Origin of the sequence: Escherichia sp. 94.0001, assembly GCF_013369155.2 — a bacterium.
Taxonomy (GTDB): Bacteria; Pseudomonadota; Gammaproteobacteria; order Enterobacterales; family Enterobacteriaceae; genus Escherichia; species Escherichia coli_F.
The window spans coordinates 1-47952 of sequence record NZ_JABWMS020000034.1 but is presented as its reverse complement, the minus strand read 5'-3'; the positions used below and the strand labels follow the sequence as shown (position 1 = coordinate 47952).

General features: G+C 50.0%; 41 protein-coding genes. 7 read left to right on the top strand and 34 right to left on the bottom strand.

Annotated elements, in window-relative coordinates; translation table 11 throughout:
* A partial coding sequence (locus tag HEN33_RS15745) for an ISAs1-like element ISEc1 family transposase (RefSeq protein WP_183083443.1) occupies positions 1 to 791 on the top strand: 791 nt, incomplete at its 5' end.
* Positions 792 to 984: 193 nt separating this feature from the next.
* Here the strand turns inward: HEN33_RS15745 and HEN33_RS15740 are convergent.
* Entirely contained in the window at positions 985 to 1554 is a 570-nt protein-coding gene (locus HEN33_RS15740) for a flavin reductase (RefSeq protein ID WP_176262968.1), read from the bottom strand.
* A 174-nt stretch (positions 1555 to 1728) separates the two neighbouring features.
* Here HEN33_RS15740 and nhoA point away from each other — a divergent pair, with 174 nt between their 5' ends.
* Positions 1729 to 2574: an N-hydroxyarylamine O-acetyltransferase gene (gene nhoA, locus HEN33_RS15735; protein ID WP_105279200.1), complete on the top strand. Its 846-nt coding sequence runs from the start codon at positions 1729 to 1731 to the stop codon at positions 2572 to 2574.
* Between the two features lie 95 nt (positions 2575 to 2669).
* Here nhoA and HEN33_RS15730 read toward each other — a convergent pair whose 3' ends face one another.
* From HEN33_RS15730 to yddG, 10 genes are all read right to left on the bottom strand, one after another.
* Positions 2670 to 3563 (bottom strand): PhzF family isomerase, encoded by an 894-nt coding sequence (locus HEN33_RS15730; RefSeq protein ID WP_176262969.1) that lies wholly within the window; start codon positions 3561 to 3563, stop codon positions 2670 to 2672.
* 79 nt (positions 3564 to 3642) lie between these two features.
* Complete coding sequence (gene narI, locus HEN33_RS15725) at positions 3643 to 4323, bottom strand: respiratory nitrate reductase subunit gamma (RefSeq protein WP_000617123.1); 681 nt, start codon at positions 4321 to 4323, stop codon at positions 3643 to 3645.
* On the bottom strand, positions 4320 to 5015 hold the full coding sequence (narW, locus tag HEN33_RS15720) for a nitrate reductase molybdenum cofactor assembly chaperone (protein WP_176262970.1): 696 nt from the start codon (positions 5013 to 5015) through the stop codon (positions 4320 to 4322). Before narW ends, narI begins: the two co-directional genes overlap by 4 nt.
* Entirely contained in the window at positions 5015 to 6559 is a 1545-nt protein-coding gene (gene narH, locus HEN33_RS15715) for a nitrate reductase subunit beta (RefSeq protein ID WP_000702545.1), read from the bottom strand. The genes narW and narH overlap by 1 nt, the downstream gene beginning before the upstream one ends.
* Positions 6556 to 10296: a nitrate reductase Z subunit alpha gene (gene narZ / locus HEN33_RS15710; protein ID WP_176262971.1), complete on the bottom strand. Its 3741-nt coding sequence runs from the start codon at positions 10294 to 10296 to the stop codon at positions 6556 to 6558. Before narZ ends, narH begins: the two co-directional genes overlap by 4 nt.
* A 94-nt stretch (positions 10297 to 10390) precedes the next feature.
* The gene (gene narU, locus HEN33_RS15705) at positions 10391 to 11779 is read right to left on the bottom strand and encodes a nitrate/nitrite transporter NarU (RefSeq protein WP_105277757.1); all 1389 of its coding nucleotides are present in this window, start codon (positions 11777 to 11779) and stop codon (positions 10391 to 10393) included.
* 324 nt (positions 11780 to 12103) lie between these two features.
* Complete coding sequence (locus tag HEN33_RS15700) at positions 12104 to 13354, bottom strand: leucine-rich repeat domain-containing protein (protein ID WP_032184217.1); 1251 nt, start codon at positions 13352 to 13354, stop codon at positions 12104 to 12106.
* 61 nt (positions 13355 to 13415) lie between these two features.
* Entirely contained in the window at positions 13416 to 14669 is a 1254-nt protein-coding gene (locus HEN33_RS15695) for a leucine-rich repeat domain-containing protein (RefSeq protein WP_183083442.1), read from the bottom strand.
* 169 nt (positions 14670 to 14838) lie between these two features.
* The gene (gene ompC / locus HEN33_RS15690; RefSeq protein ID WP_176262806.1) at positions 14839 to 15939 is read right to left on the bottom strand and encodes a porin OmpC; all 1101 of its coding nucleotides are present in this window, start codon (positions 15937 to 15939) and stop codon (positions 14839 to 14841) included.
* A gap of 259 nt (positions 15940 to 16198) precedes the next feature.
* Entirely contained in the window at positions 16199 to 17080 is an 882-nt protein-coding gene (yddG, locus tag HEN33_RS15685; protein WP_072000955.1) for an aromatic amino acid efflux DMT transporter YddG, read from the bottom strand.
* Positions 17081 to 17311: 231 nt separating this feature from the next.
* Here yddG and fdnG point away from each other — a divergent pair, with 231 nt between their 5' ends.
* The 3 genes from fdnG to fdnI are packed head-to-tail and all read left to right on the top strand — an operon-like array spanning position 17312 to position 21902.
* Complete coding sequence (gene fdnG / locus HEN33_RS15680) at positions 17312 to 20359, top strand: formate dehydrogenase-N subunit alpha (protein ID WP_103253616.1); 3048 nt, start codon at positions 17312 to 17314, stop codon at positions 20357 to 20359.
* Positions 20360 to 20371: 12 nt separating this feature from the next.
* Entirely contained in the window at positions 20372 to 21256 is an 885-nt protein-coding gene (fdnH, locus tag HEN33_RS15675) for a formate dehydrogenase N subunit beta (protein ID WP_001240580.1), read from the top strand.
* Positions 21249 to 21902, top strand: a complete 654-nt coding sequence (gene fdnI, locus HEN33_RS15670; RefSeq protein ID WP_000045646.1) for a formate dehydrogenase-N subunit gamma — start codon at positions 21249 to 21251, stop codon at positions 21900 to 21902. The genes fdnH and fdnI overlap by 8 nt, the downstream gene beginning before the upstream one ends.
* A gap of 228 nt (positions 21903 to 22130) precedes the next feature.
* On the opposite strand, the gene HEN33_RS15665 is transcribed toward fdnI, so the two are convergent.
* The 6 genes from HEN33_RS15665 to bdm form a co-directional block, all read right to left on the bottom strand.
* Positions 22131 to 22415, bottom strand: coding sequence for a HigA family addiction module antitoxin (locus HEN33_RS15665; RefSeq protein ID WP_000781370.1), 285 nt, complete (start codon positions 22413 to 22415; stop codon positions 22131 to 22133).
* Positions 22415 to 22693, bottom strand: a complete 279-nt coding sequence (locus HEN33_RS15660; protein ID WP_104919749.1) for a type II toxin-antitoxin system RelE/ParE family toxin — start codon at positions 22691 to 22693, stop codon at positions 22415 to 22417. The genes HEN33_RS15665 and HEN33_RS15660 overlap by 1 nt, the downstream gene beginning before the upstream one ends.
* A 185-nt stretch (positions 22694 to 22878) precedes the next feature.
* Entirely contained in the window at positions 22879 to 23889 is a 1011-nt protein-coding gene (adhP, locus tag HEN33_RS15655; RefSeq protein WP_163438088.1) for an alcohol dehydrogenase AdhP, read from the bottom strand.
* Between the two features lie 134 nt (positions 23890 to 24023).
* Entirely contained in the window at positions 24024 to 25721 is a 1698-nt protein-coding gene (maeA, locus tag HEN33_RS15650; RefSeq protein WP_000433464.1) for a malate dehydrogenase, read from the bottom strand.
* Between the two features lie 156 nt (positions 25722 to 25877).
* The gene (gene sra, locus HEN33_RS15645) at positions 25878 to 26015 is read right to left on the bottom strand and encodes a stationary-phase-induced ribosome-associated protein (RefSeq protein WP_000841554.1); all 138 of its coding nucleotides are present in this window, start codon (positions 26013 to 26015) and stop codon (positions 25878 to 25880) included.
* Positions 26016 to 26116: 101 nt separating this feature from the next.
* Positions 26117 to 26332, bottom strand: coding sequence for a biofilm-dependent modulation protein (gene bdm / locus HEN33_RS15640; RefSeq protein ID WP_000495766.1), 216 nt, complete (start codon positions 26330 to 26332; stop codon positions 26117 to 26119).
* A gap of 343 nt (positions 26333 to 26675) precedes the next feature.
* Here bdm and osmC point away from each other — a divergent pair, with 343 nt between their 5' ends.
* A complete protein-coding gene (gene osmC / locus HEN33_RS15635; RefSeq protein ID WP_000152305.1) occupies positions 26676 to 27107 on the top strand; it encodes a peroxiredoxin OsmC in 432 nt (143 codons plus the stop codon).
* Between the two features lie 34 nt (positions 27108 to 27141).
* Here the strand turns inward: osmC and HEN33_RS15630 are convergent, their stop codons facing one another.
* The 6 genes from HEN33_RS15630 to HEN33_RS15605 are packed head-to-tail and all read right to left on the bottom strand — an operon-like array spanning position 27142 to position 32855.
* Positions 27142 to 27912, bottom strand: coding sequence for a 3-hydroxybutyrate dehydrogenase (locus HEN33_RS15630; RefSeq protein ID WP_001053158.1), 771 nt, complete (start codon positions 27910 to 27912; stop codon positions 27142 to 27144).
* A gap of 11 nt (positions 27913 to 27923) precedes the next feature.
* Positions 27924 to 29315 (bottom strand): GntP family permease, encoded by a 1392-nt coding sequence (locus tag HEN33_RS15625; RefSeq protein WP_176262926.1) that lies wholly within the window; start codon positions 29313 to 29315, stop codon positions 27924 to 27926.
* Positions 29316 to 29360: 45 nt separating this feature from the next.
* The gene (locus HEN33_RS15620; RefSeq protein WP_176262927.1) at positions 29361 to 30284 is read right to left on the bottom strand and encodes a 3-hydroxyacyl-CoA dehydrogenase family protein; all 924 of its coding nucleotides are present in this window, start codon (positions 30282 to 30284) and stop codon (positions 29361 to 29363) included.
* Positions 30274 to 31479 (bottom strand): acetyl-CoA C-acetyltransferase, encoded by a 1206-nt coding sequence (locus HEN33_RS15615; RefSeq protein WP_001154416.1) that lies wholly within the window; start codon positions 31477 to 31479, stop codon positions 30274 to 30276. Before HEN33_RS15615 ends, HEN33_RS15620 begins: the two co-directional genes overlap by 11 nt.
* Positions 31480 to 31488: 9 nt before the next feature.
* Complete coding sequence (locus tag HEN33_RS15610) at positions 31489 to 32145, bottom strand: CoA transferase subunit B (protein ID WP_000957780.1); 657 nt, start codon at positions 32143 to 32145, stop codon at positions 31489 to 31491.
* Positions 32146 to 32147: 2 nt separating this feature from the next.
* Positions 32148 to 32855 carry a CoA transferase subunit A gene (locus HEN33_RS15605; RefSeq protein WP_000907685.1) on the bottom strand — a complete coding sequence of 236 codons (708 nt, stop codon included), beginning with the start codon at positions 32853 to 32855 and terminating at the stop codon, positions 32148 to 32150.
* Positions 32856 to 32996: 141 nt separating this feature from the next.
* Here HEN33_RS15605 and HEN33_RS15600 point away from each other — a divergent pair, with 141 nt between their 5' ends.
* Complete coding sequence (locus HEN33_RS15600; RefSeq protein ID WP_000784067.1) at positions 32997 to 33887, top strand: LysR family transcriptional regulator; 891 nt, start codon at positions 32997 to 32999, stop codon at positions 33885 to 33887.
* A gap of 37 nt (positions 33888 to 33924) precedes the next feature.
* On the opposite strand, the gene HEN33_RS15595 is transcribed toward HEN33_RS15600, so the two are convergent.
* The 11 genes from HEN33_RS15595 to HEN33_RS15545 form a co-directional block, all read right to left on the bottom strand.
* Positions 33925 to 34851, bottom strand: coding sequence for an oligopeptide/dipeptide ABC transporter ATP-binding protein (locus HEN33_RS15595; RefSeq protein ID WP_176262928.1), 927 nt, complete (start codon positions 34849 to 34851; stop codon positions 33925 to 33927).
* Positions 34844 to 35830 carry an ABC transporter ATP-binding protein gene (locus HEN33_RS15590; RefSeq protein ID WP_176262929.1) on the bottom strand — a complete coding sequence of 329 codons (987 nt, stop codon included), beginning with the start codon at positions 35828 to 35830 and terminating at the stop codon, positions 34844 to 34846. The genes HEN33_RS15595 and HEN33_RS15590 overlap by 8 nt, the downstream gene beginning before the upstream one ends.
* On the bottom strand, positions 35827 to 36723 hold the full coding sequence (ddpC, locus tag HEN33_RS15585; RefSeq protein ID WP_000979633.1) for a D,D-dipeptide ABC transporter permease: 897 nt from the start codon (positions 36721 to 36723) through the stop codon (positions 35827 to 35829). Before ddpC ends, HEN33_RS15590 begins: the two co-directional genes overlap by 4 nt.
* Entirely contained in the window at positions 36720 to 37742 is a 1023-nt protein-coding gene (locus HEN33_RS15580; protein ID WP_000145093.1) for an ABC transporter permease, read from the bottom strand. The genes ddpC and HEN33_RS15580 overlap by 4 nt, the downstream gene beginning before the upstream one ends.
* Before the next feature lies 1 nt (position 37743).
* Positions 37744 to 39294, bottom strand: a complete 1551-nt coding sequence (locus tag HEN33_RS15575) for an ABC transporter substrate-binding protein (RefSeq protein WP_176262930.1) — start codon at positions 39292 to 39294, stop codon at positions 37744 to 37746.
* Positions 39295 to 39307: 13 nt separating this feature from the next.
* Positions 39308 to 39889 (bottom strand): D-alanyl-D-alanine dipeptidase, encoded by a 582-nt coding sequence (gene ddpX, locus HEN33_RS15570; RefSeq protein ID WP_176262931.1) that lies wholly within the window; start codon positions 39887 to 39889, stop codon positions 39308 to 39310.
* A 257-nt stretch (positions 39890 to 40146) separates the two neighbouring features.
* Positions 40147 to 42546: an oxygen-sensing cyclic-di-GMP phosphodiesterase DosP gene (gene dosP, locus HEN33_RS15565; protein ID WP_024211995.1), complete on the bottom strand. Its 2400-nt coding sequence runs from the start codon at positions 42544 to 42546 to the stop codon at positions 40147 to 40149.
* Positions 42547 to 42570: 24 nt separating this feature from the next.
* Positions 42571 to 43953, bottom strand: coding sequence for a diguanylate cyclase DosC (gene dosC / locus HEN33_RS15560; protein ID WP_000426275.1), 1383 nt, complete (start codon positions 43951 to 43953; stop codon positions 42571 to 42573).
* Between the two features lie 358 nt (positions 43954 to 44311).
* A complete protein-coding gene (locus HEN33_RS15555; RefSeq protein ID WP_176262932.1) occupies positions 44312 to 45631 on the bottom strand; it encodes a family 10 glycosylhydrolase in 1320 nt (439 codons plus the stop codon).
* A 130-nt stretch (positions 45632 to 45761) separates the two neighbouring features.
* On the bottom strand, positions 45762 to 47297 hold the full coding sequence (gene gadC, locus HEN33_RS15550; RefSeq protein WP_032303025.1) for an acid resistance gamma-aminobutyrate antiporter GadC: 1536 nt from the start codon (positions 47295 to 47297) through the stop codon (positions 45762 to 45764).
* A 155-nt stretch (positions 47298 to 47452) separates the two neighbouring features.
* The coding region (locus HEN33_RS15545; RefSeq protein WP_000295429.1) for a pyridoxal-dependent decarboxylase at positions 47453 to 47952 on the bottom strand (500 nt) is incomplete at its 5' end.

Below are 47952 nucleotides of genomic sequence, written 5' to 3'. Positions count from 1 at the left end.
CTTATGACAAGAGTCGCCGCAGGGGAGCGATTCATGTCATTAGTGCGTTCTCAACAATGCACAGTCTGGTCATCGGACAGATCAAGACGGATGAGAAATCCAATGAGATTACAGCTATCCCAGAACTTCTTAACATGCTGGATATTAAAGGAAAAATCATCACAACTGATGCGATGGGTTGCCAGAAAGATATTGCAGAGAAGATACAAAAACAGGGAGGTGATTATTTATTCGCTGTAAAAGGAAACCAGGGGCGGCTAAATAAAGCCTTCGAGGAAAAATTTCCACTGAAAGAATTAAATAATCCAGAGCATGACAGTTACGCAATTAGTGAAAAGAGTCACGGCAGAGAAGAAATCCGTCTTCACATTGTTTGCGATGTCCCTGATGAACTTATTGATTTCACGTTTGAATGGAAAGGTCTGAAGAAATTATGCGTGGCAGTCTCCTTTCGGTCAATAATAGCAGAACAAAAGAAAGAGCCAGAAATGACGGTCAGATATTATATCAGTTCTGCTGATTTAACCGCAGGGAAGTTCGCCACAGCAATCCGAAACCACTGGCACGTGGAGAATAAGCTGCACTGGCGTCTGGACGTGGTAATGAATGAAGACGACTGCAAAATAAGAAGAGGAAATGCAGCAGAATTATTTTCAGGGATACGGCACATCGCTATTAATATTTTGACGAATGATAAGGTATTCAAGGCAGGGTTAAGACGTAAGATGCGAAAAGCAGCCATGGACAGAAAGTATCTGGCGTCAGTCCTTGCGGGGAGCGGGCTTTCGTAATCTTTCCCTGGATTTTAGTGCCACCCGCGCATTTTATACAAAACATGGTTTTATCAATGAGGCGAAAATACGCAATTACTATGATGTTGGTGAGGATAAATTAATCTTCACTAAAAATAGTAATCGTGAATAAAATATGGTTTAGCTCATATGGAAACATTGCTGAAAAAAACCGGTCGCTGCATATGATTCTTTAACCCGCCGTAACTCGCTTCCCGCTGGTAACAAACGTGCCAGCACCTAAATGATGCAACGTATTGAGCTTATCATCATCAAACTGCCAGCGGCCTTCGACAAATACCCGTGCGTCTGCCGCTGCTGATACTAACTCGCCAAACAGTGTGTCGTATTTTTCTTGCGCAGAAGTCGCAGGTAGCAGGCGACACTCCATCCACGCCAGACATTTTTCCTCGACCAGCGGCAAACCAAGCACCGGACCTTTCACAACCGGAATACCATAGCAGTTAAACTTATCTTCATCACGCCCCGACACACTTCCCACCGCCCACGTCCAGTTAGTTGCTGCAACACCCGGGATAACGATGCCAAACTTACCATTACGTTCAATCAACTCCCTGGTCCATGTCGATTTATCTACCACAATTGCCACGCGTGGCGGTTCAAACTCCACCGGCATTGACCAAGCTGCTGCCATAATGTTACGCCGCTGGGATTGCTCATCGAAACTGGTGATCAAGACAGTTGGGCCATGATTTAACAGACGGCTGGCATGGTGTAATTCGACGGGGATGAATCGGCTCACGGTATCGCCTCGCTAAGAAGGTTGTTTTAAAAGCGTAGCTCGTAACGCAATAAGTAACGAAATTAACGGGATTGGCGATTTGCGAACGAGATGCATGTCCGCGATCGCACAAAATAGCCGGTGCGGCGTCTATTCCAGGTTATAAATTGAGAAAACCACAAACGGAAACGCCTGATGACGCCCATTCTGAATCACTATTTTACCCGCATTAACTGGTCGGGAGCGGCTGCGGTCAATATCGAAACGCTGCGCGCATTACACCTGAAACACAATTGCACCATTCCATTTGAAAATCTCGATGTTTTGCTGCCGAGAGAAATGCAGCTTGATGATCAATCGCTGGAAGAGAAATTGGTGCTCGCCCGGCGTGGTGGTTACTGCTTTGAGCAGAATGGCGTGTTTGAGCGGGTGTTACGCGAGCTGGGTTTTCAGGTACGCAGTCTGTTAGGGCGCGTAGTGTTATCTAATCCGCCAGCATTACCGCCGCGTACCCATCGTTTGTTGTTGGTGGAGCTGGAAGGCGAACACTGGATTGCCGATGTCGGTTTCGGTGGGCAGACTTTGACTGCGCCGATTCGTTTAGTGGCGGATATCGCGCAAACAACGCCACATGGCGAATATCGGCTGTTACAGGAAGGGAACGACTGGATTTTGCAGTTTAATCATCATCAGCACTGGCAGTCGATGTACCGTTTTGATCTCTGTGAACAACAACAAAGTGATTATGTGATGGGGAATTTCTGGTCGGCGCACTGGCCGCAATCGCATTTTCGCCATCATTTGCTGATGTGCCGCCATTTGCCGGACGGTGGCAAACTGACACTGACCAATTTTCATTTCACCCATTATGAAAATGGACATGCAGTGGAGCAGCGAAATCTACCGGATGTGGCGTCGTTATATGCCGTGATGCAGGAGCAGTTTGGTCTGGGCGTAGATGACGCAAAGCATGGCTTTACTGTGGATGAACTGGCGTTGGTGATGGCGGCGTTTGATACGCATCCGGAGGCGGGGAAATAGTTTGTGCCAGGGGCCGGATGCGGCGTAAACGCCTACAACCGGCCCACATTAGCCCGGTTGTAGGCCTGATAAGCGAAGCGCATCAGGCAACGGTATCAAAAATCAATGGCCCATTCAGCATGGAAAAGAATCACCGCCGTGCCGGAAATGGTGACTTTCTCCGGTTGGTTATCTCGAATTGTCACCGTCACATCAATCACGCCGTCACGCCCCAGTGCGCGCCCCTGATGGCCTTTAACACGCAACACGCTGCCATCGTGGGGTAGTAAGTTGTGATGTACCAACCATGCGCCCATCGGGCCATTGGCATTCCCGGTCACCGGATCTTCCACAATACCTATCGCTGGTGAGAACATACGACCATCGGTTTCATTTTTGCCTGGGCGGATCTGGAACGGGAAGAAACCATTGCAGCCAATCTGCTTGCTGATTGCGGTCAGCGCAGCAAGGTCAGGCGAAAGGGCGTCGATATCCACTTCAGATTTCAGTGGAATCATTACTTTTGAGTGTCCTGTGGTAGCCACCTGGATTGGCAAGCCAGGCAAAATATCGTCTTCAGTGAGATGAAGTGCGTTGATAATCGCCGCTCGTGTTTCACCTTCTAACGGTGGCTCAAAGCCCGGCGTACCTTGCTCCAGCGAAATACGATAATCATCGTTTTGCTTTTCGATAGTCACGCGATGTTTTCCTGCCAGCGAGGTTTGCCAGACCGTGCAATTTCCCAAATCTAATACCTTTGAACGTACATAGTGCGCTGCCACCGTCGCGTGACCACAAATCGGAACTTCAACCGTTGGCGTAAAGTAGCGAACGTGTACATCGCTGTCGTCACTGCGCAGCAGAAAAGCAGTTTCGGAATGACCTAATTCGCGGGCGATAAGCTGCATTTGCGCTTCGCTAAGATTATCGGCGGGAAAAACAACACCGGCAGAATTGCCGCGAAACGGTTGTGAGGTAAAAGCATCGACGTGATAAACCTGCGGTTTCATTAACGTTCTCCTGTGGCTGGAGAACTATCATAGCCTGCAAGTGGCCGGAGAGCGAAGGGCTATCCGGCCAGGGTGAAAATTATCGCCGCGAGCGCACAATCTGATACCGACGAGTAAAGTACTCAAACGGCGCGCTCCACACATGCACCAGTCGGGTGAACGGGAAGAGCAGGAAGATGGTCATTCCCAATACCAGATGCAGGCGGAAAACGAACGCTACGCCGTTAAGCATTTCTGACGATCCACCACGGAAAGTGACAATGCTTTGCGCCCAACCCACCAGCTTCATCATTTCGCTACCATCAGGATACTGTGCTGAAAACGGTATGGTACTTAGCCCCAGCAGACACTGGATCAGTAAAATGCTCATGATGATAATATCCGGCGTAGTGGAAGTGGCACGCACGCGCTGATTTGTCAGCCTGCGCCACAGCAGTCCTGCACCGCCAATCAACGTCAACACGCCGCAAATACCGCCGAGCACCATCGCCATCTGCTGTTTTACCGCCACCGGCAGAAACCACGCGTACATCCAGTGCGGCGTTAACATGCCGAACAGGTGCCCGAAGAAGATCCCCAAAATGCCGATATGGAACAGATTCGACCATATCACCATCCCGCGTTTATCGAGCATCTGGCTCGAGGAGGCGCGCCAGGTATACTGCCCGTAGTCATAGCGCAGCCAGCTGCCGAGGAAAAACACCGTCGCACAAATGTACGGGTAGATATCGTAAAAAAAGACGTTCAGATACTGAATCATTTCCCACCTCCCGCACTGATGTCGACGTACTGCGGCGCGACATCTTGGCTAAAGCGTCGCTGATATTGATTAAGCGGCGAGCTGTCACACGCCGTGGCGTTATCTTCAATAAACTTCACCTGTTCTTCTTCCCACACCGCATCCAGCGCCTGGCGGGTGTCGTCACGCTCTTCACTACGAATTTGTTTTGTGACACTGTCACTTAACAGGGGACTTCCTGCCAGTTGCAAAAGGGCGTCAAATAACGCGTACCACGGTGTCTCGCGTTGTTTTAAGCGTCCGCCAAGCAGGGCGAGGATCGGCGCAACGTTGAGTAATCCTTCTTTTGCCTGATCGTCCGGCAGCACACTTAAGTACTCCAGGTACAGCGGCAGATAATCGGGCAGTTCCCGACAATCCAGTTGCAGACCGACCTTTTCATACTCCGCCAGCAGGTCCACCATTGCCTGGCCGCGATCGCGGGATTCGGCATGAACATGTTCGAACAGCAGCAGCGACGTGGTGCGCCCGCGGTCGAACACTTCACACCATTCGGCCTGTTTATCCAGCAGCGGCGCGTTGAGCAGGTCGAGTGCAAAATCGGTGAGCATCGACGCGTCGCGGCGGATTAATGCCAGCGCGTCGTCCTTACACTCCCACAACAGCTCGTCCGGGTACTCCATCAACAGGCCGATCACTTTGAGGATCTGCATTATTCTCCCTCCGCTTTATCGCGCACTTCGGTAATGTTGATGGCATCGATACGGCTACTGTTGAACAGGTTGAATTTGCTGTCTGAGCCGTGGCAACCGTCGCCAAAGCTGAAGCCGCAGCCGTTGCGTTCTGCGAAGGCATCGCCCGCCATTTCCCGATGACTGGTTGGAATGACAAAACGATCTTCATAGTTGGCGATGGCAAGGTAGCGATACATCTCTTCGACCTGGGCGACGCTCAGGCCTACTTCGTCAATGGCGCGGGTATCAGTCACGCCCTCCACCGTTTGTGAACGCATATAGTGGCGCATCGCCATCATCCGTTTTAGTGCCCGCAGCACCGGACCGGTATCGCCCGCACTCAACATATTGGCGAGATATTGCACCGGTATACGTAGGCTTTCGATAGCGGGAAGCACACCTTCGCTTTTTGGCAGGCCGCCCGCATCGGCGTAAGACTGAATTGGTGACAGCGGCGGTACGTACCAGACCATCGGCAGGGTGCGATATTCAGGGTGCAGCGGTAGCGCCAGTTTCCAGTCCATCGCCATTTTGTAGACTGGCGAACGCTGGGCAGCTTCAATCACATTTTGTGGAATACCTTGTTTCAGGGCTTCTTCGATCACTGAGGGATCGTGCGGATCGAGGAACACTTCGCACTGACGTTCGTAGAGATCAACCTCGCGTTCGGTGCTCGCCGCTTCCTCGATGCGGTCGGCGTCGTAAAGCAGCACGCCAAGATAGCGAATACGACCCACGCAGGTTTCTGAGCAAACGGTCGGTTGACCGGACTCAATTCGCGGATAACAGAAGATGCATTTTTCTGACTTACCGCTTTTCCAGTTGAAGTAGATTTTCTTGTACGGACAACCGCTAATGCACAAACGCCAGCCACGGCATTTGTCCTGGTCGATGAGCACAATACCGTCTTCTTCGCGTTTGTAGATCGCGCCGCTGGGGCAGGTCGCCACACAGCTGGGGTTGAGGCAGTGTTCGCACAGGCGCGGCAGGTACATCATGAACGTGTTTTCAAACTGACCGTACATCTCCTTTTGCATGGCGTCAAAGTTGCGGTCGCGAGCGCGTTTTTCGAACTCACCGCCCAGCAGTTCTTCCCAGTTTGGCCCCCAGATCACTTTGTCCATCCGTTTGCCGTCAATCAGCGAACGCGGGCGGGCAGTAGGAATGTGTTTACCTTCTGGCGCGCTATGTAAATGTTCGTAGTCGAAGGTGAAAGGTTCGTAGTAATCATCAATCTGCGGCACCACCGGGTTGGCGAAGATTTTGGTTATTACGCCCATTTTGCTGCCCAGACGCGGGCGTATCTTGCCATTCACATCACGCACCCAGCCGCCTTGCCACTCTTCCTGATCTTCCCAGTTTTTCGGATAACCAATGCCCGGTTTGGTTTCGACGTTGTTAAACCATGCGTACTCCATGCCTTCGCGTCCGGTCCAGACGTTTTTACAGGTCACCGAACAGGTATGGCAGCCGATACATTTATCGAGGTTAAGCACCATGCCGACTTGCGAACGTATTTTCATTTTTTCGCCTCCTGTACCTGATCGCGACCTTCATCATCGAGCCAGTTAACGTTTTTCATCTTGCGGATCATGATGAATTCGTCGCGGTTCGAGCCGACGGTGCCGTAGTAGTTAAAGCCCCAGGCCAGCTGCGCGTAACCGCCAATCATATGCGTTGGTTTCGGACAAACGCGGGTGACCGAGTTATGAATGCCGCCGCGCATGCCGGTTACTTCCGAACCAGGAATATTCATAATGCGTTCCTGAGCGTGATACATCATGGTCATACCCGGCGGTACACGTTGGCTGACTACCGCGCGGGCAGTCAGCGCGCCGTTGGCGTTAAACACTTCCACCCAGTCGTTATCGACAATGGTCAATTCACGGGCATCGGTTTCGCTGATCCAGACAATCGGTCCACCGCGAGAGAGCGTCAGCATTAGCAGGTTTTCACTGTAGGTTGAGTGAATGCCCCATTTCTGATGCGGCGTCAGGAAGTTAAGTGCTCTTTCCGGGAAGCCGTTTGGTGGTATCTGGCGCATTTCACTGACGCTAAGGGTGTCGATAGGCGGGCGATAAGCCACCAGACTTTCACCAAAGGCACGCATCCACGGATGATCCTGATAAAGCTGCTGGCGTCCCGACAGCGTGCGCCACGGAATTAACTCATGAACGTTGGTGTATCCCGCGTTATAGGAGACGTGATCGCTTTCCAGACCAGACCATGTGGGGCTGGAGATAATTTTACGTGGCTGCGCCTGAATATCGCGAAAGCGGATCTTCTCGTCCTCTTTGTGCAGCGCCAGATGGGTATGTTCGCGTCCGGTGATTTCGCCCAGCGCTTGCCACGCTTTGACCGCCACATGCCCGTTGGTTTCCGGTGCCAGCGCCAGTATCACTTCTGATGCATCAATGGCGGTGTCAATCAGCGGTCGCCCCTGTGCCGGGCCATCACGCTTGGTGTAATTGAGTTTGCCGAGGAAATCGATTTCATCCTGGGTATTCCACGAAATCCCTTTACCGCCGTTGCCAAGTTTGTCCATCAATGGCCCGAGCGAGGTAAAGCGATCATAGGTAGCAGGGTAGTCGCGTTCCACCGCTACAATATTGGGCGCGGTTTTACCCGGGATCAGATCGCATTCGCCTTTGCGCCAGTCGAGCACTTCACACGGCTGGGAGAGTTCTGCCGGAGAGTCATGCAGTAGGGGTTGTAATACCACGTCGGTTTCTTTGCCAAGATGCCCTACGCACACTTGCGAAAATGCTTTGGCAATACCTTTGTAGATTTCCCAGTCGCTGCGTGATTCCCACGCCGGATCGACCGCCGCAGAAAGCGGATGAATAAACGGATGCATATCCGAGGTGTTCATATCGTCTTTTTCGTACCAGGTGGCGGTGGGCAGAACGATATCGGAGAACAGGCAGGTGCTGGACATGCGGAAGTCGAGCGTCACCAGCAGGTCGAGCTTGCCTTCAATCGCCGCAGTTTGCCACTCGACATCTTCCGGTTTGATCCCGTCGCTGGCACCGAGTTCTTCACCCTGAATCCCACTTTCGGTTCCCAGCAGATACTTCTGCATATATTCGTGGCCTTTGCCGGAGGAGCCAAGCAGGTTAGAACGCCAGACAAACAAATTACGCGGATGATTGCTGCCGCTATCTGGTTGTTCGCAGGCCATGCGTAAATCGCCCGATTTCAGCGCCTGGGCGGTAAATTCTGTGGGGGATAATCCGGCCTTGTCGGCTTCGGCTTTCAACGTGAGCGGGTTACGCCCCAGCTGCGGCGCAGAAGGTAGCCAGCCCATACGTTCAGCGCGAACGTTGAAATCAATCAGATGACCGCTGTACTTACTGGCATCGGCGAGCGGTGAAAGTAACTCCTGAGCAGAGACTTTTTCATAGCGCCATTGGCTGGAATGATTGTAGAAAAACGAGGTGCTGTTCATCTGGCGCGGTGGTCGGTTCCAGTCGAGCGCAAAGGCCAGCGGCAACCAGCCGGTTTGCGGGCGCAGTTTTTCCTGACCGACATAGTGTGCCCAGCCGCCACCGCTTTGCCCGACACAACCGCAGAAGATCAGCATGTTGATCATCCCACGGTAGTTCATGTCCATGTGATACCAATGGTTGACGCCAGCACCGAGGATAATCATCGATCGCCCATGCGTTTTATGGGCGGTATCGGCAAATTCGCGGGCGATGGTTTCAATATACTGGCGCGGTACGCCGGTAATTTGCTCGCCCCAGGCTGGGGTGTAAGGTTTGATTTCAGCGTAATCTTTCGCGCTGTTTTCATCTTCCAGCCCGCGATCGAGGCCGTAATTTGCCAGTACCAGATCATAAACGCTAACCACCGGACAAGTGCTTCCATCGGCGAGCGTCAGATTTTTCACCGGAAGCTGGCGCACCAGTATGGGATCATGTTTTACGCTGCGAAAGTGTGGATTTTCAATGCCGCCAAAGTAGGGGAAGGCCACGCCTGCAACAGTGTCGTGTTGACCGAGCAAGGTTAACGCTAACTCAGTTTCTGTTCCGGCGGCGATAGATTCCAGGTTCCATTTGCCTTTTTCGCCCCAACGAAAACCAATCGAACCGTTCGGCACCACCAGTTCACCTGCTGTATTAACTGCTACGGTTTTCCATTGCGGATTGTTGCTTTCGCCCAGTCCATCTACTAGGTCAGACGCGCGGATCATGCGCCCGGGAACGTAGCTACCATCGTCGCGAGGTTCCAGCATTACCAGCATCGGCATGTCGCTGTAGCGGCGGCAGTAGTTGATAAAATAGTCGCTGGGATTATCGAGATGAAACTCTTTTAAAATCACATGGCCCATTGCCATCGCCAGGGCGCTATCAGTGCCTTGTTTCGGTGCCAGCCACTGGTCGCACAATTTGGCCACTTCAGAGTAGTCAGGGGTAATGGCGATGGTTTTAGTGCCTTTGTAGCGTACTTCGGTAAAGAAGTGGGCGTCCGGCGTACGTGTCTGCGGTACGTTAGACCCCCAGGCGATGATATAGCTGGAGTTATACCAGTCGGCAGATTCTGGCACGTCGGTTTGCTCGCCCCAGGTCATCGGCGAGGCAGGCGGCAGGTCGCAATACCAGTCATAGAAACTTAAACAGGTGCCACCTAACAGCGACAGATAACGTGTTCCGGCGGCGTAAGAAACCATCGACATCGCCGGAATCGGCGAGAAACCGGCAACGCGATCAGGACCGTAAGTTTTGATAGTCCAGACGTTAGCGGCGGCAATCAACTGGTTTAGCTCCTGCCAGTTGGAGCGGATAAAGCCGCCACGCCCACGCACTTGTTTGTAGCTCAGGCACTTTTGCGGATCGTTCATAATCGATGCCCACGCCAGTACCGGATCGCTGTGTTGTTTGAGGGCTTCGCGCCACAGTTCAATCAGTCGTTTACGAATGAGCGGGTATTTCAGGCGGTTAGCGCTGTAAAGATACCAGGAGTAACTTGCGCCACGCGGGCAGCCGCGAGGTTCATGATTGGGCAGGTCAGGGCGAGTGCGCGGGTAGTCGGTCTGTTGGATTTCCCAGGTCACCAGACCATTTTTAACGTAGATTTTCCAGCTACAGGAGCCTGTACAGTTAACACCGTGGGTGGAACGCACGATTTTGTCGAACTGCCAACGCTGGCGATAGCTGTCCTCCCAGTCGCGGTTGCTATGCATCACCTGTCCGTGACCATCGGCAAAGGTTTCGCCCTTTTGTTTGAAGTAGCGAAAGCGATCCAAAAGTTTACTCATGACATAACTCCTGCTCCAGGAATGAATTGGGATCTGATGCCTTGTCGGATGCGACACGGTTGTAGCCTGATAAGACGTGTCAGGCATCGATTTCTTATTTTTGGCTGAACTTCCGCCGACCATAAACCAGCCAGGTCAGCAGCACACAAACGATGTAGAAGATTAAAAACACTTTCATCGCGCCTACCGGCGAGCCGGTCATATTGAGCGACATGCCAAACGCCTGCGGAATGAAAAAGCCGCCCACTGCGCCAATGGCTGAGATAAAGCCCAGAGCCGCCGCCGTTTCGGTGACGGCTTCTCTCTGAGCTTGCTCATCACTACCGCCTTTCATCTTCACCCGATAAATGGTTATCTGGCGAAAGATGACGGCGATCATCTGGAAAGTAGAACCACTTCCCAGACCTGCGGTCAGAAACAACCCCATAAATACGGCGTAAAATGCGATGAAATTACCGGAGCCTGTGCCCGGTAAGGTAAGGAACAGCAGGGCGCTGAAAATCGCCATAAAAATGAAGTTGATCAACGTCACCCGCACGCCGCCGAATTTATCGGAAATAGCACCACCAACCGACCGCGCGATGGCACCAATAAATGGGCCAAAGAACGCCAGGCGCAGAATATTCACATCAGGGAACTGAGTTTTCGCCAGCATGGCAAAACCCGCAGAAAAACCGATAAACGAACCGAAGGTGGCGAGATAGAGAAGACTGAGCAGCCAGAGATGCAGACGTTGTAATACAGGCAATTGATCGGCGATTGACGCGCGTGAACTGGCGATATCATTCATCCCTAACCAGGCGGCAATAGTGGCAATCGCCAGTAATGGCACCCAAATCCATGCGGCATTCGCCAGCGACATCACCGAACCGTCGGCCTGCGGTACGCCATTGACGCCGAGAAAGGCAAATACGGGTACAAAAATGACCAGCGGTGCAACCAGCTGCATCACACTTACACCTAAGTTTCCTAATCCGCCATTAATCCCAAGTGCGCTCCCTTGTTTGGCTTTTGGGAAGAAGAAACTGATATTGCCCATGCTTGAAGCAAAGTTCGCACCTGCAAAACCGCATAGCAAAGCGATAACGATAAATATCCCAAAAGGAGTATTCGGATTCTGCACGGCAATTCCGAGCCAGACGCAAGGAATAATCAGGATTGCAGTACTAAAAACCGTCCATCGGCGTCCACCAAATATAGGCACCATAAAGGAGTAGGGGACACGCAATAATGCGCCAGAAACGGAGGGTAATGCGGTTAATAAAAAGAGTTGATCGGTAGTGAAATTAAAACCGATTTTATTGAGATTAACAGTAACTGCGCTAAATAGCATCCAGACACAGAAGGCAAGAAGTAGGCAACTTACTGATATCCAGAGGTTTCTTCGTGCAATATGCTTTCCTTTATTTTCCCAGAAGGCCGGGTTTTCTGGTTTCCAGTCGCGCAAAAGATAACGACTATTTTTCTCATTTTGCAGTGCCATATTGTTCCTCACATGTACACATTGGTAATGAAAAAAAGACAAAACAGGAGGTAAGGCGCAATAGCCAGTTATTAGAATTAAGGATGAATTAGGTGAAGTGCTGATTGAAAGAATAGATAAGAAAGCGTAACCGCGGGGGCAGAATGGGGATTAAGCAGACAGATATGTGTTACTAAATGTAACTAACAGGCTAACCTTCAAACGGGGGTTAATCTTTGAACGTATGCCATGTTTCAACCCTTCAGATCGTGAATCTAAAGGGTTGCATATTAACTATATTCTTAATAAGACCAGACACTTATAGAATTAGTGATGATTTATTCACTAAAAAGGCCATGAGCTGGAGGAAAACGATCTGTCCAGAAAGTCTATCGGTTCCTCTCTTATCGCCTCATTGTAATAATCGTTATTACAGTAAGTATTGTTTATTTCATCTAAGGTCATATTTTTAATTTTTATATTCATCTGATTTACAACTTCTTCTGTTTTATAAGTGTGTATATTATATGGGGTGTATGCTTCTTTAAAAGTATAGTGAAACAATTCGTTATCCACATCTACTCCGTCAGAGTGAACTTCAAATGCACCAGGCGAAAGAATTGCCAGGCCAGTATTAAGCTTAAGTGCTGGGGAAAACAAATTAAATAACATGAGCTGCATAGTAGGGCAATTGTTCTTCCCAGAAACATTTAAAAAATTTAAGTTTTTGCTCTGTTTTATTATGGGGAATAAAGTTCCAATATCGGATGTATTCTTAGTGTCAATGCGGGTTATTTTATTATTGTCCAGCCTTAAGCTTTTGATAGATGAAAGATAAGTCAGGAAATGAAGGTTTATTTTTTTCAACTGATTGTTCGCAGCGTTTAATGTCTGTACATTGCAGAAGTTGCTAAAGAATATTTTAATTTCAGAAAGCAAGTTGTTGTTGATAAGTAACGTATTCAAGTTGGGAAATAAGGCATTATGTAAACTTGTTAGTTTATTATGGGATAGGTCCAGAAGTAAGAGTTCATCTTTATTTCCTGCAGCAATATCAGTTAATTGATTGTGGCTGAGATTCAGGTACTGCAGCCTTTCGCAACATTCTAATTGCACAAACTCTAGTTGATTATGTGCCGCACTAAAATAAGTAACTGATGAAAGCCCATCTATATCAATATTTCTGAGAGCATTATTATTCACAGATATATGTTTAATGCTTACATTTCTGCCTTGAGGAAAATTTATAGACTCAAGAGCATTACTATTCAGACTAAGGTTGATGAGTTTATCGTAGTTGGTTGCATCAAAATGTTTGAGTTGGTTCTCATCAAGATTGATAGAGGTGAAGTTTTGCAGCCCTGGTGGTTGAGTAGTTAAATTAAGTCCAGATAAATCAATGTCATTCTGCTTCGACAAAAAAGCACGGTTTATCCTTTCTGCCGCTTCTTTTCGGCATTCTTGACGATGAAGTTCACCTGTGACTATGCATTTTTCTTTCCATTTATTCAATTCATGCATCCAGCTATATAAATTCTGTTCGGGGAGTCGCTGTAGGGACTGCTTTGTTTTAAAAAAGATTAAAGGAAACTTCATAACTACTCCATGGCAATAATATATTTTTTGATTTATTATCCTTGATTAATCAGGATGTTTTTTATAACTCTGTGGTAAAGGATTGGCTTAACCAATTATGAAATGTTGGTCCATAACCTAAGGAAGTTTTATTCTCATCATAAATGTAATAACAGATAGGGGTGCCTGTTGCGTCCTTGAGTTCTGAGGATGAGGATGAGGATAGGGGAGTGTCGTTATCAAACCGACACGCGCGATACATAGGCAGAATAGCTTTTAATTCTTCTTCAGAAAGTGTCGTTTCTTGTTCTGTTAAAGTTAAATTGCTGAAATAAGGTTTTGAACGGTAACGAATCGACATTGAATCATTGTTTTCTTTATTATCACCTTCAGTATTTTTGCTTACTTCTACAAGATGCTTATTACTGGTATCGATATTTTTAATTGCTAGATCATAAGATATCTTAATGGTCACTTCATTAATATGATCAACTAAATCCATTATTGCATTCCAGTACTGCATTTGTGCAATAGGATCATTGTTAATACCGTTAACTGATAAATACCAAAGATGTTTTGATGATATTAACTCATTAATGTTATCTGTTGGCAATAAATTGTTGTTACTTAAGTCTAAATATTCAAGTATCGCAGTGCTTTTAGCGTTTAAATTTGCAATATGGTTGTCGTTTAAAGCGATTTTTTTCACCATGGGGTGATAGTGTAATTTAAGATCATTGATCATATTGTGACAAGCACTTAACTCAATCAGAGATTCTTGTTGAGAAACATCCAGCGATGTTAGCTGGTTATTATCAAGGTTAAGAAATTTCAGTTTATAACTGTCAGAAATATTAATTTCTTTTAGATTATTATTTTGCGCTTCCAGATTAACCAATGAATGCTGATTTTTTAAATCTAAACTTTCCAGCTTGTTGCAATCGATATAAATATTTTCCAGTTTTGATTCATTTGGAAAGGTTATCGTTTCAATATTATTCAAGGTGAGGTTGATATTGATAAGACTAGCATTGTCGGTAAAGTCAAGGAAAGTTAGACAATTCCCCTCCAAATTCAATGTTTTAACTGTAGGGGGGATAGGCGGTAACTCACTCAAATCAAGATATGACAAATTAAGAGATTCCATGTTTGAGTTGTAAGCTTCATTAATTCGCTCTAGAATAGTTCTTTTTTCTACGCCATTATTAAGCGATTTCTCACCCCATTGTGCCAGTTGTTCAAAAAAATTGCTGGCGATGGTTTCTCTGTTAGGTAATGCGTTATTCACTTGATAACTGGCATTATTTTTTACACAAGCTGTATTAATATTGGTCATAATCACTCATCAATAAATATTATACTAAGATGTCCCCGGAGGGTATGGAAGAATATTAATTGAGGTGAATGACCAGAAATATCAAAAATTGCTCATTTTTACTTAAGGAGTCATACAGCAGCACTTAAATCAAAAACCAGCCCAGAGAAGGGCTGGTCAGGAGAGGATGTTAGAACTGATAGGTAATGCCCGTTGCGACGATGTTATCGGTGCGAATATCTACGGCACGGGTAAAGTCGCTTTCATCGATCAGGTTGATTTTATAATCAACATAGGTCGACATATTTTTGTTGAAGAAATACGTTGCACCAACGTCGATATACTCAATCATGTTCTGATCGCCGTAACGCCCCAGATCTCTGCCTTTTGATTTCAGGTAAGCGAGTGATGGGCGCAAGCCGAAGTCGAATTGATATTGGGCCACCACTTCGAAACTTTGTGCTTTGTTAGAGATATAACCATCACCATAGGTGGTCATGTTTAATGTTTCAGCGTAATTAGCTGCAAAGTAAATGTTGTTGGCATCATATTTTATACCTGTTGCCCACAGTTCTGCATTCTTACCGGAGGCATTGAGAGGATTAGCCGCTGCTCTTTCCTGCGCATTTGTCCGATCAGATTTGGTATACACAGCACCGATCCCAAAGCCATCATAAACATAAGTTGAGGAGATACCGAAACCGTCACCATTGGCACGCGTATAGTCAGCACCATAAAGATGAGCGTTGTCAGTGCGTTCATTTTTGCCTTGATATTGTGCGGCAAAGTTCAGCCCTTCAATTAAGCCAAAGAAATCGTAGTTGCGATAGGTTGCCACACCAGTGGTACGATATGTCATGAAGACATCTTTCTGGCTCCAGGTATCGCCACCAAATTCTGGCAACAAATCGGTCCATGAACCAATGTCATAACCGACACCGTAGTTACGACCATAGTCCAGAGAGCCAAATTCACTAATTTTTAAACCTGCATAGGCAAGGCGGGTTTTGTTGCCGCGCGAGCCGTTGGCTTCATCGTTATAGCCTTTAAAATCATATTCCCAGTGACCAAAACCAATCATTTGATCATTGATTTGCGTTTCTCCTTTAAAACCGAGACGGGCATAAGTTTTATCACCATCGTCACGCTTATCATCAGTAAAATAACGTAGAGCGGTAACCTTGCCATAAAGGTCGAGTTTATTACCATCCTTGTTATATACTTCGGCAGCATGTGCTACGTTCGCAGCTAACAAACCAGTTACAACCACCGCAACTATTTTTAATTTCATTTAACAGTATCCTTTTAATTATCGTTAAACCTATTTTCTAAACGAATTTTAAACGGCGTCATTTACAAATGACATACTGTTTTTAAAATAGAATGGTGATTAAAAACAATGAGAATAATAGATGAAATAATATTATTTATCGATATGTGATCGAAGTCGAAATGAGATATAAGGTGAATTACTGGTATTTGAAGTTTATTTTTTATTATTGTCGTAATTTAGCGGGTTAACTGCCGGGTGCTATGACCCGGCAATAATTTTATCCACGACGTGTCGCCAGCCAGCAGAGCAGGGAACCGCCGCAGACCATCAGTGCGCCTTGCCAGAATGAGAACGATAGCGGAGCACTAAGCAGTACCGCAGCAAGCGCCGACGAAAGTACGGGCGTAAAATACGAACCTACTGCCATAATGGTGACGTTGCCATGTAAAATGCCAACGTTCCACGCAGCGTAAGCAAATCCTAAGGTAAATGCCGCAGAGATGAGTTTAATCATGACGGGTGTGCTAAATACCATTTCTGGTTGTGGCGTGAGAAAATAGTAAACCCACAAACTTGCTCCTGTCAGCAGTACAAAAACGGTTATTCCATTAAATCCGCGTGCGTATTTATTCGTTACTGTACAATAAGCTGCCCAGATAAAAGCGCCAATGAACGCCAGGAAATAACTTAATGGACTGGTGGTAATATTATTGATGATTTCATCATAGTGTAACCCATTGTCACCGCCTAACACCCAACAGACACCGACCAGGGCTAATAATAATCCAGGTACAATCAGCCAGTTGGTTTTCTGACCATTAAACAGAATGGCAAAGAGAATTGTCAGACTGGGCCATAGATAGTTCACCATACCTACTTCAATCGCCTGATGACGGCTCGCCGCATACCCTAAGGAAAGCGCCAGACAGATTTCATAGCTGACGAATAACAGACTCCCGGCGAGCAAATACCCTTTCGGGATCTGCCGAATTCGCGGAAATCCAACCGTGAAGATTAACAGCAGCCCGCTTAATGAATAGATAGCAGCTGCGCCGCCGACCGGGCCGAGCCCCTCACTGACACCGCGAATCAATCCTACCATTGTGCTCCACAGGACGATCGCTATTAGCCCTATGAGCGTTGCTTTTTGTCGTGTCATGCTCGCTGTTTTGTCTCTCTTGCCGTTAAAAATTAAGCTGAATTTTATAGCATTTTTTTAACTGGCCTGTCAGGCAGTGGTGCGTTTTTCTACCGCTATTGAGGTAGGTCAATTTGCGCAGGCGGATTATTTTGTGGCAAACAGCTGTTCTTTTTGATTTCGCGCAAAAAGATTCAGAATTTTACTGTTAGTTTCCTCGCGCAGTAATACCCCTGAAAAAAGAGGAAAGCAATGGACGTCAGTCGCAGACAATTTTTTAAAATCTGCGCGGGCGGTATGGCTGGAACAACAGTCGCGGCATTGGGTTTTGCCCCGAAGCAAGCACTGGCTCAGGCGCGAAACTACAAATTATTACGCGCGAAAGAGATCCGTAACACTTGTACATACTGTTCCGTAGGTTGCGGGCTATTGATGTATAGCCTGGGTGATGGCGCGAAAAACGCCAGAGAAGCGATTTATCACATTGAAGGTGACCCGGATCATCCGGTAAGCCGTGGTGCGCTGTGCCCGAAAGGGGCCGGATTGCTGGATTACGTCAACAGCGAAAACCGTCTGCGCTACCCGGAATATCGTGCGCCAGGTTCTGACAAATGGCAGCGCATTAGCTGGGAAGAAGCATTCTCCCGCATTGCGAAGCTGATGAAAGCAGACCGTGACGCTAACTTTATTGAAAAGAATGAGCAGGGCGTAACGGTAAACCGTTGGCTTTCTACCGGTATGCTGTGTGCCTCCGGTGCCAGCAACGAAACCGGGATGCTGACTCAAAAATTTGCCCGCTCCCTCGGGATGCTGGCGGTAGACAACCAGGCGCGCGTCTGACACGGACCAACGGTAGCAAGTCTTGCTCCAACATTTGGTCGCGGTGCGATGACCAACCACTGGGTGGATATCAAAAACGCTAACGTCGTAATGGTGATGGGCGGTAACGCTGCTGAAGCGCATCCCGTCGGTTTTCGCTGGGCGATGGAAGCGAAAAACAACAACGATGCAACCTTGATCGTTGTCGATCCCCGTTTTACGCGTACCGCTTCTGTGGCGGATATCTACGCACCTATTCGTTCCGGTACGGACATTACGTTCCTGTCTGGCGTTTTGCGCTACCTGATCGAAAACAACAAGATCAACGCCGAATACGTTAAGCATTACACCAACGCCAGCCTGCTGGTGCGTGATGATTTTGCGTTCGAAGACGGTCTGTTCAGCGGTTACGACGCTGAAAAACGTCAGTACGATAAGTCGTCCTGGAACTATCAGTTCGATGAAAACGGCTATGCGAAACGCGATGAAACACTGACTCATCCGCGCTGTGTGTGGAACTTGCTGAAAGCGCACGTTTCCCGTTACACGCCGGACGTAGTAGAAAACATCTGCGGTACGCCAAAAGCTGACTTCCTGAAAGTGTGTGAAGTGCTGGCCTCCACCAGCGCGCCGGATCGCACAACCACCTTCCTGTACGCACTGGGCTGGACCCAACACACCGTGGGTGCGCAGAACATCCGTACTATGGCGATGATCCAGTTGCTGCTCGGTAACATGGGTATGGCCGGTGGCGGCGTGAACGCATTGCGTGGTCACTCCAACATTCAGGGCCTGACTGACTTAGGTCTGCTCTCTACCAGCCTGCCGGGTTATCTGACGCTGCCGTCAGAAAAACAGGTTGATTTGCAGTCGTATCTGGAAGCGAACACGCCGAAAGCGACGCTGGCTGATCAGGTGAACTACTGGAGCAACTATCCGAAGTTCTTCGTTAGCCTGATGAAATCTTTCTACGGCGATGCTGCGCAGAAAGAGAACAACTGGGGCTATGACTGGCTGCCGAAGTGGGACCAGACCTACGACGTCATCAAGTATTTCAACATGATGGACGAAGGCAAAGTCACTGGTTATTTCTGCCAGGGCTTTAACCCGGTTGCGTCCTTCCCGGACAAAAACAAAGTGGTGAGCTGCCTGAGCAAGCTGAAGTACATGGTGGTTATCGATCCGCTGGTGACTGAAACCTCTACTTTCTGGCAGAACCACGGCGAGTCGAACGATGTCGATCCGGCGTCTATTCAGACAGAGGTATTCCGTCTGCCTTCGACCTGCTTTGCTGAAGAAGATGGTTCTATCGCTAACTCCGGTCGCTGGTTGCAGTGGCACTGGAAAGGTCAGGACGCGCCAGGCGAAGCACGTAACGACGGCGAAATTTTGGCGGGTATCTACCATCATCTTCGCGAGTTGTACAAAGCCGAAGGTGGTAAAGGCGTAGAACCGCTGATGAAGATGAGCTGGAACTACAAGCAGCCGCACGAGCCGCAGTCAGACGAAGTGGCAAAAGAGAACAACGGCTATGCGCTGGAAGATCTCTATGACGCTAATGGCGTGCTGATTGCGAAGAAAGGTCAGTTACTGAGTAGCTTTGCGCATCTGCGTGATGACGGTACAACCGCATCTTCTTGCTGGATCTACACCGGTAGCTGGACAGAGCAGGGCAACCAGATGGCCAACCGCGATAACTCCGACCCGTCCGGTCTGGGGAATACGCTGGGATGGGCCTGGGCGTGGCCGCTCAACCGTCGCGTGCTGTACAACCGTGCTTCGGCGGATATCAACGGTAAACCTTGGGATCCGAAACGGATGCTGATCCAGTGGAACGGCAGCAAGTGGACGGGTAACGATATTCCGGACTTCGGCAATGCCGCACCGGGTACACCAACCGGGCCGTTTATCATGCAGCCGGAAGGGATGGGACGCCTGTTTGCCATCAACAAAATGGCGGAAGGTCCGTTCCCGGAACACTACGAACCAATTGAAACGCCGCTGGGCACTAACCCGCTGCATCCGAACGTGGTGTCTAACCCGGTTGTTCGTCTGTATGAACAAGACGCGCTGCGGATGGGTAAAAAAGAGCAGTTCCCGTATGTGGGTACGACCTATCGTCTGACCGAGCACTTCCACACCTGGACCAAGCACGCGTTGCTCAACGCAATTGCTCAGCCGGAACAGTTTGTGGAAATCAGCGAAACGCTGGCGGCGGCGAAAGGCATTGCCAATGGCGATCGTGTCACTGTCTCCAGCAAGCGTGGCTTTATCCGCGCGGTGGCTGTGGTAACGCGCCGTCTGAAACCGCTGAATGTAAACGGTCAGCAGGTTGAAACGGTGGGTATTCCAATCCACTGGGGCTTTGAGGGTGTCGCGCGCAAAGGTTATATCGCTAACACTCTGACGCCGAATGTCGGTGATGCAAACTCGCAAACGCCGGAATATAAAGCGTTCTTAGTCAACATCGAGAAGGCGTAAGGGGGCGAACAGATGGCTATGGAAACGCAGGACATTATCAAAAGGTCCGCAACTAACTCCATCACGCCGCCTTCTCAGGTGCGTGATTACAAAGCAGAAGTCGCGAAACTTATCGACGTTTCCACCTGTATCGGCTGTAAAGCCTGTCAGGTGGCGTGTTCGGAGTGGAACGATATCCGTGATGAAGTGGGGCACTGCGTCGGGGTTTATGATAACCCCGCCGATCTGAGCGCCAAGTCCTGGACGGTGATGCGCTTTAGCGAAACCGAACAGAACGGCAAGCTGGAGTGGCTGATCCGTAAAGACGGTTGTATGCACTGTGAAGATCCGGGCTGCCTGAAGGCGTGCCCGTCTGCTGGTGCGATCATTCAGTACGCTAACGGGATTGTCGATTTCCAGTCGGAAAACTGCATCGGCTGTGGTTACTGCATTGCCGGGTGTCCGTTTAATATTCCACGCCTCAACAAAGAGGATAACCGGGTATATAAATGCACACTCTGCGTCGATCGCGTCAGCGTCGGTCAGGAACCGGCTTGTGTGAAAACTTGTCCGACCGGGGCTATCCACTTCGGCACCAAGAAGGAGATGCTGGAGCTGGCGGAACAGCGCGTGGCGAAACTGAAAGCGCGTGGTTACGAACATGCTGGCGTCTACAACCCGGAAGGGGTCGGTGGTACGCACGTCATGTACGTGCTGCATCACGCCGATCAGCCGGAGCTGTATCACGGTCTGCCGAAAGATCCGAAGATCGATACTTCGGTGAACCTGTGGAAAGGCGCGTTGAAACCGCTGGCAGCGGCTGGCTTTATCGCCACTTTTGCCGGGTTGATTTTCCACTACATCGGTATTGGCCCGAATAAGGAAGTGGACGATGACGAGGAGGATCATCATGAGTAAGTCGAAAATGATTGTGCGCACCAAGTTTATTGATCGCGCCTGTCACTGGACCGTGGTGATTTGCTTCTTCCTGGTGGCGCTGTCCGGGATTTCGTTCTTCTTCCCGACGCTGCAATGGCTGACGCAAACCTTCGGTACGCCGCAGATGGGACGCATTTTGCACCCGTTCTTCGGCATTGCGATTTTCGTCGCGCTGATGTTTATGTTTGTGCGTTTTGTGCATCACAACATACCGGATAAGAAAGATATTCCGTGGCTGTTGAACATTGTCGAAGTATTAAAAGGCAATGAACACAAAGTGGCGGATGTTGGTAAGTACAACGCCGGGCAAAAGATGATGTTCTGGTCGATCATGAGCATGATTTTCGTGCTGCTGGTGACCGGGGTGATTATCTGGCGTCCGTACTTTGCGCAGTACTTCCCGATACAGGTTGTCCGTTATAGCCTGTTGATTCACGCGGCTGCGGGTATCATCCTGATCCACGCCATCCTGATCCATATGTATATGGCATTCTGGGTGAAAGGGTCGATTAAAGGGATGATCGAAGGGAAGGTGAGCCGTCGTTGGGCGAAGAAACACCATCCACGCTGGTATCGTGAAATCGAGAAGGCGGAAGCGAAAAAAGAGAGTGAAGAAGGGATATAATCTCTTTTGAACTTTAAGCTGAAAATGGCGCTGTAAAAGGCGCCATTTTCATATTGTAGACAACGTAGGCTTTATTCATGCCGGATGCGGCGTGAACGCCTTATCCGGCCTACAAACCGTTCAAATCCAATAGATTGCAGTGAACGTGTAGGTCAGATAAGCGTAGCGCATCAGGCAATGTTGCGTTTGCCATCAGTTTCAAATGGCGCTTTATAAGGTGCCATTTTTTTATTGCGTAACCAGACGGCGTAGTCGCGACACATCTACCGTTTTTTCTGCCTCTGCCAGACTCCAGGCGTTTTGTAGATTCAGCCACATTTGCGGCGAACTGCCGATCACCACGGAAAGTTTAATCGCCATTTCTGGCGTCAACGCGGCTTTTCCGGTCAGCAATCGGCTTGCCGTTGAGGGCGCAATTTCCATTGCTCTGGCAAACTCACGCAGGCTGACGTTCAGCTCGTCCAGTGATTCCTGAATAATGTCCCCCGGGCGGGGATGATTGGCCATTTTCATCAGTGATAGTCCTCGTAATCCAGTATGTATGCATCGCCATTGACGAATTCAAATGTGATTCGCCAGTTGCCCGAGACAGATATCGCCCAAATTCCATCACGATCGCCGCTTAACGGGTGTAGTCGGTAACCGGGCATATCGAGATCAGCAAGACAGCTTGCTGCATCAATCACAGCGAGTCGGTGGCGTAATCGTTTGACTTGCGTCGGTATAACGCCGGAGGTTTTGCCGAGAAGAAACAAGTCACGCAATCCCTTGTGTCTGAAATTCATTATCATCTCTTCATCCTTGTTCCTTCGAAAGGAACACTATCACTATTGTTCCGTGCAGCGCAACAAATTTCGCTACGTTTTCGTGAATTGTGAGAGGAAAGATGGGGGAGGAAAAGAAGAAGAGTGAAATTGCGGAAAGCGTCTCGCAAAACAGGCTGCGACTCAAACATGGCAGTCGCAGCAAAGGCCTCTTAGCGACGGAAATCAATCACCATACGGCCACGGATTTTGCCTTCTTCCATCTCAGTAAAGATGGTGTTGATGTCCGCTAACGGACGCAGGGCAACTTTTGGCACCACTTTACCTTCGGCGGCAAACTGGAAGGCCTCGGTTAGATCCTGGCGCGTGCCGACCAGAGAACCGACGACTTCAATACCATCCAGCACCAGCCGTGGGATGTCCAGGCTCATAGACTCCGGCGGCAGACCGACTGCCACAACACGACCGCCAGCACGGACAGCATCAACTGCCGAGTTAAACGCAGCTTTAGCTACCGCTGTCACCACCGCTGCGTGAGCGCCACCGGTTTTCTCTTGCACAATTTTGGCGGCGTCTTCGGTGCGTGAGTTAATCGCTAAATCTGCACCCATTTCGGTTGCCAGTTTCAACTGCTCATCATTGACATCAATGGCGATCACTTTTGCATTAAAGACATTTTTCGCGTATTGCAGGGCGAGGTTGCCCAGACCGCCAAGACCGTAGATAGCAATCCACTGTCCTGGACGAATTTTTGACAGTTTTACTGCTTTGTAGGTGGTGACACCCGCGCAGGTAATGCTGCTGGCCGCCGCGGAGTCCAGGCCATCGGGCACTTTAACCGCGTAATCGGCGACCACGATGCACTCTTCCGCCATGCCGCCATCAACGCTGTATCCGGCATTTTTAACTGAACGGCAGAGCGTTTCGTTACCACTGTTACAGTATTCGCAATGACCGCATCCTTCGTAAAACCACGCCACGCTGGCGCGATCGCCTGGTTTTAATGAGGTAACGCCGGGGCCAACTTCTGCCACCATACCGATGCCTTCATGGCCCAGAATCACGCCGGTTTTATCACCAAAATCGCCATTCTTAACATGAAGATCGGTATGACATACGCCACAACACTCCATTTTCAGCAGGGCTTCGCCATGTTTCAGTGAGCGCAGTGTTTTATCCGTAACGTCAACATGATGATCCTTCGTAACAACTGCAGCCTTCATAGTTTCCTCCTTTTCGGATGATGTTCTGCATAGCAGGTGAGGCAAATGAGATTTATTCGCCACTACCCAGTATGGATGAGATCTGAAAAAGGAAGAGGAAAATTGCCCGGTAGCAGTCACTACCGGGCGCAGGCTTAGATGGATGTACGGCGGTAGTCGCGGTATTCGGCTTGCCAGAAGTTATCATCAATGGCCTGTTGCAGAGCTTCGGCAGACGTTTTCACCGCCACGCCTTGCTGCTGCGCCATTTTGCCAACCGCAAACGCAATTGCGCGGGACACTTTCTGAATATCTTTCAGTTCCGGCAGTACCAGACCTTCGCCGTTCAGTACCAGCGGCGAATACTGAGCAAGTGTTTCGCTTGCTGACATCAGCATCTCATCGGTGATACGTGACGCGCCGGAAGCAATAACACCCAGGCCGATGCCCGGGAAAATAAAGGCGTTGTTACACTGGGCGATAGGGTAGATTTTATCTTTCCATACCACTGGATTAAACGGACTGCCGGTGGCGACCAGCGCGTTACCTTCGGTCCAGGCGATAATGTCCTGCGGTGTGGCTTCCACACGTGAAGTCGGGTTAGACAGCGGCATCACGATCGGACGCGGACAGTGTTTGTGCATCTCACGGATGATCTCTTCCGTAAACAGCCCGGTCTGTCCTGAGACGCCAATCAGAATATCCGGTTTGACATTGCGCACCACATCAAGCAGTGACAGCACATCGCTGTCAGTATCCCAGTCACTGAGATTTTCGCGCTTCTGCACCAGTTTAGTCTGGAAAGGCAGCAGATTCGGCATCTTGTCGGTGAGCAGACCAAAGCGATCGACCATAAAGACTTTCTGCCGCGCCGCTTCTTCGCTTAATCCTTCACGCTGGGTCTGGGCGATGATCATCTCAGCAATGCCGCATCCTGCTGAACCTGCGCCGAGGAAGACGATTTTTTTCTCGCTTAACTGACCGCCCGCCGCACGGCTGGCTGCGATCAGTGTGCCGACTGTTACCGCCGCGGTGCCCTGAATATCATCGTTAAAAGAACAAATTTCATTGCGATAGCGGTTAAGTAACGGCATCGCATTTTTTTGTGCGAAGTCTTCAAACTGCAACAGCACGTCCGGCCAGCGTTGTTTCACAGCCTGGATAAATTCATCCACGAATTCATAGTATTCGTCGTCAGTGATACGTGGATTACGCCAGCCCATATACAGCGGGTCGTTAAGCAACTGCTGGTTGTTCGTCCCGACATCCAGCACCACCGGCAGTGTATACGCCGGGCTGATGCCGCCGCAGGCGGTATAGAGCGACAGTTTACCGATCGGAATACCCATCCCACCGATGCCCTGGTCACCAAGCCCCAGAATACGTTCGCCGTCCGTCACCACAATCACTTTAATATTATGGTTCGGTACGTTTTGCAGAATATCGTCCATATTGTGGCGGTTCTGGTATGAGATAAACACGCCGCGGGAACGACGGTAGATCTCAGAAAAACGCTCACAGGCTGCGCCGACGGTTGGGGTGTAAATAACGGGCATCATCTCATCAAGATGATTGTTTACCAGACGGTAGAAGAGGGTTTCGTTGGTGTCCTGGATGTTACGCAGGTAGATGTGTTTGTCGATTTCGGTTTTGAATCCCTGATACTGGATCCATGCGCGTTCCGCTTGTTCTTCGATGGTTTCGACCACTTCCGGCAGTAACCCCAGCAGGTTGAAGTTACGGCGTTCTTCCATGCTGAAGGCGCTGCCTTTATTCAACAACGGAAATTCCAGCAGTACAGGGCCAGCGTAAGGAATATAAAGCGAACGCTGTTTTTTTGTTTTTGGTTCCATGTCACTCACTCTTTTTTGAATATCCATCCCTGGGGTGCTTTTATCGTCTTTGCTTTACCGCCAGGGCGTCGGCTCCAAGTATAAAGCAGTTAAAAACAAAAACACCATTGCGCAGGCAATGGTGTTTAATCGTCATTGAGGACTGATTGTTAAAGATTACTTTTCAGCGGGGCGTTTTCTGCCGGTTGGGTTATTTACCACGCTGGATTTGTCACCTTCGGTAACTATTTTGCGCTGGTTAGAAATTTTATGGTCCAGTCCAAGAATATGACGTGCCTGACGGTTCGATTTCATTTTAACTCCTCAATCCTGTTGCTAGTTTTAAGGACAACATCGCCGTAGCGAAGAAACACGTGCTAAACCCCTAAATTAGGTTGCCGATCAAGCATAGCACCTTAAAGCGTAGGGTGCTGGCCACTGACCACATAATTGATCGTTTGTTGGTAGATATCACTGAGGATGTCGTTATCAGAAGCTTCCACCCATTTGGTCAGCTCCATGAGAATGTCATCTTCAGTGACAACACCGTGTTCTGCCCGAAGGCCTTGCTCAATGGCATTAACCAGAGCGGGTTCTGCTGTTGAATTTTCTGCCTGATAATAAGTAAACATAGTGATTCTCCGTGTCTGTGTATTTATGGTGTCTGCTACGGATCGCAGATTTATAAAGCACATTCAGCATGGCAAATATTTGCCGCTTCGTTGTTAAGATTAGTCCTGGTTGATGATTTTTATATTTTAACTCCATGATACTAATGGGAATATTATTGGTGTGAGTTGATTGATATTGATGCAATATCTCTTGAGTTATATATTCCCGGTTATCTATTGTGGGAATTTTATTTAAGTACATAGATAATATTTTCGCCGGATTCTATTCGGAATATCCCGCTTATCCTCATGCTGTTTCTCACGTAGTCTATAATTTCCTTTTTAAGCCCACAGGAGAGCAACAATGACAATCCATAAGAAAGGTCAGGCACACTGGGAAGGCGATATCAAACGCGGGAAGGGAACCGTATCCACCGAGAGCGGCGTGCTGAACCAACAGCCGTATGGATTTAATACGCGTTTTGAAGGCGAAAAAGGAACTAACCCTGAAGAACTAATTGGCGCGGCGCATGCAGCATGTTTCTCAATGGCGCTTTCATTAATGCTGGGGGAAGCAGGATTCACGCCAACATCGATTGATACCACCGCCGATGTCTCGCTGGATAAAGTGGATGCCGGTTTTGCAATTACGAAAATCGCACTGAAGAGTGAAGTTGCGGTGCCGGGTATTGATGCCTCTACTTTTGACGGCATTATCCAGAAAGCAAAAGCAGGATGCCCGGTTTCTCAGGTACTGAAAGCGGAAATTACGCTGGATTACCAGTTGAAATCGTAAAGCGTTGCCGGATGACGCGTCATCCGGCGAACTCTTACTGTGCTACCCAACCGCCATCCATATTCCACGCTACACCGCGCACTTGTGCTGCCGCATCCGAACAGAGAAAGAGCGCCAGTTCACCCAGTTGTTGCGGAGTCACAAATTCACGAGAAGGCTGTTTTTCTGCCAGTAAGGCGTCACGCGCGCTTTCCGCATCTTCGCCTTGCGCAATGCGCTTATCAATCTGCTGTTGTACCAGCGGCGTCAGCACCCAGCCAGGGCAGAGCGCGTTGCAGGTAATACCCGTCTGCGCAGTCTCCAGAGCAATGGTCTTTGTGAGTCCCACCACGCCATGTTTTGCCGCAACATAAGCCGATTTGTCTTTCGACGCTACCAGCCCATGCACAGAGGCAATGTTAATGATCCGCCCCCAGTTACGAGTGCGCATTTCAGGCAGTGCCAGACGCGTGGTGTGAAAGACAGAAGAGAGATTGATAGCGATAATGGCGTTCCATTTTTCTACCGGGAAAGATTCCACCGGGGAGACATATTGGATCCCGGCGTTATTCACCAGAATGTCCACACCGCCAAATTCCCTCCGTGCGTAGGCCATCATGCTGACAATTTGCGATTCATCGCTGAGGTCTGCCTCATGATAGCCAGGCGTTTTACCCACACGAGAAACCCCATTGATTGCCGCGTCAACATCACCGAAGCCGTTGAGGATCACTTGCGCGCCGGCTTTTGCCAGTGTCTGAGCAATACCGAGTCCAATACCGCTGGAGGACCCCGTCACAAGCGCAGTTTTACCTTGTAAATTCATGATGATTCTCCTTAGACAATGCCGGTGGTGTAGTACACGCCGATGATAAACAGCACGGCCAGACTTTTAATGATCGTAATTGCGAAGATACCGCCGTAAGCCTGACGGTGACTCAGCCCAGTAATTGCCAGCAGAGTGATCACTGCGCCGTTATGGGGCAATGTATCCATGCCGCCACTGGCCATAGATGCCACGCGGTGAAAAACTTCCAGTGGAATATTGGCAGCGTGCGCAGCGGCAATAAAAGTGTCGGACATAGCCGCAAGAGCAATACTCATCCCGCCGGACGCTGAACCGGTAATGCCGGCAAGCGTGGTGATGCTGATGGCTTCGTTGAGTAATGGATCTGGAATGGCAGCCAGCGCCTTTGAGAGCACCAGAAAACCGGGCAGAGCGGCGATAACCGCACCGAAGCCATATTCTGAGGCGGTGTTCATCGCGGCCAGAATTGCGCCACCCACCGCAGTACGGCTTCCTTCTGCCAGTCTTCCATGAATATTGCGATATCCGAAAATCACCACCAGCAAAATTCCGGCAATGAGCGCTGCTTCAACGGCCCAGATAGCGGTGATTTTGGCGACATCTGTAGTGATCGGGGCGGCAAGTCCTGGCAACTTCAGTTGGTGACTCGCACCGTACCAAACAGGGATCCACCAGGTAAACAACAAGTTCAACAGCCCCACCAGAATCAACGGTGAAATCGCAATGAGTGGATTCGGTAAATTGATGTTGTCTGGCGTTTCAGGTTCATTAAGTAACTCTGTGCCGTAACCTTCATTTTTTGCATGCGCTTTACGACGCTGTCGCTCCAGATAGATAAGCCCGACGGCAATGATAAACAGTGAACCAATGAGCCCCAGCCACGGCGCGGCCCAGGCGTTGGTGCCAAAGAAACTGGTGGGAATAATGTTCTGGATTTGAGGTGTGCCGGGCAGAGCGTCCATAGTAAAAGAGAATGCTCCGAGGGCCACCGTTGCCGGTATAAGCCGTTTGGGGATATTACTCTGTCGGAACAATTCAGCCGCGAACGGATAAACGGCAAATGCCACCACAAACAGCGACACGCCGCCATAGGTGAGTAATGCGCATACCAGCACAATCACCGGAATCGCATGCCGCCGCCCGAGAATGTTGATTGCAGCAGCGACAATCGAACGAGAAAATCCTGAAAGCTCAATCAGTTTTCCGAACACGGCCCCGAGCAGAAACACCGGGAAGTACAATTTCACGAAGCCGACCATTTTTTCCATGAACAGACCGGTAAATGCTGGGCCAACAGCCCCCGGATCGGTGACAAGAACAGCGCCTAATGCCGCGATGGGGGCAAAAAGGATAACGCTGTATCCGCGATAGGCTGCCAGCATTAGCAGCCCAAGCGCGGCAAGGGCGATTAATACACTCATCGGGACTCCTCAATATCGTTGTTATAGTGGGTACAGCGAGAGAAGTTAGGGTTTCAGGGCGAAGCGAAGCTGATGTTCCCGACGCTGCTGGATGTACTGCTTCCGCGATTCATCCCAGCGGTAAAATCCCTGACCGCTACGTACGCCGATGTCTCCACGTTCCACTTTTTCGGCAACTAATGACATCATGTCGCTGCCAGTCGCCAGTTCAGGGAGAAGATGGCGACAAATATCCTGCACCGTCGAAAGTCCGGTCATGTCGGCGGCCTCCAGCGGGCCGACCATGGCATAACGTCGCCCAAGCGAGGCGCGCATGACCTGATCGACTACTTCGGCACTGGCGATGCCGCTTTTTACGATATGCAGGGCTTCACGCAACAGTGCAAATTGCAGACGGTTGCCGACAAATCCTGGCGCAGCGCGATCCAGCAACACAGCTTCCAGTTGCAGTGACACAAGCAAGTGTTGCAGCCAGTGCAAATGCTTTGGCTCGGTAACGCTGCCGGGGACAATCTCTACAAGTGGAATGAAGTGCGGCGGATGCCAGAAATGGGCGATCAGCAGTCGTTGCGGGTAGCGCATCTTCGCTGCCAGATCATCGGGCGGCAGACCGCTGGTATTGCTGGCGACAATGGCCTCAGGAGAAATAAGTGTTTCAAGCTCGGCATATAATGCGTGTTTTAGTTCAAGCCGCTCCGGGATCGCCTCAATCAGTAGTTGCGAGTCGGCGATGTCAGCAAGAGAGGTCGTGCCGTGAAGGCGTTTAAGCACATTCTCTTTTCCCGAGGCAGTAAACTGTTCGCAGCTAATCAGTTCATCAAGAATCCCGCCTGCAACTACGGGGATTTCAGCAATCCGGCTCTGCTCGGTATCGTACAGCCAGATATCATGACCAAAGCGGGCGAAATGAGTGGCAATCCCCACGCCCATCAATCCGGCGCCCAGTACCGCAAATTGTTCAGTTTGCATGGTGTTCTCCTGTGGTTCTTTCCAGCGTCAGCGCCACGCCCTGACCGCCACCGACGCACAGCGTCGCCAGCCCTTTTTGCGCATTACGTCGCGCCATTTCATAAATGAGAGTGACCAGAATGCGGCAACCAGAAGCGCCAATAGGATGCCCAAGTGCGATTGCGCCGCCGTTAACATTCACTTTGTCGTTATCCCAGTTCAGTTCGTCGCCAACGGCCAGCGCCTGCGCTGCGAAAGCTTCGTTTGCTTCAATAAGATCAATATCTTCCAGCGTCCATCCGCAACGCTTAAGACATTCGCGGGTAGCGACGACCGGACCGATGCCCATAAAGGCAGGATCGACGCCAGAAACGGCATAACCGGCCACCCGAGCCAGCACAGAGAGGCCAAGTTCGGCAGCTTTGCTGGCGCGCATTAACATGACTGCGGCGGCACCATCATTGATGGAAGAGGCATTTCCCGCGGTGACGCTTCCTGCCCCCGGAAGAAAGGCCGGTTTCAGTTGCGCCAGTTTTTCCAGTTGCGTCCCGGAACGTGGTTGTTCGTCGGTATTTACCCAGCGTGGTGGTTTTTTACCTTGTGGTACGCTGACCGGAGTAATTTCGTCTGCAAAGCGCCAGGCTTCCATTGCGGCAGCGGCTTTTTGCTGAGAACGTAGCGCGAATGTGTCCTGGCGCTCGCGACTGATGGCATATTTTTGCGCCAGGTTTTCTGCAGTAATGCCCATGTGGTAATCATTGAAAGCATCCCATAGTCCGTCATGAACCACGCTGTCTTTCATGCTGGTATGCCCGAGGCGTAAACCTGCCCGCGCGCCATCAATAAAATAGGGCGCGTTGCTCATGCTTTCCTGGCCACCTGCGATAATGATCTGTGCATCACCACAGCGGATCGCCTGCACGGCCTGGTGTACGGCTTTCAAACCGGAACCACATACCAGGTTGATGGTAACGGCGGGTGTATCGTGGCTTAACCCGGCTTTGAGCGCCGATTGCCGTGCTGGGTTTTGTCCGCTTCCGGCAGTCAGGACCTGACCAAAAATCACTTCATCGATCTGTTCTGCTGCAAGTGCGGTTTTCTCCAGCAATGAACGGATGGTGGCAGCGCCGAGATCAACCGCAGAAAGTGGTGCGAGAGCGCCATGAAAACAGCCAATCGGCGTGCGCGTAGCGGCAACAATAACAACGTCCTGCATGGTGATTCCTCAGTTGAATTGCATTTCCGGGACATGTTCCGGCACAAACAACTTACCGGCGGTTTTGGCGACGATTTCCGCAACGCTGATTCCCGGCGCGCGCTCGCGCAGAATGAAAGCGCCGTCAGCAATTTCCAGCAGAGCAAGGTCGGTTAAGACGCGTTTGATGCAGCCGACGCCAGTCAATGGCAGGGTACAGTCGGGAAGCAGTTTGGATTCGCCGGATTTGGAGGCGTGGGTCATTACCACAATAATATTCTCGGCACCGGCAACCAGATCCATGGCACCGCCCATGCCTTTAACCATCTTGCCGGGGATCATCCATGAGGCAATGTTGCCATTCACATCCACTTCAAATGCGCCAAGCACAGTCAGATCCACATGGCCGCCACGGATCATGGCGAAAGATTGCGCCGAATCGAAAATTGCCGCGCCTTTCCGTGCGGTAACGGTTTGTTTACCGGCATTAATCATGTCGGCGTCCAGTTCATCTTCCGTAGGAAATGCGCCCATTCCCAGCAAACCGTTTTCTGACTGCAACATCACATCCATCCCGTCAGGAATGTAGTTTGCCACCAGGGTCGGGATACCAATGCCGAGATTGACGTAATAGCCATCGCGCAATTCGCGGGCGACTCGCATCGCCATTTGTTCACGGGTTAACATGGTCAGGCTCCTTTGCGGCTAAGGGTGCGTTGTTCAATGCGTTTTTCAAATTGCCCCTGAATGACGCGATTAACAAAAATCCCTGGGGTATGGATTGCGGCAGGATCAAGTTCACCAGGCGGCACAATCTCTTCCACTTCCACCACGGTGATTTTTCCGGCAGCCGCCATCAGTGGGTTGAAGTTTTGCGCGGTATGACGATAAATCACGTTGCCGTACCAGTCGGCTTTCCAGCCTTTGACCAGGGCAAAATCACCGGTGATAGCCTGTTCCATTATGTACGGGCGACCGTTGAATTCGCGGACTTCTTTCCCTTCGGCAACGGGTGTACCGTAACCGGTGGCAGTAAAGAAGGCCGGGATGCCCGCGCCGCCTGCGCGCAGTTGTTCTGCCAGGGTTCCTTGCGGTGTGAGAATCGCCTCCAGTTCGCCGTTAAGCACCTGTTTTTCAAACAAAGCATTTTCGCCAACATAAGAAGCGATGACTTTACGGATCTGTCGGGTTTCCAGCAGTACACCCAGTCCAAAACCGTCTACGCCACAGTTATTGGAAACCACCGTCAATGCGGTTACTCCACGGTGGCGAACTTCAGCAATCAGATTCTCCGGGATGCCGCACAGGCCAAAACCTCCCGCCAGAATCGTCATCTCATTGGTAAGTCCTTCAAGCGCCTCGTGATACGTAGCGACCCGTTTATCCAGCCCAGCCATACAGTTGCCCTCCAGTTGTCCTTTCCAACATCATTAAGGGCAAAAAATGATTTGTTAATTTTAAATTTGTGACTCATTCATTTGTATTATTTATAAATATAATGCTAATTAAATGTATTCAACAAGTTAACGGAATACCAGATGAAAATGAGCATCAAACAGTTACGCGCGTTTTTAGCGGTAGCTCACACTCTGAACTTTGCCCATGCCAGTGAACGGCTGAATATGTCGCAGCCTGCGCTAAGTCTTGCCATTAAAGGACTGGAAGATGCCTTAGGGGGCGCTTTACTGCTGCGTACTACGCGAAAAGTGACGTTAACCCAGGAGGGGGAAACGCTATTGTCGATGGCACGGCCTTTGCTGGCTGACTGGGATAACACCGAAGAGGCCATGCGTCAGCGATTCACGCTCAGGCGGGGCAAAGTCTCAGTGGCAGCGATGCCGTCATTTGCGGCCAACGTTTTGCCTCCGGTGCTGAAAACCTTCCGCGATTGTTATTCAGGGATTAACGTCACTGTGCACGATGTGGTGAATGAGCTGGTAATCGAAATGGTGAGTGAAGGGCGCGTGGAGATGGGGATTGCCTTTGAACCTGACTATTGCGGCCATTTGCATTTTATCCCGCTGGGCGTGGATCGGTTTGTTGCTATTGTTCCAGCCGATTCCCGACTGGCAAATCGGCAACGCGTGAGCTGGCGGGATTTGCTGACGCTCGATTTTATCACCCTCCAGCGACCGTCAGCCGTCAGGTTGATGCTGGAAGAGGAATTGGCACAAAGTGGAACGCAACTGGAAGTGGCGCTGGAAAGCCATCAACTGGTTACGGTTGGGCGGCTGGTGGCAAACGGTTTGGGGGGCAGCGCTGTGCCTGCACTGTGCCGCAGGCAGATGAGCGAATTGGGCGCAGTGTGTCTGGAACTGGATAATCCGGTGATTGAGCGACGGGTAGGCGTTCTGCGTTCGTCACACCATAAGCTTTCTACTGCGGCGCAAGCGTTGATGGAAACGTTAAAAAAAACCTATGACGCATAACGTTTCCACAGACATGCAATAGCCGGATGCCGCGTCTCTACAGCGCCCGCCAGCACCTGATCTCACGTCCGTCCTCCCTTATTGTTAATGATTGCCGGACTTCACATCCGTGGGTTGCCAGAGGGCAACGTTCACGGAAAAAACAGCCTTGTGGCAACGTGCGGTTTCCTGGTAGATCCGTTTTACGTAATGCCCATTCTTCCTCCAGCGGTTTATCAATGGCGGGGAGGGAATCCAGCAATAATCGGGTGTATGGATGTGCCGGAGCTGTCAGCACCTGTTGCGCGTCTCCTAGTTCCACAATCTGTCCGAGATACATCACCGCCACCCGATCGCTCATATGACGTATCACCGAGACATTGTGTGAAATCAGCACATAAGTCAGCTCGCGATTTTCCTGTAGCGTTACCAGTAAATTGAGGATCTGCGCCTGCACGGAGATATCCAGCGCCGAGGTTGGTTCATCAAGCACAATCATGTCAGGCTGTGAAGAGAGTGCTCTGGCAATGGCGATACGTTGCCGCTGCCCGCCTGAGAACGCATGAGGCAAGCGGTCGAGATACTCCGGACGAATACCCACCTGCACAGCCAGCTCCTCTGCCAACGCTCGCCGCTGTTGTTCACTACTACGCTTAGCAATCCAGAGCGGTTCCGTGATGATGCGCCACACCGGTAAGCGCGGATTAAGCGAAGAGAGCGGGTCCTGAAACACCATCTGCATAATGCGTTGTGATCCTGAACGGATGTACTGCCCGTGGCTCGGTTGCAGCATACCCATTAAAAGCTGTGCGAGGGTGCTTTTGCCGCAGCCTGACTCACCGACGATCCCTAAGGTTTCACCACGACGGATCTGTAAATCAATACCATTGATGGCATGAACATGTTCCGTAGTTTTACCAAGCCAGTTTTTTCGGGCCGGGAAATTGATATGGACGTCGCGTAACGTTAATAACGTGTCAGACACTAATGACCTCCTGCTGAGGATACCAACAGGCGCAGCGGTGGTTGTTGTCACCACACGCTGTCAGCGCCGGGACGTTTTCACACTGTGTACCTGCCGCATAGCAACGATCGCGAAAAGCGCAGCCGTCAGGCAAATGGGTGAGGTTTGGTACCGTCCCTGGAATGGCGGGTAATGGCTGGCGTGGTATTCCATGTTCCGGTGCGCATTGCAGCAAACCAATGGTATACGGATGCCGGGGATGATGGATAACGTCTGCCGTCATGCCGCTCTCGATCACGCTTCCGGCATACATCACGTAAACGCTATCGCACAGTTGCGACACCACGGCCATATCATGGCTGATGAACAGTACCGCAGTTCCACTGGCGCGGGCTTTATGTTTAAGCAGACGCAGTACCTGCAACTGTACCGTGACGTCCAGCGCCGTAGTCGGTTCGTCGGCAATAATCAATTGCGGCTCGCAGGAGAATGCCAGCGCAATCATTACCCGCTGGCGCATACCACCTGAAAGCTCAAACGGATAGCGCGACATAACTTCCACGGCATCCGGGATTTGCATCTCTTCCAGCAGGACAATCGCTTTAGCTCTGGCTTCCCGACGACTTATTGGTTGATGATGGCGGATCACGTCCATCATCTGAAGACCTATTCGACGTGTCGGATTTAGGGCGGTCATCGGTTCCTGAAAGATCATCGCCACTCGTGTGCCGCGCCACTGACGAAGCTGTTTTTCCCGAGCGTTAAGAGCATCTTCTCCCAGCAGTGAAATATGTCCCCGATGTACGCAATAACTGCCCGTCGGTAACAGACGCATAATCAACATTGCAGTGACTGATTTACCCGAGCCGGATTCTCCCACCAGACCGACAATTTCACCGCGGTTGATTTTCAATGACACATTGTTGAGCGCGTGAACGTCGCCGTTAAAACCGGAGAAACTCAAATGCAGTTGTTGAATGTCCAGAACGGGTTGGGTCATGACTGCTTTCCTCCTGCTTTCGGGTCAAGCAGATCGCGAATACCATCACCAAAGAGATTGAAGCCGACGGCGGTAAGCAAAATCGCTGCCCCCGGAAATGCGCAATACCACCATTGATCGAGCACATAGTTGCGACCATTCGCCACCATCGCCCCCCATTCAGCACTCGGTTGTTGAGCACCCAGGCCAATAAATCCCAACGTGGCGGCCATTAAAATCGCGCTACCAATATCCAGCGATGCCTGCACAATCAGCGGCGGCAGGGAGTTACGTAAAATATGCCAGTTGATCAGATGCCAGCGTGACGCACCGAAGGTTTTCGCCGCCTGAACGAAAGTGTACTGGCGGACAACTAATGTTTGTCCCCGCGCCAGGCGCACATAAAACGGGATTCGCACGATAGCAATCGCCAGCATGGCGTTAAACAAACTCGGTCCAAGTGCGGCAGCCAGCGCCATTGTCAGCACCAGCGAAGGAATCGACAGCATAATGTCCATGATGCGCATGATGATCGCGTCTGCGCGTCCGCCAAGCACACCGGATAGACACCCGAGTAGCGAACCCATCATACCCGCAATGGCGACCACCACTAATCCGGCGAGAATTGATTGCTGACTGCCGACCAGTACGCGGCTAAACAGATCGCGTCCCACTTCATCGGTGCCAAACCAGTGCGCCGCAGAAGGCGGCAAAAGGCGGGCAGTTAAATCAATGGCGTTGGGATCATGCGTCGCCAGCCACGGTGAAAAAATCATCATCAATAGCATTAATACAATGATGACTGCGCCGGTCACGGTGAGCGGACTGCCTTTCAGCATCCATACCAGTTTTGCACCGTTAAATCGCGTTTGTTTTGGTGGGCGTACGACGGACGTTTCCTCGCTTAGCATCATTCATCACCTCCACGTCCGATACGCGGATCAATCCACAAATAGAGCAAATCCACCACCAGGTTGACCAGCACATAAGCAAATGAAACCACGACGGCAAAGCCCATCACTGCCGGGAAGTCGAGCGCCTGTATTGATGTTACTACCCATGCACCCATTCCGGGCCAGGCAAAAACGGTTTCGGTGAGCACTGCGCCATACAACAAATCGCCCAGCGCCAGCCCCAATACGGTAATCGAGGGGATCAACGCATTGGGTAGCGCATAACATAAAACGATATACCAGCCGGGCAAGCCGCTGGCCCGGGCGGTACGAATGTAGTCTTCACTCAATTGTTCCAGCATAGCTGAGCGGATCTGGCGAGCGACAATCCCCAGGTGAACGAACGCCAGCGTTAATGCCGGTAAGATGAGATGTTGCAGCGCATTGAAGAAGACTTCACCGTTGCCTTCAAGCAGCGCATCGAGCAGATAAAAGCCGGTAACGTGCGTTGGTGGATCCAGCCAGTCATCAAGCCTTCCGCCGCCGGGAAGAATTTGCAGATGACCATAAAACAGCACAATGACGCCCAGCCCAAGCCAGAACGCAGGTGTGGAGATTCCGGTAATGGCCATTATTCGCACCAGATGATCCAGCCAGCGATTTCGCCAGACTGCAGAGAGTATGCCCAGCGGGATACCAACCAGGAGTGCCAGCAGCAGAGCGCAAAATGCCAGTTCCAGCGTCGCCGGGAAAAATATGCGCAACTCTTCCAGCACCGGACGCCCGGTACGAATGGATGTTCCCAGGTCACCCTGAAACAGGTCGCTGACGTAGCGGTAAAACTGTACGTACAGTGGCTGGTCCAGTCCCAGTTGCTGGCGAATATTATCCACGATAGCATCGCTGGCGCGGTCACCCGCCAGTAACCGCGCCGGGTCGCCGGGGATCAGGTGCGAGATAATAAACGTAATCACACAGACGCCCGCCACCACGAGCACCAGCCCCCAGCAGCGTTGGCGTAAAATACTCCAGAAGGTCACGTTATTTACTCATGGTATTGATATTGAAGACCTGTTCCAGCATGGGATTGAACACAAAGCCTTTCACCTCTTTGTTCATCGCCAGTTGGTAGTTTTTCTGGAACAGGTACACATAAGCAGCGTCATCAATGACGATTTTCTGTGCCTGCTGGTAGTCCCGGGTACGCTGCGTCTGGTCGGTGGTCGCTAGCGCATTGCGCAGTAACTTATCGACCTCACTGTTTTCATAGAACGAGCGGTTACCCGGCAGACCTTTTTTGTCGGACTCAAACCAGTAATTCATAAACATATACGGGTCGGCAAAATCCGGACTCCAGTTGCCAATCGCGATGTCGTAATCACCTTTACCCACTCTGTCGCGCATGGTGGCGTTCGCCAGCTTTTCCAGCTTCACATTGATGCCCAGCTTGTTGAGGCTGGATTGTGTTGCCAGAGCAATAGGTTCCCAGTTCGGGTCGTTATCGGAGTAGAGAAACGTCAGGCTGGTGGGTTTGCTCGTCACTTTATCCCATTCGGCTTTGGCTTTCGTTTCGTCATGGTTGTATTGCATTGCCGTCGCATCGTATCCCCACATGCCTTCCGGAATCGGGCCGCGCATTTGTTTTCCGTTACCACTCAGAATGCCGTTAATCATACCCTGATAATCGGTAGACCAGGAAATGGCCCGACGCAGATCCGCCTGATTAAGTGGCGCTTTGCTGTTATTGAGATACAGATAGGTGACGCGCAGTGACGGATACTCTGCCACGTTGACTTTGTTTTCCTGCTTCAGGGCGTTGAGTTGATCCACCGGCAGCGCATCGGCAATGTCAATGTCGCCACGGGAGAGCTGCAGGCGACGGGAGGCACTTTCACCGATAATTTTTACCGATACCCGTTTGAAGTTCGGTTTATTGCCGGGGTAATGCGGATTTGGCACCAGAACTAATTGCTGACCTTTTTGCCAGCTTTTCAGCATAAACGGTCCGGAGCCAGCGGTATTTTGCGCGAGGAAACCACGGGCATCATCGGCCGCATGTTCTTTTAAGACCGCCGGATTGATAATGGATGCACCGTCATTCGCCAGCGTGTAGAGGAACGGTGCGAATGGCTGGCTAAGGGTAAACCTCACCGTATGTTCGTCGGGAGCATCAATCTTTAAATCTTTGGGAAATGCTTCTGCTGGCCCCTGACCGATTTTTAGTAACCGCTCAAAAGAGAGTTTTACTGCTTCGGCAGTGACGGGTGTGCCATCGGCAAATTTAGCATTGTCCTTCAGGGTGAACGTCCACTCTTTTTGATCGTCAGACGCTTTCCAGCTACTCGCCAGATCGCCTTCAACGTCTGTTGAGCCTTTATCACCGTCCGTTTTGTACTGAACCAGTCGCTGATAAGACGGGTAGGTCACTGTCCAGTCGTTATTATCAATTGTTACCGCCGGGTCGAGGGTTTGTGGGTCGGCAGCTTTACCGATCACCAGCATATCTTTCGGTACGGCGGCGTGCGCAACCGGCATTGTTGTGGCAAGGACGATCGCGAGCAATGTAGGACGAAACGAAATCGATCTCTTCATGACAGTTTCCTGATTAACTGGCGTGCTGTGTGCCAGGGGATATAAAACAGGTGAATTGATCAGCAAGTAGTGGGTAACTCGCTGCCTGGGGTAATTCGAAGTGCCACCATTCGCTCGGGATACCGACAAAGCCACCGCCAGTCATAATCGCATTCAGCAACAGGCGATTGCGCTGAGCGGCGGGCGGGACGGAAGGATGGTAAGCATGGGAACGTTCGTGCATTTCATCGAACTCTGCGCCCATATCGAGGATGTTCCCGTGCTCATCACGAAGCGTCAGGTCGATCGCGGTGCCACGGCTGTGATTAGAACCGACCGTCACATCAACAACATATTGCGTGTCTGGGCAGGTTTGCCACAACATCGCCTGTGCTTGTTGTGGGCGATACGCATCGTAAATCACCAGTTGTAAGCCTGACAGCTGGGCGATACTGATACTTTTCGCCAGCGCGGTAATCGCATCCTTGTGTAACAGACAACGCGCTTGCTGATAAATAGCTTTACCTGTGATGTTATCAGCGCAGGCGTATTTCAATTCGATCTCCAGATCAGGGAAGATCACGGCTAAATCAACCAGTTCGGTGGTATCCGACATAAACGGTTCCTGTATAAGACAAAAATTGCTGCGCTTTCCGCTTATGCAGATCTCATGCCATGCCGGGATAAGCGCCAGAATGCTGGCTTAAAGTTATATTTTTTAACTTTTGATCAACATTTGTGCAGCGTAGTGCAGTTTTGGTGCAAGAGGGGAAGTTAAGGAAGGAATCTCCCGGAATCGTAGCTGAAATCACAGTATTTAAGTGACAGTGTCACGTTAAATGAAAACCCGCGAGTGCGGGCGAGAGGGATTTGTCAGATTTTCAGCGGTAACACGCTACTCATCCAGCCTGGAATTTCTTCGGCGGGCAGGGGGCGGGAAAAGAAATATCCCTGAATAACGCGACAGTGAATCTTGCGTAGCATCTCAAATTGCTCTTTGGTTTCGACGCCTTCCGCTACGACGGTTAAATTGAGGCTTTGCCCAATGCTGGTAATAGCTTCAAGTAAGGCAAGGATGCGTTTTTCAGTCAGACAACGATCAACAAAACTTTTGTCAATTTTGATTTCCGTTACCGGAAGACTGACTAAGCGGGATAACCCGGAAAAACCCGTGCCAAAATCATCTACCGATAAACCCACGCCCATATCGCGCAGGATCTGGATGCGCTTAAAAATTTCCGTATCGTGTTCCATCATCATGCTTTCGGTGATTTCCACCGTTAGCTGGTGGCCGTCAATGCCCCAGACTTGCATTGCATCAGACACCTGATTAGGCAGCTGATTACTGCGGAAGTGCAGCGCAGACAAGTTAACGGATAACGCTGGAATATGAATATTCTGGCTACGCCATTCTGCTAACTGACGGCAAGCTTCCGCGATGACCCAGCGCCCAATATTTTCGATTTCGCCAATCTCTTCTGCGAGAGGAATAAACCGTGAAGGGGGCACATGACCATGCAGAGGATCGTGCCAGCGAGCAAGGGCTTCGATACCATACAGTTCACCCGTTTCTGCGAAGATTTGCGGTTGGTAAACCAGTTTCAGTTGGTTATTGCTAATCGCTTCTTTCAGCGCTGCGCCTAATATCAATCGTTCTTTCACCATTTCGTTCATCACCGGGCTGAAGAACTGCCAGCCGTTACCGCCATTCTTGCGAATATAATCCATCGCGTTATGGGCAGTGGAGAGCAGGTAATCGCGGTTTTTACCCACGTCGTAGCTGATGCCAATGCTCAAGGTGAGCGGGAATGGTTTATCGTCAATCATTATCGGCTTGCTGACCACATTCCGTAGCTCATCGGCGATTTGGGTAATGTTACTGACGTCGTTTTCCAGGCTCACGAGGACAAACTGCGTACCTTCGATACGACAGAGATACTGATCCGGTTTGAGTTTTTCACGAAAGCGATTGACCACTTCCAGCAATGCCTGATCGGCCCACGCATAGCCAAGGCTATCAATCACATCCTGAATATGGTCAACACCGATGAGATAGACCACCGGAGAGACGGCTTTGTCGACCAGGTCATCGAGGTAATTGTGCAGGTTATTGCGATTTGGCAGACCGGTCATCGGATCAAATTGGATGAGTTGTTCAATATGCTGACGGCTTTTTTCCTGTTCCAGCGCCAGCGCGGCCATATGCTGGCTGATATCTGCCACGCGTTCGATAAAGGCGCTGGTTTCTGCTCCTGACGAGGTTTTAATTTGCAGGATCCCCGCCGGTGCGCCATCACGCTGACGAATGGTCGCTGACCAGCTTTGCGCATTTTGAACTTCTGTACCGTGCGAAGATGACGCCCAGTGTATCGGCATCCCGTTGCGCAGCGCGAACAGCGAAACATGCGATTCGTTGAGAACGGATTCGATGTTACGACAAATGATTTCCCCCATTTCATGAAATGGCGGGCTGCTGCACATGGCGGCGAGAATATTGCCTTCAAGCTGGCGGATTTGCCGTTCTTCGGTGATATCCGAGAAAGTCATTACCAGGTTCTGCAGATGCGCGAGCACATCATAGACCGGGCTGATAGAGGCTTTAATCCAGATTTTTTCACCGGTGCGCGTCAACAGCAGAAATTCGTCCTGATCGCGGGCGGTTTTCCATAGCAACTGTTGTAAACGAATGCGGTTATCAGCAGGGAATTCTGGAATGTTCAGGAGTGTATCGGGCTGCATACCGCTGGCTTCGCTAATGCAGTAACCAAACATTTCGGTAAATGCGCGATTGCACTGCACAATATGGCGTTCCGGATCGAGGACAATCACCGGTCGGTCGAGATGGTCAACAGCAATAATCAATTGTCGGGTCTGTTCTTTTTGCGCCATTTCTACGCTGGCATCCCGTACCAGCGCCAGGTAATAAATTTTACCCTCGGCGCTCACTTTCGATAGCGCAAAACGGGTCCAGATTTTACTGCCGTCTTTTTTCTCCAGCTGCAGCTCCCGACTCATCCCCTCGACGCGCGCTTTACCGCCTTCACGGTTGTGACGGATATATTCAGGATGCGCAGGACGCAAATCCCGCGGAATCAGCATATCAATGTTATTGCCAATGACTTCTTCACGTTTGTATCCCCAGAGCTTCTCTGCGGCGGGGTTGAAAAACATCACTTCATCATTTTCGTTAATTAACACCGCGCCCATCATATTTTGCTCAAGGGCGGGGAAAAAAATGCCATCGGCGGCATTATCCGCATCGGTTAGCTTCATGATTACCTCTGCATCCTGGCGCATCTAAAGACTGGCTTTCCAGAGTTCAACACGGTTTCTACCTCGTCTTTTGGCGATATACAGAGCTTCATCGGCTATTTGAATGAGGCGCTCATAGTCAGGATGACCATTAAACATGGCGGCACCGATGGAAAGTGAGAGGGCAATATCTTCGCCGTTTGCGGCTTTCAGTTTGGTTTTCTCCACCCGACTGCGAATACGTTCTGCGGTACGTAACGTTTCGTTTTCAGAAGCTTCAGTCAGGACAATGATAAATTCATCTCCCCCGTAACGAAAAACATAATCACTACTGCGGACGTTGTCGTAAAAGGCCTGAGAAACTTTACGCAAAATTTCATCACCGGTGTTATGGCCCCACGTATCGTTGATCTCTTTGAATTTATCAACGTCAATAATCAGCACTGACAGGGGGGTTCCGGTCCGGTTGGCATGGGCAATTTCGCGTTTAAAGATGGTCGGCAGGAAGCGGCGGTTAAGTAATTTTGTCAGTACATCCATACCCACTTCGTGGCGAGATACTTCTTCAAATAATTCACGCAGCAAGGTAATAATTTGCGATACGGTATTTCTTATCTGTAATAAAAATCTCACCCGCAGAGTTTTGTTGCTCAAATTTTTTGCATTACGCATGGTTTGATTAAAAATACCGTCGAAATCCTGAATCAGGCGGGAGATATGACCCACTTCGGCAATGCCGCTAAAATAATGTCGACCTTTATGGTTAAACCACAGGCCAAAATCAGCCTGGCTTAAAGGCAAACTACTGCCTAAATCAGAATCCAGCAGAACTTTATAGATAATGTCAATTTCCCATGAAAGGATTGAGGCTATTTGGCGTTCTTTTTCTTCTTCGGCGTTTTCCAGTAACGAGAAGATACGATAGTTTTCATCTTCTTTTGAGGCACTACTGTCACTAAAGGTAAACGCGCGGGTCATGACTTCCATCGCGATATCAATACTGTTAATCGAGAAATGGTAGACCTGAAGTTTTTCTGCGGCAGAATAATCCGAAGAGAAAATCACCGGATAGAGGATTTTTTTCAGCACCCGAAACCCCATCTCGACAATTTCTACTGGAATGCCGATGCGGGCATGCACTTCTGCGACGGTATGCTGGATTTGTATTAGCCTTTCAACATCGTCAACCTGGGCAGAAAGCACATTAATAATCCAGCGTTCCATCGCACTTTTCAGCTGCCGCTCAACTTGTTCATTACTCAAGAATTCTTCGGCATGCGGGTCGATACGGACAATTCGGTAAAACTCAATACTCAGATAATGGGCATGCGCAACGGCAATTTCCGCGGCTTTAGCACGAATGAGCGGATCTGCTTGTTCGACAAGCCCGGTCCACTCATCTTTCATTCTTTTAAAATACATCTCCATAATTCACACCCTTATAAGGCTGGGAAAGCAGACGGAATCAAAACGAAACGTGCGGGATCGACTAACTGCACCATATTCTCCTGAAATATGAAGATATACTGAAAACAAATAAGCGACTTAGGACAGTTTCAATCTACGCTACTGTTCTTCAGAAGAGTATAGCCCATCGTAATTATTTTTCGGAAACAGCGAATACCGTAGGGTTTTCATATTCATACATTTTTATTAGGGGTTTTATGGCTATTAAACTCAGAGTGGTTAATTGCGTGGTTAATTTGGCTTAAATAAGCATGATTATTAGTGGGATATTTCAAGAGGATAACAAGCCGGTGAGTAAAGCACCGGCCATGTTACAAGTTTAACTGCCCCAACGACTTTGCAAATAGCTGACCGCTTGTTGAGTCTGAGGTTTGTTCAGATAGTCCTCACGGAACAAGATTGTGCCGCTGATTTCTGGTACAGCATCGTTAAGATCGAGCTGCTTTTTCAGTTCCGGTACGCCACCGTTAATCATCCAGTCTGGCTCTATCTTTGAAGGTTCACCCACTTTATAGAAGGCGATACCGATATACAGGCGGGTCCTGGTCGGTTTAACGACATCCGCCCACCATTTTGCCAAAACGTCATAACGTGCGGCACTCCGTGAGAACGGCCAGTAAATTTGGGGGGCAATGTAATCCAGCAATCCTTGTTCCACCCATCGACGGGTGTCAGCATAGGATTCGTCATAGGCTGCCGCGCCTCGGGTATCGGAACCGAGCGGATCGTGTGATCGGTTACGCCACACGCCTGCCGGGCTAACGCCAAATTCGACTTCCGGCTTAATGCTTTTAATGGTGTGCGAAACCTTCGCAATTAACTGCTGGGTATTGTTGCGCCGCCAGTCTGCTTTTGAAGCAAATGCGCTGCCGTATTTGCGGTACGTCTCGTTATCATTTAACCGTGAGCCCGGCGACTCAGTATAAAAATAGTCGTCAAACTGCACGCCATCTACCGGATAGCGGGAAACCACTTCCGCGACTATTGATGTGATCCAGTCCTGAACCTCAGGAATACCAGGGTCGAGGACAAACCGATCACCCGACGTTCTAATCCAGTCGCGGTGTTGCACATAGACGCTGGCCGGTTGTTGAGACAGGGTGCTATTCAGTTCCCTGATAGTACCAGGCTTTGTATTAACCGATACGCGGTAAGGGTTAAACCAGGCGTGTACTTTCATCCCACGCTTGTGGGCTTCGTCGAGCATAAATTGCAACGGATCGTAACCTGGATTTTCACCAATCTTTCCGGTCATAAGATCGGACCACGGCAAAATTTTCGATGGCCACAGGGCGGTACCGTCCGGCTTGACCTGGAAAAAGACCGTATTTATGCCGAGACGTTGCAGATGATCCAGTTTGTCGATCATCGCCTGTTGTTGTACACGTGCCCGGCTGGTGGGGTTACTAATGTTAACCGAGGAAACCGGTGGCCAGTCGAGGCGAGACACTGTGGCCAGCCAGATGCCACGCATCGGTTGTGACGATTGTTGCGTCGTAGCTGGTGGCTTCGAACCTGTTGGTGGTGTCACCATTGACTCTGGGGGCGTGCTTTTGCAACTACACAGTAAAAGTGCCAGTGCAACCAGTGCCGCTGGTCTTCTAATCGCTAATTTCACGTTTCGGGAGCAGATATCCATATATGCTGGTTTCCGGTAAACAGATGTGCGCTCATTCTCGTACTTATCCCGGTTAAGTCAATACGACAGCGAGCACGAAAAAGGGAGCGATGAATTATCGCTCCCTTGTCTTATAACCATTCAGACATGGTTAGTGTTTCTTGTCATTCATCACAATATAGTGTGGTGAACGTGCACGCGGGTGCAGGAAGAAGTGACCTTTTGGTGCGTTCTTACTGTTGATTGGCTCCAGAGTGACGCCGGTATTCGCTTTGCCTTTACGATCATGAACAGCATAGAGAATAAAGGGCAGGGCAAGTACCACCAGGAAACTAACGACCAGTAATTCAACATACATATCGGTAGAGTCACCCTGGATGTTATCCGGCGGCAGGAAGGAAACAATAAACGCCATAATTGAAGTCAGCAGACCGACAATTGCCACGACCAGTTTCACCCCTTTACCACCAGGGATATTAAATGTGCGTTTTAAGTCAGGATGTTTAAGAACCAACACAATGTAGCCAATAAACAGCATGAAATAAGCACACAGATAAATCACCACCGTCAGCGCCAGGGCGATCAGGAAGGACATATTGTTACCGCCACCAGTATTGGTGAGGATGATCAACGCGATAGTAGTAATCACCAGCTGCGAAATAACCAGCGTTACCGGTACGCCATTTTTGTTCATTTTAGCGAACGCCGCTGGCAGCAGGTTTTTCTGCGCGGTGACATACATCCCGCGAGAAGGGCCAACAATCCAGGAAGCGATTTCCGCCAGAACACCCAGCAACAGCAGTGCGGAGATCACGCGAACCGTCCACTCAATTTCCGGTGCCACATGGGACATAAGAACGGTAAAGGTTTGCATTACCCCTGCTGAGAGGTTGATTTCATTACCCGGAATAACCATCGCAATAGACAAACCGCCAACAGAGCTTAAGCAGATTGCCGCCACCATCAGCAGTAACATCGCCAGCGGATAATCGCGACCGGGATTGCGCATTTCATTGACGTGGGTTGCGGAAGCTTCTACCCCCATATAACTCAAAATGAAGGCAACAAACACAACCAGGGTGCCGACTTTAGAGAAGTCAGGGAAGAAGGTTTTCGCATCCATTTCGATAGCAACGGGAGCACCGGAGTGCAGATAAATAGCTGCTAATGCGATCAAAATAAATGCAGGTAACAGGATACCGGCGAAGAAGCCAACTTTAGCAATTCGCGCCGTGTATTTCGTGCCACCAAACTGTGTTAATGCCAGCGCCCAAAGAATGATGAGTGCTGCAATAGTTTTGGTAATGGGGTCTTCATTCAACGCTGGCCATTTCAAAATGTAGGAGAGTGCCCCTAACACGAAATAGAGCATTGGAATAAAACCGATGGCGATTTGCAGATAGCCAAATGAGATCGCTGCAAACCCCCATCTCGGCCCCAGAGTATTTGATACCCAGGCGAAGACGCCACCTTCTTCCCAGCCGTCGACGGTAGCCATTTCCGCAGCACAAAGTCCCACGGGAATAAACCATAAAATCCCGCCTAATAGCAGGAAGAAGACTAATGAAAAGCCCGATGTTGCGAAGGTAGGGTATTCATAAACAGCCATTACCATCGATGCCGTTATGGCAAAAAATCCGAGTAATGTGAGCTGCTTAGCTTTACCTGTCTGTACTGATGTAGCCATATTATCCCCCTAAAACGGTATTCCTGTCGGAACCGCACCTGTTTTGTTCTGAAGCACATTCAGAACAATATTTTCCGTTGCTAATGCCAGTGAACAGACTTTGGAAATTGTCCCGAAACGGATTCGTTTCGGGACACCGTTACCGTTAAACGTTATCAGGTATGTTTAAAGCTGTTCTGCTGGGCAATACCCTGCAGTTTCGGGTGATCGCTGAGATATTTCAGGGAGGCTTTGTAGTCTTCCAGCAACAGTTCAGCAAAGTCCATTTCGAAGCCGCGACGACACATAATGCGCATCACCACGATGTCGGTCGCTTCACCGCCGAGAGTGAAGGCCGGAACCTGCCAGCCGCGCAGGCGCAGACGTTCAGAGAGGTCGTAGAGGGTGTATCCCGGATCTTCACCATCTTTCAGTTTGAAGCAAACCGCCGGGATGCCTTCGTCCGGGCGACCGGTACAGATGAACTCATACGGCCCCAGTTTGGCGATTTCATCCGCCAGATAAGCGGCAACCTGGTAGGAAGCGTTCTGTACTTTGGTATAGCCTTCACGACCGAGGCGCAGGAATTCATAGTATTGTGCAATCACCTGACCCGCCGGGCGGGAGAAGTTGATGGCGAAAGTCCCAATCTGACCACCGAGGTAGTCAACGTTGA

What these genes read in the sequence shown, in the direction of transcription:
- nhoA (WP_105279200.1), top strand. Translation starts at nt 1,729, where the DNA reads ATGACGCCCATTCTGAATCACTATTTTACCCGCATTAACTGGTCGGGA.
- HEN33_RS15730 (WP_176262969.1), bottom strand. Translation starts at nt 3,563, where the DNA reads ATGAAACCGCAGGTTTATCACGTCGATGCTTTTACCTCACAACCGTTT.
- narI (WP_000617123.1), bottom strand. Translation starts at nt 4,323, where the DNA reads ATGATTCAGTATCTGAACGTCTTTTTTTACGATATCTACCCGTACATT.
- narW (WP_176262970.1), bottom strand. Translation starts at nt 5,015, where the DNA reads ATGCAGATCCTCAAAGTGATCGGCCTGTTGATGGAGTACCCGGACGAG.
- narH (WP_000702545.1), bottom strand. Translation starts at nt 6,559, where the DNA reads ATGAAAATACGTTCGCAAGTCGGCATGGTGCTTAACCTCGATAAATGT.
- narZ (WP_176262971.1), bottom strand. Translation starts at nt 10,296, where the DNA reads ATGAGTAAACTTTTGGATCGCTTTCGCTACTTCAAACAAAAGGGCGAA.
- narU (WP_105277757.1), bottom strand. Translation starts at nt 11,779, where the DNA reads ATGGCACTGCAAAATGAGAAAAATAGTCGTTATCTTTTGCGCGACTGG.
- HEN33_RS15700 (WP_032184217.1), bottom strand. Translation starts at nt 13,354, where the DNA reads ATGAAGTTTCCTTTAATCTTTTTTAAAACAAAGCAGTCCCTACAGCGA.
- HEN33_RS15695 (WP_183083442.1), bottom strand. Translation starts at nt 14,669, where the DNA reads ATGACCAATATTAATACAGCTTGTGTAAAAAATAATGCCAGTTATCAA.
- ompC (WP_176262806.1), bottom strand. Translation starts at nt 15,939, where the DNA reads ATGAAATTAAAAATAGTTGCGGTGGTTGTAACTGGTTTGTTAGCTGCG.
- yddG (WP_072000955.1), bottom strand. Translation starts at nt 17,080, where the DNA reads ATGACACGACAAAAAGCAACGCTCATAGGGCTAATAGCGATCGTCCTG.
- fdnH (WP_001240580.1), top strand. Translation starts at nt 20,372, where the DNA reads ATGGCTATGGAAACGCAGGACATTATCAAAAGGTCCGCAACTAACTCC.
- fdnI (WP_000045646.1), top strand. Translation starts at nt 21,249, where the DNA reads ATGAGTAAGTCGAAAATGATTGTGCGCACCAAGTTTATTGATCGCGCC.
- HEN33_RS15665 (WP_000781370.1), bottom strand. Translation starts at nt 22,415, where the DNA reads ATGAAAATGGCCAATCATCCCCGCCCGGGGGACATTATTCAGGAATCA.
- HEN33_RS15660 (WP_104919749.1), bottom strand. Translation starts at nt 22,693, where the DNA reads ATGATAATGAATTTCAGACACAAGGGATTGCGTGACTTGTTTCTTCTC.
- adhP (WP_163438088.1), bottom strand. Translation starts at nt 23,889, where the DNA reads ATGAAGGCTGCAGTTGTTACGAAGGATCATCATGTTGACGTTACGGAT.
- maeA (WP_000433464.1), bottom strand. Translation starts at nt 25,721, where the DNA reads ATGGAACCAAAAACAAAAAAACAGCGTTCGCTTTATATTCCTTACGCT.
- sra (WP_000841554.1), bottom strand. Translation starts at nt 26,015, where the DNA reads ATGAAATCGAACCGTCAGGCACGTCATATTCTTGGACTGGACCATAAA.
- bdm (WP_000495766.1), bottom strand. Translation starts at nt 26,332, where the DNA reads ATGTTTACTTATTATCAGGCAGAAAATTCAACAGCAGAACCCGCTCTG.
- osmC (WP_000152305.1), top strand. Translation starts at nt 26,676, where the DNA reads ATGACAATCCATAAGAAAGGTCAGGCACACTGGGAAGGCGATATCAAA.
- HEN33_RS15630 (WP_001053158.1), bottom strand. Translation starts at nt 27,912, where the DNA reads ATGAATTTACAAGGTAAAACTGCGCTTGTGACGGGGTCCTCCAGCGGT.
- HEN33_RS15625 (WP_176262926.1), bottom strand. Translation starts at nt 29,315, where the DNA reads ATGAGTGTATTAATCGCCCTTGCCGCGCTTGGGCTGCTAATGCTGGCA.
- HEN33_RS15620 (WP_176262927.1), bottom strand. Translation starts at nt 30,284, where the DNA reads ATGCAAACTGAACAATTTGCGGTACTGGGCGCCGGATTGATGGGCGTG.
- HEN33_RS15615 (WP_001154416.1), bottom strand. Translation starts at nt 31,479, where the DNA reads ATGCAGGACGTTGTTATTGTTGCCGCTACGCGCACGCCGATTGGCTGT.
- HEN33_RS15610 (WP_000957780.1), bottom strand. Translation starts at nt 32,145, where the DNA reads ATGTTAACCCGTGAACAAATGGCGATGCGAGTCGCCCGCGAATTGCGC.
- HEN33_RS15605 (WP_000907685.1), bottom strand. Translation starts at nt 32,855, where the DNA reads ATGGCTGGGCTGGATAAACGGGTCGCTACGTATCACGAGGCGCTTGAA.
- HEN33_RS15600 (WP_000784067.1), top strand. Translation starts at nt 32,997, where the DNA reads ATGAAAATGAGCATCAAACAGTTACGCGCGTTTTTAGCGGTAGCTCAC.
- HEN33_RS15590 (WP_176262929.1), bottom strand. Translation starts at nt 35,830, where the DNA reads ATGACCCAACCCGTTCTGGACATTCAACAACTGCATTTGAGTTTCTCC.
- ddpC (WP_000979633.1), bottom strand. Translation starts at nt 36,723, where the DNA reads ATGATGCTAAGCGAGGAAACGTCCGTCGTACGCCCACCAAAACAAACG.
- HEN33_RS15575 (WP_176262930.1), bottom strand. Translation starts at nt 39,294, where the DNA reads ATGAAGAGATCGATTTCGTTTCGTCCTACATTGCTCGCGATCGTCCTT.
- ddpX (WP_176262931.1), bottom strand. Translation starts at nt 39,889, where the DNA reads ATGTCGGATACCACCGAACTGGTTGATTTAGCCGTGATCTTCCCTGAT.
- dosP (WP_024211995.1), bottom strand. Translation starts at nt 42,546, where the DNA reads ATGAAGCTAACCGATGCGGATAATGCCGCCGATGGCATTTTTTTCCCC.
- dosC (WP_000426275.1), bottom strand. Translation starts at nt 43,953, where the DNA reads ATGGAGATGTATTTTAAAAGAATGAAAGATGAGTGGACCGGGCTTGTC.
- HEN33_RS15555 (WP_176262932.1), bottom strand. Translation starts at nt 45,631, where the DNA reads ATGGATATCTGCTCCCGAAACGTGAAATTAGCGATTAGAAGACCAGCG.
- gadC (WP_032303025.1), bottom strand. Translation starts at nt 47,297, where the DNA reads ATGGCTACATCAGTACAGACAGGTAAAGCTAAGCAGCTCACATTACTC.